Source organism: Methylobacterium sp. DB0501 (assembly GCF_011043735.1).
Taxonomy (GTDB): Bacteria; Pseudomonadota; Alphaproteobacteria; order Rhizobiales; family Beijerinckiaceae; genus Methylobacterium; species Methylobacterium alsaeris.
In genome coordinates this window covers 169,246-223,305 of sequence record NZ_JAAKGV010000011.1, presented here as the reverse complement: position 1 = coordinate 223,305, position 54,060 = coordinate 169,246, and the positions used below count along the sequence as shown (strand labels likewise).

General features: G+C 71.1%; 55 protein-coding genes and 1 pseudogene (2 of these 56 cut by a window edge). 30 read left to right on the top strand and 26 right to left on the bottom strand.

What is annotated here, in order from left to right; genetic code table 11:
• The 4 genes from G4G93_RS18090 to ftsE all read right to left on the bottom strand — a co-directional run.
• Positions 1-171, bottom strand: partial view of an NUDIX hydrolase gene (locus tag G4G93_RS18090; RefSeq protein ID WP_165086034.1) — the beginning only. It extends 288 nt beyond the left edge of the window; only the first 171 of its 459 coding nucleotides appear in the window; its start codon is at positions 169-171; its stop codon lies off the left edge, out of view.
• Between the two features lie 130 nt (positions 172-301).
• Positions 302-1,099: a YdcF family protein gene (locus G4G93_RS18085; RefSeq protein WP_246736852.1), complete on the bottom strand. Its 798-nt coding sequence runs from the start codon at positions 1,097-1,099 to the stop codon at positions 302-304.
• Positions 1,100-1,506: 407 nt separating this feature from the next.
• On the bottom strand, positions 1,507-2,463 hold the full coding sequence (locus G4G93_RS18080) for an ABC transporter permease (protein WP_165086033.1): 957 nt from the start codon (positions 2,461-2,463) through the stop codon (positions 1,507-1,509).
• Positions 2,464-2,480: 17 nt separating this feature from the next.
• Entirely contained in the window at positions 2,481-3,200 is a 720-nt protein-coding gene (gene ftsE / locus G4G93_RS18075) for a cell division ATP-binding protein FtsE (protein ID WP_165086031.1), read from the bottom strand.
• Positions 3,201-3,340: 140 nt separating this feature from the next.
• On the opposite strand from ftsE, the gene G4G93_RS18070 reads away from it, so the two are divergent.
• From G4G93_RS18070 to G4G93_RS18060, 3 genes are all read left to right on the top strand, one after another.
• Positions 3,341-4,096 (top strand): DUF3426 domain-containing protein, encoded by a 756-nt coding sequence (locus G4G93_RS18070; protein ID WP_165086029.1) that lies wholly within the window; start codon positions 3,341-3,343, stop codon positions 4,094-4,096.
• Positions 4,093-4,662, top strand: a complete 570-nt coding sequence (gene hpt, locus G4G93_RS18065; protein WP_165086028.1) for a hypoxanthine phosphoribosyltransferase — start codon at positions 4,093-4,095, stop codon at positions 4,660-4,662. The genes G4G93_RS18070 and hpt overlap by 4 nt, the downstream gene beginning before the upstream one ends.
• Positions 4,663-4,842: 180 nt before the next feature.
• On the top strand, positions 4,843-5,223 hold the full coding sequence (locus G4G93_RS18060) for a response regulator (RefSeq protein WP_165086026.1): 381 nt from the start codon (positions 4,843-4,845) through the stop codon (positions 5,221-5,223).
• Between the two features lie 34 nt (positions 5,224-5,257).
• Here the strand turns inward: G4G93_RS18060 and G4G93_RS18055 are convergent, their stop codons facing one another.
• Entirely contained in the window at positions 5,258-6,163 is a 906-nt protein-coding gene (locus G4G93_RS18055) for a LysR family transcriptional regulator (protein WP_165086025.1), read from the bottom strand.
• A gap of 110 nt (positions 6,164-6,273) precedes the next feature.
• Between G4G93_RS18055 and G4G93_RS18050 the strand changes: the two genes are divergently transcribed.
• A complete protein-coding gene (locus G4G93_RS18050; protein ID WP_165086023.1) occupies positions 6,274-7,257 on the top strand; it encodes a quinone oxidoreductase in 984 nt (327 codons plus the stop codon).
• 227 nt (positions 7,258-7,484) lie between these two features.
• Here G4G93_RS18050 and G4G93_RS18045 read toward each other — a convergent pair whose 3' ends face one another.
• Positions 7,485-8,009, bottom strand: coding sequence for a TspO/MBR family protein (locus G4G93_RS18045; RefSeq protein ID WP_165086022.1), 525 nt, complete (start codon positions 8,007-8,009; stop codon positions 7,485-7,487).
• A 104-nt stretch (positions 8,010-8,113) separates the two neighbouring features.
• Here G4G93_RS18045 and G4G93_RS18040 point away from each other — a divergent pair, with 104 nt between their 5' ends.
• Both G4G93_RS18040 and G4G93_RS18035 read left to right on the top strand, forming a co-directional pair.
• Entirely contained in the window at positions 8,114-9,268 is a 1,155-nt protein-coding gene (locus G4G93_RS18040) for a PLP-dependent aspartate aminotransferase family protein (protein WP_165086020.1), read from the top strand.
• A gap of 102 nt (positions 9,269-9,370) precedes the next feature.
• Positions 9,371-9,835 carry a hypothetical protein gene (locus G4G93_RS18035; protein ID WP_165086019.1) on the top strand — a complete coding sequence of 155 codons (465 nt, stop codon included), beginning with the start codon at positions 9,371-9,373 and terminating at the stop codon, positions 9,833-9,835.
• A gap of 4 nt (positions 9,836-9,839) precedes the next feature.
• Here G4G93_RS18035 and mdoH read toward each other — a convergent pair whose 3' ends face one another.
• A complete protein-coding gene (gene mdoH, locus G4G93_RS18030; protein WP_165086017.1) occupies positions 9,840-11,759 on the bottom strand; it encodes a glucans biosynthesis glucosyltransferase MdoH in 1,920 nt (639 codons plus the stop codon).
• A gap of 206 nt (positions 11,760-11,965) precedes the next feature.
• Between mdoH and G4G93_RS18025 the strand changes: the two genes are divergently transcribed.
• The 4 genes and pseudogenes from G4G93_RS18025 (at position 11,966) to G4G93_RS18010 (ending at position 15,841) form a co-directional block, all read left to right on the top strand.
• Entirely contained in the window at positions 11,966-12,214 is a 249-nt protein-coding gene (locus tag G4G93_RS18025; protein ID WP_395412598.1) for an SDR family NAD(P)-dependent oxidoreductase, read from the top strand.
• A gap of 233 nt (positions 12,215-12,447) precedes the next feature.
• Complete coding sequence (locus tag G4G93_RS18020) at positions 12,448-13,614, top strand: B12-binding domain-containing radical SAM protein (protein WP_165086016.1); 1,167 nt, start codon at positions 12,448-12,450, stop codon at positions 13,612-13,614.
• The gene (locus tag G4G93_RS18015) at positions 13,599-14,774 is read left to right on the top strand and encodes a glycosyltransferase family 4 protein (protein WP_165086014.1); all 1,176 of its coding nucleotides are present in this window, start codon (positions 13,599-13,601) and stop codon (positions 14,772-14,774) included. The genes G4G93_RS18020 and G4G93_RS18015 overlap by 16 nt, the downstream gene beginning before the upstream one ends.
• A 2-nt stretch (positions 14,775-14,776) precedes the next feature.
• Positions 14,777-15,841 (top strand): annotated as a pseudogene (locus tag G4G93_RS18010) (glycosyltransferase).
• 302 nt (positions 15,842-16,143) lie between these two features.
• Here G4G93_RS18010 and G4G93_RS18005 read toward each other — a convergent pair.
• Genes G4G93_RS18005 through G4G93_RS17995 form a run of 3 tightly spaced genes read right to left on the bottom strand, consistent with a single transcriptional unit; the run spans position 16,144 to position 19,489 of the window.
• A complete protein-coding gene (locus tag G4G93_RS18005) occupies positions 16,144-17,274 on the bottom strand; it encodes a M20/M25/M40 family metallo-hydrolase (protein WP_165086012.1) in 1,131 nt (376 codons plus the stop codon).
• Between the two features lies 1 nt (position 17,275).
• On the bottom strand, positions 17,276-18,169 hold the full coding sequence (locus G4G93_RS18000; RefSeq protein WP_165086010.1) for a polysaccharide deacetylase family protein: 894 nt from the start codon (positions 18,167-18,169) through the stop codon (positions 17,276-17,278).
• Positions 18,170-18,184: 15 nt separating this feature from the next.
• On the bottom strand, positions 18,185-19,489 hold the full coding sequence (locus G4G93_RS17995) for an MFS transporter (RefSeq protein ID WP_165086008.1): 1,305 nt from the start codon (positions 19,487-19,489) through the stop codon (positions 18,185-18,187).
• A 121-nt stretch (positions 19,490-19,610) separates the two neighbouring features.
• On the opposite strand from G4G93_RS17995, the gene G4G93_RS17990 reads away from it, so the two are divergent.
• Positions 19,611-20,348 (top strand): IclR family transcriptional regulator, encoded by a 738-nt coding sequence (locus G4G93_RS17990; protein WP_165086007.1) that lies wholly within the window; start codon positions 19,611-19,613, stop codon positions 20,346-20,348.
• 3 nt (positions 20,349-20,351) lie between these two features.
• Here G4G93_RS17990 and G4G93_RS17985 read toward each other — a convergent pair whose 3' ends face one another.
• Complete coding sequence (locus tag G4G93_RS17985) at positions 20,352-20,522, bottom strand: hypothetical protein (protein WP_165086005.1); 171 nt, start codon at positions 20,520-20,522, stop codon at positions 20,352-20,354.
• A gap of 245 nt (positions 20,523-20,767) precedes the next feature.
• Here G4G93_RS17985 and G4G93_RS17980 point away from each other — a divergent pair, with 245 nt between their 5' ends.
• Positions 20,768-21,031: a hypothetical protein gene (locus G4G93_RS17980; protein WP_139037327.1), complete on the top strand. Its 264-nt coding sequence runs from the start codon at positions 20,768-20,770 to the stop codon at positions 21,029-21,031.
• 81 nt (positions 21,032-21,112) lie between these two features.
• On the opposite strand, the gene G4G93_RS17975 is transcribed toward G4G93_RS17980, so the two are convergent.
• The 4 genes from G4G93_RS17975 to G4G93_RS17960 form a co-directional block, all read right to left on the bottom strand.
• A complete protein-coding gene (locus G4G93_RS17975) occupies positions 21,113-22,294 on the bottom strand; it encodes an alpha-hydroxy acid oxidase (RefSeq protein ID WP_165086097.1) in 1,182 nt (393 codons plus the stop codon).
• A 202-nt stretch (positions 22,295-22,496) separates the two neighbouring features.
• A complete protein-coding gene (locus G4G93_RS17970; RefSeq protein WP_165086003.1) occupies positions 22,497-24,047 on the bottom strand; it encodes a Na+/H+ antiporter in 1,551 nt (516 codons plus the stop codon).
• A 73-nt stretch (positions 24,048-24,120) separates the two neighbouring features.
• The gene (locus G4G93_RS17965) at positions 24,121-24,336 is read right to left on the bottom strand and encodes a hypothetical protein (protein WP_165086001.1); all 216 of its coding nucleotides are present in this window, start codon (positions 24,334-24,336) and stop codon (positions 24,121-24,123) included.
• Positions 24,337-24,394: 58 nt separating this feature from the next.
• Positions 24,395-24,808 (bottom strand): flagellar biosynthesis repressor FlbT, encoded by a 414-nt coding sequence (locus tag G4G93_RS17960; RefSeq protein WP_165086000.1) that lies wholly within the window; start codon positions 24,806-24,808, stop codon positions 24,395-24,397.
• A gap of 353 nt (positions 24,809-25,161) precedes the next feature.
• Between G4G93_RS17960 and G4G93_RS17955 the strand changes: the two genes are divergently transcribed.
• Entirely contained in the window at positions 25,162-27,438 is a 2,277-nt protein-coding gene (locus G4G93_RS17955; RefSeq protein ID WP_165085998.1) for a DUF1522 domain-containing protein, read from the top strand.
• A gap of 67 nt (positions 27,439-27,505) precedes the next feature.
• Here the strand turns inward: G4G93_RS17955 and G4G93_RS17950 are convergent, their stop codons facing one another.
• From G4G93_RS17950 to G4G93_RS17940, 3 genes are read right to left on the bottom strand one after another with little or no spacing between them, the layout of a single operon-like run.
• Positions 27,506-27,820: a cupin domain-containing protein gene (locus G4G93_RS17950; RefSeq protein WP_165085996.1), complete on the bottom strand. Its 315-nt coding sequence runs from the start codon at positions 27,818-27,820 to the stop codon at positions 27,506-27,508.
• 12 nt (positions 27,821-27,832) lie between these two features.
• Positions 27,833-28,861: a histone deacetylase family protein gene (locus G4G93_RS17945; RefSeq protein ID WP_165085995.1), complete on the bottom strand. Its 1,029-nt coding sequence runs from the start codon at positions 28,859-28,861 to the stop codon at positions 27,833-27,835.
• Positions 28,858-29,562: a GntR family transcriptional regulator gene (locus G4G93_RS17940; RefSeq protein WP_246736850.1), complete on the bottom strand. Its 705-nt coding sequence runs from the start codon at positions 29,560-29,562 to the stop codon at positions 28,858-28,860. Before G4G93_RS17940 ends, G4G93_RS17945 begins: the two co-directional genes overlap by 4 nt.
• Before the next feature lie 235 nt (positions 29,563-29,797).
• On the opposite strand from G4G93_RS17940, the gene G4G93_RS17935 reads away from it, so the two are divergent.
• From G4G93_RS17935 to G4G93_RS17890, 10 genes are all read left to right on the top strand, one after another.
• Positions 29,798-30,568: a class II aldolase/adducin family protein gene (locus G4G93_RS17935; RefSeq protein ID WP_165085991.1), complete on the top strand. Its 771-nt coding sequence runs from the start codon at positions 29,798-29,800 to the stop codon at positions 30,566-30,568.
• Positions 30,569-30,843: 275 nt separating this feature from the next.
• Positions 30,844-32,397 (top strand): ABC transporter substrate-binding protein, encoded by a 1,554-nt coding sequence (locus G4G93_RS17930; protein ID WP_165085989.1) that lies wholly within the window; start codon positions 30,844-30,846, stop codon positions 32,395-32,397.
• A 10-nt stretch (positions 32,398-32,407) separates the two neighbouring features.
• Positions 32,408-33,376 (top strand): ABC transporter permease, encoded by a 969-nt coding sequence (locus G4G93_RS17925; RefSeq protein ID WP_165085988.1) that lies wholly within the window; start codon positions 32,408-32,410, stop codon positions 33,374-33,376.
• On the top strand, positions 33,376-34,254 hold the full coding sequence (locus G4G93_RS17920; protein WP_246736849.1) for an ABC transporter permease: 879 nt from the start codon (positions 33,376-33,378) through the stop codon (positions 34,252-34,254). The genes G4G93_RS17925 and G4G93_RS17920 overlap by 1 nt, the downstream gene beginning before the upstream one ends.
• Before the next feature lies 1 nt (position 34,255).
• A complete protein-coding gene (locus G4G93_RS17915; protein ID WP_165085986.1) occupies positions 34,256-35,875 on the top strand; it encodes an ABC transporter ATP-binding protein in 1,620 nt (539 codons plus the stop codon).
• 238 nt (positions 35,876-36,113) lie between these two features.
• Positions 36,114-37,058, top strand: a complete 945-nt coding sequence (locus G4G93_RS17910; protein WP_165085984.1) for a glyoxylate/hydroxypyruvate reductase A — start codon at positions 36,114-36,116, stop codon at positions 37,056-37,058.
• A gap of 482 nt (positions 37,059-37,540) precedes the next feature.
• Entirely contained in the window at positions 37,541-37,693 is a 153-nt protein-coding gene (locus tag G4G93_RS17905; RefSeq protein WP_165085982.1) for a hypothetical protein, read from the top strand.
• 141 nt (positions 37,694-37,834) lie between these two features.
• Positions 37,835-38,095 carry a hypothetical protein gene (locus tag G4G93_RS17900; RefSeq protein WP_246736848.1) on the top strand — a complete coding sequence of 87 codons (261 nt, stop codon included), beginning with the start codon at positions 37,835-37,837 and terminating at the stop codon, positions 38,093-38,095.
• Positions 38,096-38,367: 272 nt separating this feature from the next.
• Positions 38,368-38,601, top strand: a complete 234-nt coding sequence (locus tag G4G93_RS17895) for a hypothetical protein (RefSeq protein ID WP_165085980.1) — start codon at positions 38,368-38,370, stop codon at positions 38,599-38,601.
• 211 nt (positions 38,602-38,812) lie between these two features.
• Positions 38,813-39,454, top strand: a complete 642-nt coding sequence (locus G4G93_RS17890) for a CatB-related O-acetyltransferase (protein ID WP_165085978.1) — start codon at positions 38,813-38,815, stop codon at positions 39,452-39,454.
• 118 nt (positions 39,455-39,572) lie between these two features.
• Here G4G93_RS17890 and G4G93_RS17885 read toward each other — a convergent pair whose 3' ends face one another.
• From G4G93_RS17885 to G4G93_RS17865, 5 genes are all read right to left on the bottom strand, one after another.
• Positions 39,573-40,322, bottom strand: coding sequence for an FkbM family methyltransferase (locus G4G93_RS17885; RefSeq protein ID WP_165085976.1), 750 nt, complete (start codon positions 40,320-40,322; stop codon positions 39,573-39,575).
• A gap of 31 nt (positions 40,323-40,353) precedes the next feature.
• Positions 40,354-42,150 (bottom strand): L-arabinonate dehydratase, encoded by a 1,797-nt coding sequence (araD, locus tag G4G93_RS17880; RefSeq protein ID WP_165085975.1) that lies wholly within the window; start codon positions 42,148-42,150, stop codon positions 40,354-40,356.
• Between the two features lie 85 nt (positions 42,151-42,235).
• Positions 42,236-43,087 (bottom strand): ABC transporter permease, encoded by an 852-nt coding sequence (locus tag G4G93_RS17875; protein ID WP_165086093.1) that lies wholly within the window; start codon positions 43,085-43,087, stop codon positions 42,236-42,238.
• A 46-nt stretch (positions 43,088-43,133) separates the two neighbouring features.
• Entirely contained in the window at positions 43,134-43,898 is a 765-nt protein-coding gene (locus G4G93_RS17870) for an ABC transporter ATP-binding protein (protein WP_165085973.1), read from the bottom strand.
• A gap of 17 nt (positions 43,899-43,915) precedes the next feature.
• Positions 43,916-44,941 carry an ABC transporter substrate-binding protein gene (locus tag G4G93_RS17865; protein WP_165085972.1) on the bottom strand — a complete coding sequence of 342 codons (1,026 nt, stop codon included), beginning with the start codon at positions 44,939-44,941 and terminating at the stop codon, positions 43,916-43,918.
• Between the two features lie 176 nt (positions 44,942-45,117).
• Between G4G93_RS17865 and G4G93_RS17860 the strand changes: the two genes are divergently transcribed.
• On the top strand, positions 45,118-45,813 hold the full coding sequence (locus G4G93_RS17860) for a GntR family transcriptional regulator (RefSeq protein WP_165085970.1): 696 nt from the start codon (positions 45,118-45,120) through the stop codon (positions 45,811-45,813).
• 266 nt (positions 45,814-46,079) lie between these two features.
• Positions 46,080-46,241: a hypothetical protein gene (locus tag G4G93_RS17855; RefSeq protein ID WP_165085969.1), complete on the top strand. Its 162-nt coding sequence runs from the start codon at positions 46,080-46,082 to the stop codon at positions 46,239-46,241.
• Between the two features lie 211 nt (positions 46,242-46,452).
• On the opposite strand, the gene G4G93_RS17850 is transcribed toward G4G93_RS17855, so the two are convergent.
• Entirely contained in the window at positions 46,453-46,950 is a 498-nt protein-coding gene (locus tag G4G93_RS17850) for an Lrp/AsnC family transcriptional regulator (protein ID WP_165085967.1), read from the bottom strand.
• 122 nt (positions 46,951-47,072) lie between these two features.
• Here G4G93_RS17850 and G4G93_RS17845 point away from each other — a divergent pair, with 122 nt between their 5' ends.
• From G4G93_RS17845 to G4G93_RS17825, 5 genes are all read left to right on the top strand, one after another.
• Positions 47,073-48,338, top strand: coding sequence for a D-amino acid dehydrogenase (locus G4G93_RS17845; protein ID WP_165085966.1), 1,266 nt, complete (start codon positions 47,073-47,075; stop codon positions 48,336-48,338).
• Positions 48,339-48,470: 132 nt separating this feature from the next.
• A complete protein-coding gene (locus G4G93_RS17840; protein WP_165085964.1) occupies positions 48,471-49,202 on the top strand; it encodes a DUF429 domain-containing protein in 732 nt (243 codons plus the stop codon).
• Positions 49,199-49,714, top strand: a complete 516-nt coding sequence (locus tag G4G93_RS17835) for an NUDIX hydrolase (RefSeq protein ID WP_165085963.1) — start codon at positions 49,199-49,201, stop codon at positions 49,712-49,714. The genes G4G93_RS17840 and G4G93_RS17835 overlap by 4 nt, the downstream gene beginning before the upstream one ends.
• Before the next feature lie 35 nt (positions 49,715-49,749).
• Positions 49,750-50,448: a carbonic anhydrase gene (locus G4G93_RS17830; RefSeq protein WP_165085962.1), complete on the top strand. Its 699-nt coding sequence runs from the start codon at positions 49,750-49,752 to the stop codon at positions 50,446-50,448.
• Positions 50,449-50,722: 274 nt separating this feature from the next.
• The gene (locus G4G93_RS17825) at positions 50,723-52,723 is read left to right on the top strand and encodes a methyl-accepting chemotaxis protein (protein WP_165085960.1); all 2,001 of its coding nucleotides are present in this window, start codon (positions 50,723-50,725) and stop codon (positions 52,721-52,723) included.
• Between the two features lie 39 nt (positions 52,724-52,762).
• Here G4G93_RS17825 and G4G93_RS17820 read toward each other — a convergent pair whose 3' ends face one another.
• The gene (locus G4G93_RS17820; RefSeq protein WP_165085959.1) at positions 52,763-53,506 is read right to left on the bottom strand and encodes an aspartate/glutamate racemase family protein; all 744 of its coding nucleotides are present in this window, start codon (positions 53,504-53,506) and stop codon (positions 52,763-52,765) included.
• A gap of 18 nt (positions 53,507-53,524) precedes the next feature.
• A protein-coding gene (locus G4G93_RS17815) for a GntR family transcriptional regulator (protein WP_165085957.1) crosses the window boundary here: on the bottom strand, positions 53,525-54,060 show its 3' portion. 187 nt of this gene lie beyond the right edge of the window; the window shows 536 of its 723 coding nt (coding positions 188-723); the start codon falls outside the window, past its right edge — the gene reads right to left on this strand; its stop codon occupies positions 53,525-53,527.

Genomic DNA, 54,060 nt, shown 5'->3' with positions numbered 1-54,060 from the left:
GCTCACGCATCCTTCCGGCGACTCGGCCCCCTCTCGACCGCCACCGGGCAAATCCCACTGTCCTGGAAAGGGAATGCCGGCCTTCTCGTCGCGGCGATAGGCGACCACCGCGCCGTCATGGATCAGGGCCAGCTTTGCTCCGCTGAACGGTTCTCCCCACCACCTCTGCATCGCCGGCCCTCGATCACCGTGTCGGCGGCAAGCGTGCCCGATGCGATGCCGATGCCGCTGGATGGATCGGTAGAGCACGGGGCTCGCCGGGAATCCCTGCCACCGGGGCAGATGGCGCCGTACCCAGAGGTCACCGCACCAGCGGCTCGGCCACCATCTTCACCGGGTGGCCGCGGCTGACCAGCACCGCCGCGCTCGAATGCTCGGGATCGGTCTCGAACCGGGTGCGGACCCAGGCGACCAGGAACTTCACGTATTCCGAGGCGAGCAGCCGCGCCGAGGCCGGGTGGCGCCACCACTGGTCGGGGTCGATCCCCTCCGGCACGACCGGGTGCGGGATCACCCGATGACCCTCGGCCAGCGCGTGGTCGAGCTCCACCAGCGTGCGCGGCATGTGGTAGTTCGAGGTGACGACAGCGACGCTCCGGAAGCCGTTCTCGCGCATCCAGCGCCGGATCTCGATGGCGTTGCCGATGGTGTTGCGGGCGCGGTAGTCGAGGTCGACGCAGCAGGCTATGAGGTGCTGCTGGCCCGGGTTGAGCCGGGCGATCTCGTCGCGGCTGGTGCGCTCGTTGACGCCGGTGATGAGCAGGCGCCGGCCGTAGCCGCCGGCCAGCAGGTCCATCGCATCCTCGATGCGCTGGGCGCCGCCGGTGAGCGCCACGATCCCGTCGGAGGGGCCGAGCGGCAGCCGCTCCGAGCGGGCGAGGCCGGACACGAAGGCGAGGAAGCCGAGACCGAGGACGAGGCCGCCGACGAGGCCCGCCCCGGCGAAACCGAGGACGAGGCGGCGGCGCAGGCTCCAGTCCCTCCAGGATGTTCTCCAGGAGTGCCCCCGGGACCCGGCCGGCGCCTCGGGCGGATTCATGCCTGCGGGCGCCTCGCCCGACCAGGACCATCCCACCACGTCGCCGGTTCGCGTCTTCATTCGGCGCTGCATCCGCGAGGCCATCTCACCTTGGTGTATCGAGCATAGTGCCGATTGCGGCGACCGAGAGGCAACCGTTCCGGATGCCGATTCGTTCACCGGCCCGCGCCCGCCCCTGTGAAGAGCGGGCAACGTCCGACGCTAGAGACCGTTGCTGGCGCCAGGCTGGCACCGGGGACCTTGTACCGACCGTCGTGGAAAACGACCTCCGGTCCCGTTCCCGACTTCTCGCCGAGCCCAGGGTCCCGGACGTCCGGGCTCGGAATCGGACATCCGAGATGCGTCGGCATCGTGGGCCGTTGGCACGCGAGCATTTTCCGACGACGTGGATCCCGGTTCGTCCCAGAAAATGCGGCAGAACCAAAGACCTGGAGCAGCACCCGATTGCAGCGCGATCGGGCGCTGCGCTAGTCGAGGAAGCGCCGCACCGTCAGGCGCGAGACGACCGCGGTGACGACCGAGGCGATCACCCCGATCAGCACCACGCTGGCATAGCCGCGCCAGCCGATGGCGAAGCCGCCGAACAGCGCCTCGATCTCGTCGCCGGCCGGGCCGGCGCGCCACAGCCGGGCGAGCGCCCCGCCGGCCCCGATCACCGCGAGCGCCGCCGCCGCGCCGATCGCCCCGCCCCGCAGGCCGAGGCGGAAGAAGCGGCGCTGGAACTCGCGGGCGATGAAATCGGCATCGGCGCCGACGAAGTGCAGCACCTCCACCACCTCGCGGTTGCCCGCCATGGCGCCCCTCGTCGCGAAGGTGACGGCGAGCCCTGTCGCCAGCAGCACCAGCCCCACCACCACGACGCCGACGCCGACCACGGTGTTGGCCATGGTCGAGAGCCGCGAGAGCCAGAGCGCGTGGTCGTCGAGGCTCGCAACTCCGGGCAGGGCCTCGGCGAGGCGCTGGCGCAGGGAGCCGAGATCGGGCGTGCCGGCGAGGCGCACCGTGATCAGGCGCGGCACCGGCAGGTCGCCGAGATCGAGCCCGCTGCCGAGCCAGGGCTCGAGCAGGCGCTCGGATTCCGCCTTGGTGAAGGGCCGCGTCGCGGCGATGCCCGGGGTGGCGGAGGCCAGCGCCGCCGCCTTGGCGACGTCGGCCTCGGTGTCGCGGCCCGGGCCGGGGCGGATCTGGATCGTCACCTCCTGCGCCACCGAGCCCTGCCACTGGGCGGCGCTCGACGCGACGATCTCGGCGCCGCCGGCGCAGAGGGCGGCGAGGAAGGTCAGGATCGCGATCACCGCGGCGAGGGCCCGGCCGGCGCTGGTGTCGGTCGGCACCAGGGGCGCGTTGCGCCGCAAGGTGGGCGGCAGGTCGGCGGCCGGCGCCTCGCGCCGCTTGCCCCGCTCCAGGGTGGCCCCGTCGGACATCTGCGTCTCCCCGCGGCTCATCCCTCGATCCGCAGGCGGTTGTTGCCGAGCACGAACCGGCGCGCGTCGACGAGGTCCATCAGGGCGAAGTCGTGGGTGGCGATCAGCACCGAGGTGCCGAGACGGTTGAGCTCGACGAACAGGCGCAGGAGGCGCCGGCCGAGCTGGGGGTCGACGTTGCCGGTCGGCTCGTCGGCGAGCAGCAATTCCGGCCGGGCGATCAGCGCCCGGGCGATCGCCGCGCGCTGTTTCTCGCCGCCCGAGAGCAGCGGCGGCAGCACGTGCATGCGCTCGCCCAAGCCCACCCAGCGCAAGAGCTCCACCACCTCGGCGCGGTAGCTCGTCTCGGACCGGCCCTGGACGCGCAAGGGCAGGGCGACGTTCTCGTAGGTGGTGAGATGGTCGAGCAGGCGGAAATCCTGGAAGACCACGCCCATGCGCCGGCGCAGGGCGGTGAGCGCACCGCTCGAGATGTCGTTCACCTCCTCGCCGAACACCGAGACCAGGCCCCGGCTCGGCCGCACCGAGAGCAGGATCAGGCGGAGCAGCGTCGTCTTGCCGGCGCCCGAGGGGCCGGTGAGGAACTGGAACGAGTGCGGCGCGATGGTGAAGCTGATGTCGCTCAGGACCTCGGGGCCGACCCCGTAGCGCATCCCGACATTCTCGAACCGGACCACCGGCTCGTCCATCCCGCCGAGCAGGCTGCTTCCGGTCCCCCTTTCCGTTCTCGCGTCCATCCGGTCTCCATCGCGGGTCCCCGCAGCCCGAGCCGCCGGGCGGCGGACATCTCGTGCGATCCGCGCCGCTTTACCACGCATTAAGGCTGTCGCGGGAGGAGTCGTGGTCCGGCCCCGGTGCCGCGCCCGACTGATTCGTCATGCTGATCGTCTGTCCCGCCTGCGCAAGCGAATATACGCTCGATCCCGACAAGATCGGCTCGGCCGGGCGCACCGTGCGCTGCGCCGCCTGCCGCGAGCCGTGGTTCGTCGCCGCCCCGGCGGCCGAACCGGGTTCGATGCTCTCGCCGCCGGCCGAGGCGGTGTTCACCGCCGCCGAGGCGCCTGCCTCCCCGCCGCGCCGGTCCGGGACGAGGCCGCGCGGCGCGAAGGCGCGCGGCGCTCCGCCCGGACGCCGGCGGCTCGTCGCCGCAGCCGCCGGACTGGCGGCCTGCGGCGCGCTCATGGCCGCCCTGCTGCCGGCCGGGCGCGCCGGGCTGGTGCGGGCGCTGCCGGCGACGGCACGGCTCTACGCGGCGATCGGCCTGCCGGTGAACCTGCGCGGCCTCGCCTTCCGGGACGTCGCCGCCTACCAGGTGCCCGACGCGGCCGGGACCGGCCGCCTCGTCGTCGAGGGCGACGTGGTGAGTGCCGCCAAGGACGCGGTGGCGGTGCCTCGCCTGAGCCTCGAATTGCGCGACGCGCACGGCCAGACCGTCTATCGCTGGACCGCCGAGCCGCCGCGCGAGCGGCTCGAGCCCGAGGAATCGGCCCGCTTCCGCGCCGAGCTGCCGGGGGCGCCGGTGAAGGGCCACGAGGTGCTGGTCCGCTTTGCCGCGGTTGACAGCGGGAAATCTGCCGTCAGCCTGAGGGCTCCGCTGAATCCCGACGTGAACCCCAAAGACCGAGATCGATGAACCCGCCCCTGCCCCGCGTCCGCGTCCTCTTCGACGAATCCGCCATCGCGCAGCGCAACGAGGAGATTGCCCGCGCCATCGCGGACCAACCGCTGGAGAACCTCCTGGTGGTGGCGGTGCTGAAGGGCAGCTTCATGTTCGCCGCCGACCTGATCCGGGCGCTGCACCGGGCGGGGCTGGCGCCGCAGGTCGAGTTCATCCATCTGTCGAGCTACCGCGCCGCCACCGTGTCGTCGGGCCAGGTGGCGATCCTGCGCGACGTCGAGAGCGAGGTGCGCGGGCGCGACGTGCTCCTGATCGACGACATCCTCGAATCCGGCCGCACCCTCGTCTACGCCAAGGACCTGCTGATGGCCCGCGGGGCGCGGCGGGTGCTCACCACCGTGCTGTTGGAGAAGCCCGGCAAGCGCGCGGTGACGATGGATGCCGATTACGTCGGCTTCACCTGCCCGGACGTGTTCGTGGTCGGCTACGGCATGGACGTGGCGCACGCCTTCCGGCAGCTGCCCTATGTCGGCCTCGTCGATTACGGCGACGGCGCGCCGGACCTGTTCGACAAGGAATGAAGGCAAGGGCGCGAGGCCGGGGCGGTGGCGCGTTTGCAACGCCGCCCCTTCCTCGTGCGCCCGAGGGCCACGAAAGCGGAACCTCGACCCCTGCGGCCGCTTGACCCGGTGGCGCACGCCCGATCACACTTGGCCTGTCCGCGGCTTGTCGAGCCCATCGAGGACGAGAGACGAGAGGACATGGCGCGCATCCTGCTGGTCGACGACGAGGAACCGATCCGCGGCTTCCTGAAGCGCGGTCTGGAGATGGACGGCCACACGGTCGTGACCGCGGTCGACGGCAGCGACGGTCTCGACCGGCTGGCCGAGGCGGCGTTCGACCTGATGCTGACCGATATCCGCATGCCGCTGATGGACGGCATCGCCCTGGCGCTCGCCGCCAAGCGCGACTACCCGGACCTCACGATCCTGCTGATGACCGGCTTCGCCGACCAGCGCGAGCGCGCCCGCGGCCTGGATGCCATCGTGGCCGACGTGCTGACCAAGCCCTTCACCCTTGCCGACATGCGCGCCACGGTGTCCCGCACCCTGCGTGCCGCCGGGGCGGTGGCGGCGCGATAGGGACCGCCCGGTCGCGCTGCAATCGGGCGCCGCTCTAGACCGGCGCGTCGCGCGCCGAATCGGCGAAGTGGGCGAGCGCGAAGTCAATGAACGAGCGCAGCTTCGGGGTGATCCGCCGGTCCGGCGCGTAGAGCAGATGCATCGGCCGGGAGACGGGCCGGTAGGCCGGGAGCACCGGCACCAGGTGGCCCGCCGCGACGGCGTCCCGCATCAGCGCGGCCGGCTGCAGCAGCAGGCCGAGGCCGGCGAGCGCCGCGGTCAGCAGGGCCTGCCCGTTATTGACCAGGAGGCGGTACGACACCTCGACCGCCTCGGGCCCGTCCGGCCCGACGAAGCGCCACTGATCCCCCGTCGCCATGTAGGCAAAGCCCAGGCATTCATGCTGCGCGAGGTCGGCCGGCACGCGCGGCGCACCCCGATCGGCGAGGTAGGAGGGGGCGGCGCAGAGGGTGAAGTCCATCGGACGCAGAGGCCGGGCGATCAGGCCGCTCTCGGCCGGCGGGCCGACGCGGAAGACCACCTCGTACCCCTCCTCGATCAGGTCGACCTTCCGGTCCGAGAGGGTCAGCTCGACATCGACTTGCGGATAGGCCGCGAGATAGGCGGGCAGCACCCGGGCGAGGTCGTAGGCGCCGAACGTAACCGAGGCGTTCACCCGGATCCGGCCGCGGGGCACCGCCTGGCTGCTCGCCGCGACGGCCTCTACCGCCTCGACCTCTGCCAGGATGATGCGCACCCGTTCGTAGAGCGCGCGGCCCGCCTCGGTCAGGCTCTGCCGGCGCGTCGTCCGGTGGATCAGGCGAACGCCCAGATGCTCCTCCAGCAGTCGCACCTGCTTGCCCACCGCCTGCGGCGAGAGTTCGAGCGCTTCGCCGGCAGCCGAGAACGACCCCGTCTCGACCGCCTTGGCGAAGGCCTCCATGCCGGACAGCCGATCCATCGATTAAAAACGGTCCGTTTCAAATCTCGAATGCGCGGCCGGATTTATCACGCCGCTCCGTCGGTTCATACCTCGCCCACGAACGGGGCAGACCACAGGAGGAGCCCGCCATGTCGAGCCAGCAGCGCCGCGTCGTGATCACCGAGTTCGGCCCGCCGCAGGTCATGCGCCTGCGCAGCGAGCCGCTTCCCGCTCCCGGCCCGGGCGAGGCGCAATTGCGCCAGAACGCCGTCGGCTTCAACTTCATCGACGTCTACCAGCGCCGGGGCGCCTATCCGCTCGACCTGCCGACCGGGCTCGGCTTCGAGGCGGCGGGCGTGGTCGAGGCGGTGGGGCCCGACGTCACCGACCTGAAGCCCGGAGACCGCGCGGCGTATATGAATGCCGGCGTCGGCGCCTATGCCGACCGTCGCAACGTGCCGGCGGGCAAGCTCGTGCGGATCCCCGAGGGCATCACCGACGAAGCCGCCGCCGCCCTGCTGTTCAAGGGCATGACGGCGCAATACCTGCTCCGCAAGACCCATGCGGTGCAGGCCGGCGACCTGCTGCTGGTGCATTCCGCGGCCGGCGGCGTCGGCCAGATCCTGACCCGTTGGGCGACGGCGCTCGGCGCCAAGGTGGTCGGCACCACCGGCTCGCCGGAGAAGCGCGACGCCGCTCTGGCCGCCGGCTGCACGGCCGTCATCGACCTCAACGATCCCGACTGGCCGAAGGCGTTCCTCGCGGCGACCGGCGGCGCCAAGGCCCGGGTCGTCTACGACGCGGTCGGCAAGGACACGCTCCTGAAGTCCCTCGACTGCGCCGCCCCGTTCGGCCTCGTCGTCTCGTACGGTGCGGCCTCGGGACCGTCGCCGGCGATCGACCCCGAGCTTCTCAACAAGAAGGGCTGCCTGTTCCTCACCCGCCCCTCGGTCTTCCCGCACAATGCCGACCCGGCCACCTTCCGGGCCAATGCCGCCGACCTGTTCGACGCGATCGGAAGCGGCCACGTCGCGGTCGATATCGGGGCGCGCTTCCCCCTCGATCAGGTGGTGCAAGCGCACGAGGCGGCGGAGGCGCGCAAGGTCACCGGGGCGATCGTGCTGGTGCCGTGAGGCGAGGTGGCGAGGGGGTCAGGCTCTCCGAGCAGACGTCGCCGAGGTAGTTGCCGGTTTTGCGAGAAAAATCTGCGACAAGACAAGGCCTCAAGCGGACGAAACGTCGGCCTGCCGACGCAGGTCTGCCTGGACGGACCCGACCCCCTCCTGGTCGTCCCGGGCTCCGCCTTGGCGGCCCCGGGATGATGCGGCGGGCTGCAATCCCGGTGTTGCCCGACCTGTCGTCAGTTCATCCACCAGATCGCCGCGTTGAGTGCCGTCGCGTAGGCGACCCAGGCCGCGTAGGGGACGAGGACGAGGGCGGCGAGCCGGTCGAGGGAGGCAAACAGCCGGATCGTCCACAGGATCATCACCAGGAGGGCGACCACCACGACGAGTCCACCGCCGAGATCGTGGCGGGCGAAGAAGACCGGCGTCCAGGCGCCGTTGAGGGCGAGCTGGACGAAGAACGCCCACAGGGCGAGCGTCCGGGTGCGCCGCAAGGACCCCGTCGCCGGCGCGGTGCCGAGCACCCGCCAGCCCGCGAAGGCGATCAGCGTGTAGAGGATCGTCCAGGCGACGGGAAACAGCCAGTTCGGCGGCGTGAAGCCCGGCTTGGCGAGGCCCGCATACCAGGTCGGGATGTTCGACGTGGTTGCCAGACTCCCCACCACCGCGACCGCCGCGACGGGCAGGATGGCGGCCAGCAGGCGTGGCACGGGCGAGAGGGCGGGCCGGGCGGGGTGGGTGAGCGTTGCGGTGGGCGGCATCTCGGGCTCGGGTGCTATACCGGGATGGAGGTTGCGCGGCGGCACCGGTTCTGCAAGGCCGGCGGCGGAGCAAAAACGTCCTCGTCGCACCCTGGAGTCCCGGCATGAGCCACGCCCCGCGCCCCTGGTCGAAGAAGAGCCTCGCCGCGCAGGCACTCGGCCACGTCGATCCGGTCACCAAGGCCGTGGTTCCGCCGATCCACGTCGCCACCACATACATTCGAGACCCCGACAACCAGTATTCCTCCGGCTACGTCTACGGCCGGCCCGACAATGCCACGGTGCGCGAGGCGGAGGCCGTCATCGCGATGCTGGAGGAGGCGGAGGCCGGGGCGCTCCTGTTCTCCTCCGGCATGGCCGCCGCCACGGCGGTGTTCGGTGCCCTCGATCCGGGCGACCACATCGTGGCGCCGACCGTGATGTACTGGGCCCTGCGGCGCTGGCTGTCCGAGGAGGCGACCCGCTGGGGCCTCAAGGTCGACTTCGTCGCCACCGACGACCTCGACGCCCTCAAGGGCGCCGTGCGGCCCGGGCAGACCAAGCTCGTCTGGCTCGAGACCCCCTCGAACCCGCTCTGGACCGTCACCGACATCGCGGCGGCGGCCGAGATCGCCCACGCGGCGGGCGCGCGCCTCGCGGTCGATTCGACGGCGAGCTCGCCGGTGGTGACCCGGCCCCTGTCGCTCGGCGCCGACGTGGTGATGCACGCCGCCACCAAGGTGCTCAACGGCCATTCCGACGTGATCGCAGGCGCCCTCGCCGGCGCGAAGGCCGACGAGTTCTGGGCCCGGATCCAGCGCATCCGCTCCGGCAACGGCGCGATCCTGGGGCCGTTCGAGGCCTACCTCCTGATGCGCGGGATGCGCACCCTGCACGTGCGCATCAACGCCCAGATGGCGAATGCCGCCGACCTGGCGCGGCGCCTCTCGGCCCATCCCGCGGTGAGCCACGTGCTCTATCCGGGCCTGCCCGAGCATCCCGGCCACGCGGTCGCGGCGCGCCAGATGACTGGCGGCTTCGGCACCATGCTGTCGATCCGGGTGGCGGCCGGCGAGGCGGCGGCGATCCGGGCGGCGGCGCGGGTGTCCTTGTGGAAGCGCGCCACCTCGCTCGGCGGCGTCGAGAGCCTGATCGAGCACCGCGCCTCGATCGAGGGCCCGAGCACCCCCTGCCCGGTGGACCTGCTGCGCCTCTCGGTCGGCATCGAGGAGGCCGACGACCTGTTCGCGGACCTGGACCAGGCCCTGCGCCAGGAGTGAGGAACAGGCGGCGGGAGCTTCCTGCGATCATGGAGCTTCTTGCAACTTCGGCGCGTTGAACCGGCGAAGCTTTTTCTTCTCCGGCTCACGGGAGACCCCGCCATGCCCGCCGCCCTGCCCTTCGCGCTTCTCGGCGCGCAGCTCGTCCTCGTCGCGGCGGATGGTCCGCCGCGGCTCAACATCGAGGCCACCTGCAACTCGCCCGGTCGCGCCTCGGTCAGCCAGGAGGCCGGCTCCGACGGCTGCCTGCGCTCCGAGCGCTCCGCGGGCGACGAATTGCGCAAGCGCTGGAGCCAGTTCTCCGGTTCTGCCAAGAGCCAGTGCTCGCAGCAATCGAATGCCGGCGGCTTCCCGAGCTACGTCGAGATGTTGACCTGCCTCGAACTCGCCAGCGGCACCGTGCCCGTGACGAGCCCGACCAACCGCGCCACCGCCGGCCAGGGCAGCCCCACCTCGACCGGCAGCGTCCGCGGCCGCCCGGAGGAACGCGCCGACGGCATGACCGCCGAGCCGGCCCCGAGCCAGCGCACCGACCCGCTCAAGGTGCTGGGCAAGCCGGCGCGGTGATGATTTACCGCGGCGGCAACGCCTTCGCGTCGTCCGTCGCCGTCGCGAGCCAGACCGGCACCTCGCCGCGGACGCATGGCGGACGGACGGGGGCAGGCGGCGCGGCGCGGGCGGCGGCGAGGTCGCGCAGTTCGGGGGCCTGGGCGGTGTCGTCGATGGTGAGGAACAGGCCGCGCCGGCGCGCCGCGTGGCCGAGATCGGCCCGGCTGGTCAGCACGCTGAGCGCCGGGCTCGCCAAAAGGGCGAGGGCGAGCGGCGCCATCCACAGGGCGAGCAGCGGGTCGGCCGCGTAGGCGAGGGCCGCCGCCAGGAGGCCGCCGGCGACCAGCGAATCGGCCTGGAGCCGGCAGGCTTCCGACCACGGCACCCGGCGGTCGTCGCGGACCTGGGTGTCCCAGCGCACCACCCGGCCGGCGAAGGTCGTCGCCACGGCGCCGGCATTGAACAGGGTCATGACCGGCCAGAGCAGCACCCACAGGGCCTGTTCGAGGGCGGCGCTGACGAGCAGGCGGCGCGTGCCCCCGAAGGCGGCGCGGCGCGCCGGCGACCGCAGGACGTGGCCGAGGCTGAGAAGCTTCGGAGCCGCCAGCACGGCAAGACTCAAGGCCGCCAGGATCGCCGCCGCCGGCCCCTCGCCGGTAAGCCCGTAGGCCAGCAGGCCCAGATCGCCGCTGCGGATCGCCTGCCAGGTGCCAAGACCTAGGAAGGCGATCCAGACCGGCGAGGCGAGGTAGGACAGGATGCCGGCGCCGAGGTGCCAGCGGCTGCCGGCGGTGAGGCCGGGCAGGCCGATGATGCCGAGATGCTGCAGGTTGCCCTGGCACCAGCGCCGCTCGCGGCCGAGGAGGTCGGTGAGGTTGGTGGGCATCTCCTCCCAGGTGCCGGGCTCCTCCGGCAGCAGGTGCAGCTCCCATCCGGCGCGGCGCAGGAACGCCCCCTCGACCGTATCGTGGCACAGGATCTCGCCGCCGAGCGGGGCGCGTCCGGGCAGCACCGGCAATTCGGCATTGGCCGCGAAGGCCGCGACCCGCAGGATGGCGTTGTGGCCCCAGTAGCCCCCGTCCGGCCCCTGCCAGGTCTCCAGTGCCCGGATCGACAGCGGCGCGTAGAGCCGCACGGCGAATTGCTGGATGCGGGCGAACAGGGTGTCGCGCCCGGCGGCGTAGCTGACGGTCTGGATCAGGCCGGTGCGGGGATTCTCCTCCATCAGCCGGACCAGGCGGCGCATGGCGGCGCCGGTCATCAGGCTGTCGGCATCGAGCACGATCATGAAATCGTATTCGTGGCCGTAGGTCTTGCAGAACTCGCCGATATTGCCGGCCTTGCGCCCGGTATTCTCCTGGCGGCGGCGGTAGCGGATCGCCGGCAGGCCGGGCCCGGCGGCCCCGCGCCACTCCTGGATGCGGGCGAATTCGCGCTCCTCGGCCGCGGCGATCTCCGGGTCGCGGGTGTCGCTGAGGACGAAGATGTCGAGGTCGCTCCCGTCGCCGCCGGTGCGGGCGAGCGAGCGCGCCATCACCCGGACTGCGGCGAAGACCGCCGCCGCATCCTCGGCGTGGATCGCCACCACGGCCGCGGTGCGGCTGCGGCCCGTGGCCTGCGGCGCGGTCTCGCCGGCCTGCCGCTCCACCGCCGACATCACCCGGGTCCCGAGGCCGGCAGCGACAGCGCCGTAGAGGTAGGTCCAGGCGATGTAGGATTGCCAGGCCATGGCGAGGCAGAACAGCACCAGCACCGCCGCGTCGAGCGGTCCGTCCGGCACGCCGGTGCTGGCGATCGCCGCCGCGGCGAGGGCCAGGGCCGTCGCGACCGTCGGCAGGGCGAGCGCCAGACGGCGCCGGCGTAGACCGGCGTCCTGACGCTGGGCGAGGTCCGCGCCGGGGGCAGCCGGCACCGCATCGTGCGACGAGGGAACAAGGGACATGGGGGGGTCGCGTGAACTCGTGGATGGGGGCCGGTGCGGGAGGCGCGCCGGGCGCCATGGCGGCGCTATCCTGCTGGCCGTCATGGATCAATTGTGCTGAATGACGCCAGAACGATGACACCGGCTCGCGAGGCCCCGCCCCCATACACACTGCTTGGATGTATCCGGTCCGGGCGGGGCCGGGGCGAGACGAGGGAGCGCGAGGGGTGCCGCAGACCATCCTCATCACCGGCGGCGCCGGCTTCATCGGCGCCGGCCTCGCCGACGCCCTGGCGGCGGAGGGGCGGGACGTCCTCGTCTACGACGCCCTCCTGCGTCCCGGCGTCGAGGCCAACCTCGCCTGGTTGAAAGAGCGCCATCCGGCACGGATCTCCGCGGTCACGGCGGATGTCCGCGATGCGGCGCGCCTCGTGGCCGCGGCCGCGGGGGCCACGCCAGCGTGCCACCGCGCCTGAGGCCGCCCCGGCACCGGACACGCGCGAGACGCGATTCGGTTCCAGGACCGAGCCTGCAGCACGGGCATGATCGAGGCCGCGCCATGCGCCCGCATCATGGCGAACGACCCTTCGGTATCACTCGCTTAACTCTGTCCGGGCGAAAAGGCCTTGTCGGCCGAAGCGGCCCCGCCACTTCCTCAATAGTCGCCCCCAGTACCCGCGATGACCGCTTCCGGTTCAGGACAGCCGCTTTGAGAATCGCCCTCGTCAATCCGACCTGGAGCTTCGAGAACAGCATCTATTTCGGGTGCCGTTCGCCGCACCTCTCCATCGAGCTCGGGGCCTGCAGGGTGTTGCTGGAGCGGGCCGGCCACGAGACGCTGATGCTTGACGGCGCCCTCGATGGGCTTTCGCTCGACGGGCTGGCCGAGAGGGTCGCGGCGTCCGCACCGGCCATGACGGTGGTGACGACCGCCCCGACCTACCTGTTCTGGCGCTGCGCCCCGCCCGAGCTGCGGGTGCCGCGCGCCTTCCTCGACGCGCTCGCCGGGCGCGACGGCCGCACCGTGGCGGTCGGCCCGCACGGCTCGGTCGCGCCGGAGACGGCCCTGGCGACGCTCGCCTGCGCCCTCGTGGTGGGGGGCGAATGCGAGGAGGTGGTGACCTCGCTTGCCGAGGGCGGCCTCGCGCGGCCCGACAGGGTTCCGGCGCTCGCCTTCCGCGACGGCGCCGGGACGGTCGTGACCGGTGGCCCGGCGGCCACCGTCTTCACCGACCTGCCGGCCCTGTCCCGGCCCGATCCCTGGGTGGCGCGCCACGCCCACCACCACCGCTTCGACCGGGCGCCGGAGAGGCCGGGGGCCGAGATCGAGGCCTCGCGCGGCTGCCCTCATTCCTGCACCTTTTGCGCCAAGATCGATTTCCGGGACAAGGACCGGCAGCGCGCCCTGCCGCTCATCCTGGAGGAGCTCGACCGGTTGATCGCGCAGGGCGTCACCTATCTCTACTTCGTCGACGGGATCGAGGCCGGTGTCGAAAGCCTCACGGAAGCCGGGCGCGCGATGCTCGACAAGAATTGCCGCGCCTCGACCGGCGACGTCTCCGAGCCCCTGATCCATGCCCGCCGCTCGGTGCCGTTCGTGCAGGCCAACCTCATCAAGGTGGCGGGGGACGATCCCGCGCTGGCGGCAGGCTGGCGCGACCGCCTGCGCGCCGCCGGCGTCTGGGCCAACGATCCCCTGCCGCTCCATCCCTACCCGTCCTCGCTCGATGACCGCCGCCCGCGGGGCGAGCCGGACGACGAGGCCTGGGAGCGGGCCCACGCCCATTACCTCGGCCAGTTCGACCGCTTCAGTGACATCCAAGAGGAGCGGCCGGCCCCGTTGCGCGAGTTGGAGGCGGCATGCTGCCCAGCCTGACGGTCCCGGCCGGACGCCCGATCCCGCATCGCGGCGCGCCGGCCCTCAACCTGTTCATGACCGTCGATGCCGTCGGCGGCATCTGGGAATACGGGCTCGACCTCGCCGAGGAGCTGATCCGCCAGGGCGTCGGCGTCACCCTGGCGGTGCTCGGGCCGGAGCCGAACCAGGACCAGTTCCGCGCCGCCCGCGCCATCCGCGGCCTTGACCTGCGGCCGCTGGGCACCAGCCTCGACTGGACGGCGCTCACCCGCCGGGAGGTGGAAGCCGCCGCCGCCGTCGTGGCCCGCGAGGCCGAGCGGGCCGGCGCCGACCTGATTCACCTCAACAGCCCGGCGCTGGCCGCGATCACCGGGTTCTGCGCGCCGGTGATCGCGGTGGCGCATTCCTGCGTGGCGACCTGGTGGGCGGCGATGCGGCCGGGCCCGCTGCCGCCGGACCTCGCCTGGCGGGCCGGCCTCGTGGCGGAGGGCTACCGCCGGGTCGACGCGCTGCTCAGCCCCACCCGCGCCTTCGCCGAGGCGACCGCCGCGGCCTACGGGATCAGCCCGCCCCGGGTGGTGCCGAACGGCCGGCGCAGCGCCGCCGCCCGCGGGCAGCGCACCCCGGCGGGCGCCGCCGCCTCCCCCTTCGCCTTCACGGCGGGCCGGCTGTGGGACGAGGGCAAGAACGCCCGCACCCTCGACCGGGCCGCCGCGCGGATGCGCCTGCCGCTGCTGGCCGCCGGCGACCTGAAGGGCCCGAACGCGGCCCAGTTCACGCCCGCCCACCTGCGGCCGCTCGGCCGCCTGAGCGACCAGGACGTGGCGCGCTGGCTCGCCGGTGCCCCGATCTACGCCTCCGCCGCCCGCTACGAGCCGTTCGGCCTCGGCGTGCTGGAAGCCGCGAGCGCCGGTTGCGCCCTGGTGCTCTCCGACATCCCGACCTTCCGCGAATTGTGGGACGAGGCCGCGATCTTCATCGCGCCGGACGACGATGCGGGCTTCGCCCACGCCATCGAGATGGTGGCGGCCGACCCCGCCATCCGCGCGCGGCTCGGCGCCGAGGCGCGGACCCGGGCCGGGAGCTTCACGGTCGAGGCGATGACGGCCGGCGTCCTCGACGCCTACCGGGCGGTGCTCGAGGCGCCGCCCCCGCTGCGGGCCAGGGCGCTGGCGTAAGGATCGTCGACGTCACGCATTCCCCGCGCGCGTGCTGGAACCACGGCAAAGCCCACTGCCTGCGCGGCGTGCTGCGCGAGCTGCAGGCCCTCGGCCACAGCGTCGCGGCGCACGAGCCGGACGAGGCCTGAAGCGTCGAGAACGTGCGCCGCGATCACGGCGAGGCCGGCCTCGCCTCCTCGCTGGCGCCCTATCCCGAAACGACGGCCACGATCGATCCGCCGGGCTTCGACCTCGACGCCGCCGACCTCGTGCCGGTGCACGAAAGGAACGAGCCGGCCCTGGTCGCCCGTATCGGCGCGGCGCGACGGCGGGCGCTTCACGCTTCTCTTCCACGACACCCATCACCGGGCGGTGAGCGAGCCGGACGCGATGCGGGCCTACGACCTCGCCGGGTATGGCGGCGTGCTGGCCTTCGGCGAGACCCTGGCCGAGATCTATCGCGGCCGGGGCTGGGGCACCTCCGTCTTCGTCCGGCACGAGGCCGCCGATACCCGCCTGTTCATCCTCCGGAGTCGGAGGAGCCCCGCGACGGGCTGGTCCGGATCGGCAACCGGGGCGATGGCGAGCGCAGCGCCGAGCTGGAGCATTTCCTGTTCGGGCCGGCCGAGCGGGCGGGCCTGTCCCTCGACGTCCGCGGCTTGCGCTACCCCGACGAGGCGACGGCGACCTTGCGGCGCTTCCATGCGCGCTACCGGGGCTGGCTGCCGAATGCCCACGCCCCGGCGCCCTTCGCCCGCCATCTCGCCACCGTGCACGTGCCGCGGCGCTTCGACGTCGAGGCCCTGCCGGGCATCCCGACGATCCGGGTGTTCGAGGCGCTGGCCTGCGGCATACCCCTGGTCTCGGCGCCCTGGCGCGACAGCGCGGGGCTGTTCACGCCGGGGGGCGACTTCCTGGTGGCGCCGGACGGGACGGCGATGGAGCGCCACCTGCGCGACCGGGCGGCAGGATCCGTCCTTGCGCGCCGCGCTGGCGGAAGGGGCTTGCGGACGATCCGGGCCCGGCACACCTGCGCGCACCGGGCGGCGGAGTTGCTGGCGGTGGCGGAGCGGCTGCGGGGATAAGGGGCGGCTCGCCTCGTCTGGAGACGTCCTGCGAATGCGCCCACGGGAACCCTGTCCCAACGGAACCCGGGATTGCCCGGGTTCCGCATCGCCGTGCGCAAGCTGGGGGAGGATGGCGAACGGAGTGAGCCGGGAGACGGGCAGCGCGACATCGAAGGACGCAGCGCCGGTCAGAACGGTTCCGCGACATCCGGGAGCGTGGCTCCCCTCGTCCGCCCCACTCCGTGGGGCCCCCTCCCCCGCAGAGGGGGGAGGGTTCAAGGGCGGCGAGATACGAAACACTCTCAGTTCCTTATCTCAGGTCAGTCCCTTGTCTCAGCATGGCCCACCCGCACGAGCAGGTTCGCCATCACGGCCACCCGCGGCCCCAGGCTCGCGAGATCCAGGTGCTCGTCATGGGCGTGGAGCCCGGCCCCGCAGGGGCCGAGCCCGTCGAGTGTCGGCACGCCGAGCGCCCCGGTGAAGTTGCCGTCGGAGCCGCCGCCCGATACTTCCGGAGACACCGTCACCCCGAGCGCCGCCGCGACCGTCTGCGCGGCGTCGTAGAGCGCCCGGTCCCCCGCCCCGGTGCGCCAGAGCGGGCGTTCGCCGACAAGGTCCGCCGTCAGCCGCCCGTCGGTCTCGCCGGCGACGATCCCCTGGATCCCGGCGCGCCCGGCCTCGTCGGCGGCGACGCACAGCATCTCGGCCGCGGCGCGCTCGGGCACGCAATTGACCCATCGCCCGCCGCCGATCACCCCGACGCTGAGGCTCGCGCCCGGCACGCTGCGGCCCTCCAGCGCCACGATCGCCCGGGCGAGCCGGTGGATCGCCGAGACGCCCCGGCCGGGGTCGCGGCCGGCATGGGCCGGCCGGCCGGTCGCCGACAAGGCGTAGCGCAGGATCGCGTGGCGGCCGACGACGAGGCCGCCATTGTCGCGGGCGGGCTCAGGCACCAGCACGCAGGCCGCCGCCTTCGCCCGCGCCTCGATCAGCCCGCGGGAGCGCGGCGAGCCGATCTCCTCGTCCGAGGTGATCACGATCTCGACCGGGCGGGCGAGGTCGGGTCCGGCCCGGCGCAACGCCTCCAGCGCCAGGACGATCCCGCCCTTCATGTCGAGGATGCCGGGCCCGAAGGCACGGTTCCCCTCGATCCGCCACGGGTTGGTGGCGAGTTCGCCGACCGGATGGACGGTGTCGAGATGGCCGAGGATCAGGATCGGCGGCCCGGTCAAGGCCCCGCCCCGGTCGGACCGGGCCAGCACGGCGCCGGCGGCCTCGAGGCGGGAATCGGCGGGTGCGACCGCGAGGCCGTCCGCCGCGAGTTCCGCGCGCATCAGGGCGAGCCCGGCGGCGAGCGCCTCGGAATCGTAGCTCGGCGTCTCGCACGAGACGAGGCGCCGCAGGCGGTCGAGGACGGGCCGAAGCTCCGCCGGATCCGGAGCCGGAATCATGTCAGAGCGCCGTCGCCGCGTGGGCGGCGATGTCGGCGTGGGTTGCGAACCACACGTCGCCCTTGGCCTTGGCGGCGCGGATCAGCTCCTCGACGATCCACAGCCGCGAGCGGTAGCCGATGATGTGCGGGTGCATGGTGAGCTGGAACAGGCCGCCCTCGCGATAGGCGCCCTCGAACTCGCGCATGAAGATCGCGAGCACGTCCTCGGGCCCGATATGCGGCCGCAACGACTCGAACCGGCTCATCATGAAGTAGGGCGCGTCGTCCCGGATCCACTCGACCGGAATCTCGACGACGCCGGTCGGCTCGCCGTCCTCCATCAGCTCGTAGCAGGCATCGTCCGCCATCAGCGACGAATCGTAGAGCAGCCCCATCTCGCGGATGATCGCCAGCGTCGCGTCCGAATAGTCCCAGGACGGGGTGCGCAGGCCCACCGGGCGCGTCCCTGTGATCCGCTCCAGGGCGTCGGCGCTGCGCAGCATCAGGTCGCGCTCGGCCTCCCGCGGCAGCACCGAGTTCAGCTCGTGGATCCAGCCGTGGATGCCGATCTCGTGGCCGGCCGCCACCACGGCGCGCTGCTCGTCGGGATAGAGCATCGCCACCACCGCCGGCACGTAGAAGCTCGCCGGGACGCCATGCGCGGCCAGCAGCTTGAGGATGCGCGGCATCCCCTGGCGGTGGCCGTACTGGCCCCAGGACAGCCGCCCGAGGGACTTGCCGCCGTCGCGCAATTCGTTGGTCTCGTGGTCGACGTCGAAGGACAGGGCGACGGCGCACCGTTTGCCGTCGGGCCAGGCCGGCGCCAGGGTGCGGCCGGCCCGAACCTTGGCGACGCGCTGGCGCCAGTGGCTCTCGGGCCATTGCCACGGCTTGAGGCTGGAGAGGTCGGTCATGATCGGCACTCCGGGTCAGGCGAGCCGCGCCTTGCCGGTCTCCGGCATGCGCGCGAGGACGGCGAGCGTGACGACCGCCATCGGGATCAGGTAGGCGACGCACGGCGCGAGCGCCGAGCCGGTCGCGGCGATGAGCCAGGTGGCGACGAAGGGCGCGAAGCCCCCGAACACCGCGACCGCCAGCGTGTAGCCGATCGACATCCAGGTCGAGCGCAGGTGACTCGGGAAGATCTCCGAGATCGCCGCCGGGCCGGGTCCGGAATAGAGCGCGACGATGATTCCGAACGCGACCTGGATCGCCACCACCGTGAGGAAGCCCGCTCCGTCGGCGACGACCCGGAACAGCGGGTACGACAGGAGAATCGCCGCGACGGCGCTCGCGATCAGCAGCGGCTTGCGGCCGATCCTGTCCGAGAGGTGGCCGAAGACCGGCACCGTCAGCACCATCGCGACGAGCCCGATCGTGTTCGACCACAGGGCCTGCGAGGCGGTGAGCGCGCCGAATTTCTGCGTGAAGGTCGGCATGTAGGAGAGCAGCATGTAGTACGACACGGTCCAGAAGATCGTGAAGCCGAAGGCGCGCAGGCCGAGGCGCGGGCCGCTCTCGGCCGCTTGCGGCGCCTCCGCGGCCTTGCCGTCCAGGACCTTGGCCTCGAAGACCGGCGTCTCGTCGACGCTGCGGCGGATCAGGATGCCGACGACGAGGAGCGACGCGCCGAGCAGGAACGGGATCCGCCAGCCCCAGGCGAGCATCGCCTCGGGCGACAGGAGCGAGGTGAGGAGGGCGGCGACCCCGGAGCCGAGCAGGATCCCCGAGGCGGTGCTGACCTGCTGGAACGAGCCGAACAGGCCGCGGCGCCCCTCCGGCGCCCACTCGATGATGAAGGCGGTCGAGGCGCCCCACTCGCCGCCCGCCGCGATGCCCTGGAGGATGCGCAGCGTCACGAGCAGGACCGGCGCCGCGATCCCGATCTGGGCGTAGGTCGGCAGGAGGCCGAGGCCGATCGTGCCGAGCGCCATCATCAGCAGGGTGAGGACGAGGGCGACCTTGCGCCCACGCCGGTCGCCGAGGCGCCCGATCACCGCGCCGCCCAAAGGACGCGCCAGGAAGCCGACGCCGTAGGCCGCGAAGGTCGCGAGCAGCGAGGCGGTCGGATCGCTCGACGGGAAGAACGCGGCCGAGATCGATCCGGCCAGGAAGGCGTAGACCCCGAAATCGTACCATTCGAGCATGTTGCCGATGCAGGCGGCGGAGATCGCCTTGCGCGCCCGTGGATCGAGGGTGGAGCGTGAGCCCGCCCCGGCAGCCGTCCCGTGCATCCCGCTGTCTCGCGCTTTCATGTATTGCTATGCAATACGTTGCATTGCATTCTATGCTGAAGCAGGGGGAGACGCGATGTCAACGGAGGAACCCGACGAAACCGCACGGAGCCGGCTCTTTGTGCAATCCGTCGAAAAAGCGTTCAGCATCCTCGAAGCATTCCAGGGCACCCGCTACCTGTCGTTGCTGGAGCTCAGTCAACGCAGCGGTCACGACAAGAGCACCTGCCAGCGGATGGCGCATACGCTGGCGCATCTCGGCTATCTCGAGCAATGCGCGACGACCCGGCGCTACGCCCTGTCCGACCGGGTGCTCGACCTCGGCTACCATTTCCTGCGCAACCACCCGCTGATCGAGCGGGCGACGCCGATCCTGATGGAGCTGCGCGGGACTTGCGACGCGCGGGTCGATCTGAGCCTGTTCTCGGATGCGTCGCTGATCTACGCGCTGCGGCTGCAGGCGCGGGCCGCGCCCTACTACACCAACCTGGTCGGGCGCCGGATCCCGCTCTTCTGCAGTGCCGGCGGCCGGGCGGTGCTGGCCGCCCTCCCGGACGCGGAGGCGCGAAGTCTCGTCGAGGCGGAGGATCGTCGGCCGCTGACCCGGTTCACGCAGACCGAGGTCGCGGCGGTGATGGAGGCGGTGGCGGCGGCGCGGCGGGACGGCTACGCGGTCGCCGCCCACGAGGTGATCGAGAGCGAGGTCGTGGTCGCGGTGGCGCTCCGCGACGCGGCCGGCGCTCCGTTCGGGGCGCTTCACGTCGCCGGCGGGGCCGGACACTGGTCCGACCGCGACATCGCCGGGCGGATCCTGCCGGGCCTGATGCGCGCCGCCGCCCTGGTGAGCGGCGCGGCGTGAAGATCAGTATTCCACGAACTCGCCGAGTTGGCCGGCGAGGCGGTAGGCGCGCTCGCGGGTCAGGCCGCGCAGGATGATCCGGGATGCGCTGTAGAGCGTGAAGGTGCCGTCGGCGTCGGCCTGGATCCGGATCCCCTCTTGCCGGATATCCCCTTGCCGGATGTCCTGGTGCATGGCGCGTCCCCCCTCCGCGTGTAGCCCCCGGTCCGGGGTGCGGGGGGAAACGCGCCGGGGTGACGATGGGTACGGCGCCGGCTCACATTTTTTATACCATCGAGCGCACGAAAAACGATCGCTCCTTCGGAACCTTCACCGTTGGATGAATCTTTCTCGTGACCCGCTTCGAGCGGGAAAACCTCCCGCTCCGGCGGGCCGGCTCACGCTGCAGGGCGAGGGCCGCGCAAGAGGAGACACCCAAGATGAAGAAGATGACCCTGGGCCTCGCGGCGGCTGCCGTTCTCGGCACCCTCACCTTCGGCATCGGCGCGGCCTCCGCCGCCCCGGCGAGCCCGGCCGGCATCCAGGCCGCTCCCATGGTGGAGACGGTGCAGATGACCCGCGGCGAGCGCCGGATGATGCGCCATCACCGCATGCACCGGCACATGATGCATCGCCGCCACATGATGCACCGGCGGCACATGATGCGTCACCGCATGATGCATCGCCACATGCACCGCATGTAACGATTTTCCCGCTCCGCCCGGTCCGGTTCGTCCCCGTGGCCGGGCGGAGCCTTTTCGGCGAGGCTTCGCCTCGCCGACCGATCAGAACGGCCGGTTCGCGAGGGCCGGCTTGCCGGCCAGGATCCGCTCGTCGACCTGACGCACGTCGCGCAGGCCGCACATCGCCATCGTGACGTCGAGTTCCTTGCGGATGATGTCGAGGCACTGGGTCACCCCCGCCTCGCCGCCGGCCCCGAGCCCGTACAGGAAGGCGCGGCCGATGAAGACGCCGTGGGCGCCGAGCGCCAGCGCCTTGATCACGTCCTGCCCCGAGCGGATGCCGCCATCCATCAGCACCTCGATCCGGTCGCCCACCGTCTGGACGATCTCGGGCAGGGCCGCGATCGACGAGATCGCGCCGTCGAGCTGACGGCCGCCGTGGTTGGAGACGATCATCGCCTCGGCGCCGCTTTGCGCCGCCAGTTCCGCATCTTCCGGATCGAGGATCCCCTTCAGGATCAGCTTGCCGCCCCAGCGGTCGCGAATGCGCTTGACGTCGTCCCAGTTCAGCCGCGGATCGAACTGCTCGGCGGTCCAGGACGAGAGCGAGCGCAGATCCCCCACCCCTTGCGCGTGCCCGACGATGTTGCGGAAGGTGCGGCGCTGCGTGCGCAGCATGTTGAGGCACCAGCGCGGCTTCGTCGCCAGGTTGACGATGTTGGGGATCGTCATGCGGGGCGGGGTCGAGAGGCCGTTCTTCACGTCCTTGTGGCGCTGGCCCAGGATCTGGAGATCGAGGGTGAGCACCAGCGCCGAGCACTGCGCCGCCTTGGCCCTGTCGATCAGCCGGTCGATGAAGTCCCGGTCGCGCATCACGTAGAGCTGGAACCAGAACGGCGCGTCGGTATTCTCGGCCACGTCCTCGATCGAGCAGATGCTCATGGTCGAGAGCGTGAACGGCACGCCGGCCTTGGCGGCGGCGCGCGCCGCCAGGATCTCGCCGTCGGCGTGCTGCATCCCGGTCAGGCCGGTCGGCGCCAGCGCCACCGGCATGCTGACGGGCAGGCCCACCATGGTGCTGGCCAGCGTGCGGTTCGTCATGTCGACGGCGACGCGCTGGCGCAGCTTGATCTTGGAGAAATCGTCCTCGTTCGCCCGGTAGGTGCCCTCCGAATACGAGCCGGAATCGGCGTAGTCGTAGAACATCCGCGGCACCCGCCGCTCGGCGAGCACGCGCAGGTCCTCGATGGAGGTGACGGGGCCGCTCGTGAAGAACCGCGACATCCAGGATGGCGGCCGCGACGAGGGCATTCGGGTGGCGTGCATGGCGTCTCGCTCGTGCGTCTCTTGGCGCCCGCGCGGGACATCCGTCGGCCGGCGCGCAGGTTTTTTGGTCTCAAGCCGATACGGGATACAATCAACCCTTCGGGTCTGACCATCGTTTTCGCCGTGCGCCCGGCGCGGCCCGGCACCGCGCCGGGAGCGATCACGACGCCACCTCCTCCCGCGGCGTGGCGCTGAGCTCGGTCCAGTCCAGCTCCTCCTCGAGGCGGAGATAGGCGTCGTCGCCGATCTCGTCGCGGTCCCGCATCGCCAGGATGGTGGTCCGGGCGGCCTCGACGGCGCGGCGGCGCAGGGCGTCGGCGGGCAGGCTCGACGGGGCGAGTCCCTCGTCATGGGCCTCCGCCTCGCGGATCCCGGCCTCGAACTCCCGCCGCAGCGCCTCGGCATGGGGCGATGTCTCCTCGGCCAGGCTGTCGCGGGCGGCCCGGTAGGCCGCCGCCCGGGCGCGGCCGATCTCGAGCCCGACCGGATCGTCGTCGCCGAGGGAGAACCAGGCGATCAGCGGGCGCAGGGTCAGGCCCTGGATCACCAGGGTGCCGAGCACGACGCAGAACGCCGTCAGCACCACGAGGTCGCGATGCGGGAAGTCGCCCGGCAGCGCCAGCGCCAGCGCGATGGTGACGACGCCGCGCATGCCGCACCACGCCACCGTGGCACCGGAGCGCAGGCCGATGGGCCGCGGCCCCACCGGCCCGGCGAAGCGGTGCCACAGCCGCGCCATCCCCCGCGCGCCGAGCACCCAGGCGAGGCGCACCGCCACGAGGGTGCCGAACACCGCGGCGGCGACCAGCGCGGTGTGGCTGCGCTCGGCCGGGCTCAGGCCCTCGAGGATCGGGCCGATCTGCAGGCCGATCAGCACGAAGGCGAGCACGTTGAGCACGAACACCGCCGTCTCCCAGACGGTGTTGGAGGTGAGGCGCAGATGCGCCGGCATGGTCTGGGGCGAGAGCCGCGACACGGTGAGGCCGAAGCTGACGACGGTGAGCACGCCCGAGACCTCGACCCGCTCGGCGGCGAGCCACAGGCCGAAGGTCGCCACGAATTGCAGCACCACGGCGCTCGGCGGATCGGTGACCCGGCGCATCAGACGGACGTAGAGCCAGGCCAGAGCCGGCCCGGCGACGAGCCCGCCGACCACGCCGACGAGGAAGGTCGGGGCGACCTCCGAGGCCGAGAACGAGCCGGTCGCGACCGCCCCGAGGGCGAGGCGGTAGATCAGCAGCGACGAGGCGTCGTTGAACAGGCTCTCGCCCTTGAGGATGGTGACGAGGCGGTGGGGCAGCCGGGCATGGGCCAGCACCGAGAGCGCCGCCACCGCATCCGGCGGCGCCACGATGGCGCCGAGCACGATGGCGGCGGATAACGGCATGTCGGGCACCAGCCAGCGCGCGACCAGCGCCACCGCCAGGGTCGTGACCCCGACCGCGCCGACGACGAGGCCGGCGACCGGCATCCAGTTGCGCTTCAGGTCGCGCAGGCTGGTGTCGTAGGCGGCGTCGAGCAGGACGGGGGCAAGGAACAGCGCGAGCGCCAGGTCCGGATCGAGATCGAGGCGCGGCACCTGCGGCACGAAGGCGAGCGCCGCCCCGCCGACGGCGAGGAAGGCCGGGAACGGGGCGCCGAGGCGCCGGGCCAGCCCGGCGAGCAGGACCGCGACGACGAGCACGCCGGCGATCCATTCGAAGATCAGCATCACCCCTCCGCTTCTGAAGAGGAGGAACGCGCACCGGGTGCGGGCGGTTTGCGGACCTTCCGTCGCTGGGGCGTCAGCCCGGCGGCAGAGCCGCCCGCAGCTCGGCGATCCGGCCCGGCCGCAGGATGTGCCCGTCGGCGAGCACGATCCAGACGACCCCGGCCTTGATCCGGGCCGACTCCGCCACCGCCTCGCGCAGGGTGGTGGTCGGGCGCTCCCCGGCGGCGTCGCCCGGCCAGACGACGAGTTGCGCGGGTGTGCTCCAGTCGATGCGGGTGCGGTCGCTCATGCCCGCTTCTTCGCCACCCATTGCGGCCGGGCCGGGGCGGATTGGTTGCGCGGCGATGTCAGGACGGTGACGCGGCGTCGGGCGGGGTCTCGAGGCGATCGAGCAGGGAACGCTCGTAGGCGACGAGCTCGCGGCCGACCTTCAGGGCGCGGTGATACTGCCCGGCGGCGAGCTCGTCCTGGATCGCCACGAGGTAGGGCGCGCTCGTCGGCATCGCCTTCAGCAGCTCGGTCGACTGGCGCACCAGCAGGTCGTCGGCCTCCCGCGGATGGTCGGCGAGGTAGATCAGCTGGAGCGTGACGCAGATCTGCTTGCAGGCGGTGTCGGCCTCGCTCTCGGGGATGATCTCGCTCTCGCGCAGGAACTTGCACGGATTCTCGATCAGGAGGCTGGTGGCGCGGTCGCCGTTGCGGATCGCCGCGCCGTTGATGATCAGGCGCTCGTTCGGCTTGAGGTTGATGCGCAGGGGCATGGGCGGGTCCTGTCCGGCCTGTCGTCACCTCGGGGAGCAACCCCGCGACGGAGAGCGCGGAGCAGCCTGTCCGGCGCTCCGACACCCCTGTGCAGCAGAGCGCGCATCCCGGGATGGGTGGCGGTCGTGCAGCTTACATGCAGAAACATGAGCCCCGTACATTAAGAAATCGGTAACGCCATCCGCAATCCCCGTCTGGAGCAGCGCGCGATCCGATCGCACTACTCTGCATTAACTATATCGGCAGAAGGCCCATCTCTAAGGAACCGCATTAAGACACGCGCAACACCCGACAGCCCAGAGTGGCTCCATCGTCAAAACGACGATGGACATTGATCACAAGGATCAGCCCGATGGCTAACAGCGTTACCCTTTCGGCCGCGACGCGGCAGAACCTCCTCGTCGCCCAGAGCACCGCCGACCTGCTGGCTACCACGCAGACTCGTCTGGCCACCGGCAAGAAGGTCAACTCGGCCCTCGACAACCCGACCAACTTCTTCACCGCGCAGGCGCAGACCAACCGCGCCAACGACCTGACCAACCTGCTCGACTCGATCTCGAACGGCGTGCAGGTCATCCAGCAGGCCAACGCCGGCATCACGTCGATCCAGAAGCTGCTCGACTCCGCGAAGTCGGTCGCCAACCAGGCCCTCCAGGCCGCGCCGGGTTACTCGACCAAGTCGAACGTGACGGCCTCGATCGCAGGCGGCACGGCGCAGGACCTGCGCGGCACCCAGACCTTCACCAACAACTCGGCCCTGAGCGGCACGCTCTACAACGGTAGCCTCGCGGGCAAGACCGTCATCACCGGCGCAGAGACGATCGGTGGTACGGCCGGCGCGCTCACCGGTGCGACCGTGGCCAGCATGACCAATACCAGCCTGCTCGTCGGCACGGCCGCTGGTTCGATCAGCTCGGGCGCGACCTCGGGCTCAGCGAACTTCATCAACGACGGCGACACCCTCAGCGTCAACGGCAAGACCATCACGTTCCGTTCCGCCGCGGTTCCGACTACAGTCACCGGATCCCAGGGTATCAACGGCAATATCGTCACGGATGGATCAGGGAACTCGACTGTCTATCTCGGGCTGACGGGAACCACGAGCATCACGTCGGCGGCGACGACCACCGACCTGATGAACGCCATCGACCTCGCGAGCGGTACGCAGGTCGTCTCGTCGATCAACGCGACCACCGGTGTTGCAACCCTCGCGGCCGGCAGTTCCGGTGCCGTTTCGACGATCACCGGCAACAAGCTGTCTCTCAGCTCGACGACCGGTGCCGACCTCAACATCTCCGGTGAGGCTGACCTCCTGAAGGGTCTCGGCCTGTCGAGTGCCTCGGGTGCCGGCCAAGCCAGCGTGACGGTCTCCCGGACCACCAGCAGCACCAGCATGGCGTCGCTGATGGTCGACGGCTCGACGATGAACGTGAACGGCAAGACCATCACGTTCAAGGACGGCGTTCCGCCGACCGCCTCGGCCACGCGCCAGGGCGTGATGAACAGCGGCAAGCTCGAGACGGACGGCAACGGCAACACGACCGTCTACATCCGCACCGCGACGGTCAACGACGTGCTGACGGCGATGGATCTCGCCAGCGGCGTGCAGACCGCGACGCTGTCCGCCACCGGCGCGACGGCGACGACCACGGCCGGCAACGTCGCTTCCAGCGTCAGCTCGACCGGCACCCTGAAGATCAGCACCGGCATCCAGTCCGACCTCAACATCACGGGATCGGGCAACACCCTGTCGGCTCTCGGGCTGGCCGGCACCGCCGGGACGCAGACGAGCTTCACGGCGACCCGGACCTCGACCCCCGGCGGCCTGGCGGGCAAGACCCTGACCTTCGGCTCGCTCCGCGGCGGCACCGCCGTGAACGTGACCTTCGGCGACGGGACCAACGGCACCGTCAAGACCCTCGACCAGCTCAACACCCAGCTGGCGGCCAACAACATGACCGCCACGATCGACTCGACCGGCAAGCTGACGATCCAGACCACCAACGACAACGCCTCGGCGACGATCGGCGGTGCGGCGGATGGCGGCGCGATCGGCGGCACCACGGCCTCGATGTTCACCGCGGCGGGTGCGCCGGTGGTGGACGCCAACGCCCAGAACGCCCGCGCCCAGCTGATCAAGCAGTACAACCAGATCCTCGACAACATCAAGACGACCGCGCAGGACTCGGGCTATAACGGCACCAACCTGCTCAACGGCGACAACATGAAGCTCACGTTCAACGAGCGTGGCACGTCGTCAATCCAGGTGAGCGGCGTGACCTTCGACGCGACCGGCCTCGGCCTGGCCAAGCTCGGCCAGAACGGTGCCAACGAGTTCCAGGACAACACCTCGACCAACAACGTCCTGAACTTCCTCACCTCGGCGGCGAGCAGCCTGCGCAACCAGGCCTCGACCTTCGGCTCCAACCTGGCGGTGGTGCAGAACCGCCAGGACTTCAACAAGACCGTGATCAACAACCTGCAGACCGGCGCGTCCAAGCTGACCGACGCCGATCTAAACGAGGAGGCGGCGAACTCGCAGGCCCTGTCGACTCGGCAGTCGCTGACCGTGTCCGCGCTCTCGCTCGCCAACCAGTCGCAGCAGAGCATCCTGCAGCTCCTGCGCTGATCGGCGCGCAGCCTCAGCAGTAATCTTGGCGGCCGGGGCTCACGCCCCGGCCGCTTCCTTTTGCGGGTCAGCCCGCCAGACCCTCCGGCCGCTTCACTTCGATCTCCACGAAGGCGATCGGGTGGTCGGAGCCGTTCTGGACGTCGTGGCGGATGCCGGCCGGGCGGCGGTAGGACTGGCCGTGGGCGAGCGGCACCTCGGTGACCTGGGTGCCGTCATGGATCCGCAGGGTGCCGGCGGTGATCATCACCACGAAATAGGGCCAGCCGTGCTCGTGCCAGCCGGTGACGGCGCCGGGCGAAAAATCCCAGCGGGTGATGCGGACCGTGTCGTCGTCGACCTGGACGGTCGGGATTGCGGGAATCGTGCAGGCGAAGGCCATCGGAACGACCTCCTAGCGGGCGGATTCGAAGCCGGCGAGGACCGCCGTGAGATTCTCGCCGAGGAGGTCGGAGAGGTAGCCGCCCTCCTGCACCAGCACCGTCGGGAGACGGAGAGCCGCGAGCGCCGCGCCGATACGGCGGAAGCCCTCGGTGGTGATGGCGAGGCCGGCGAGCGGATCGTGCTCCGAGGCGTCGAGGCCGAGCGCGACCACGAGCGCGGTCGGGGCGAAGGCCGCGATCGTGCGGGTCGCCGTGCCGGTCAGCAGGGCGAGATAGGCGTCGTCGCCGGTGCCGAGCGGCAGCGGCAGGTTGAGGTTGGCGCCGATCCCCTCCCCTTCCCCGCGCTCGTGGGCGTAGCCCCAGACGAAGGGGTAGAAGCCGCGCGGATCGGCGTGGAGCGAGACGGTGAGCACGCTCGGATCGCGGTAGAAGATGCCTTGCGTGCCGTTGCCGTGATGCACGTCGACGTCGAGCACCGCGACCCGGGCGTGCTTGCGGCGCAAATGCGCGGCGGCGACCGCGCTGTTGTTGAAGTAGCAATGGCCCCCGGCCCGGTCGCGATAGGCGTGGTGGCCGGGCGGGCGGCAGAGCGCGTAGGCCGCATCCTCGCCGTCGAGGACGAGTTGCGCCGCGCTCGCGGCGACGTCGGTGGCGGCGCACGCCGCCGCATAGGTGCCCGGGCCGATCGGGCAGGCGGTATCGACCGTGTGCCAGCCGAGGCGCCCGACGATGTGGGTCGGGTAGGTCGCCGCCTCGCGCACCGGGTGGATGTTGGCGATCATCTCGGGGCCATGGTCGGGCAGCGCCTCCCACTCCTCCCAGGCCTCGGCCAGGAAGGCGAGGTAGTCGGGGCTGTGCACCTGCGCCCGGGCGCCCCCGCCGTGTCCTTGCGGCGCCACCACCGCGTGGCGTCCGGCCGTGAGCCCGGCGAGCAGCCGGTCGGCCCGCTCGGGCTGGTCGGCGGCGGGCTTCACCTGGCCGCGCACCAGGAAGAATTTGGGGTCGTGGCGGCGATGGTCCTCGGAATGGACGGCCTTCATGGGGTCTCCCTCGTCTGTCGGGCGGTGGGGGTGAGGCTTTGCACCAGCCGGCCGACCTCCCGGCGGGCGACGCCGAGATGGTGGTCGACATGGGCGACGATCCGCTCCGGGTGGCCGGCCTCGATGGCCGCCAGCACCGGCTCGTGGGTGCGGGCGATCTCCTGCGGATCGTCGTAGAGCCGGCCGATCAGACCGATGACGATCCGCAACTCCGAGGCCAGCCCGTCGAACAGGCGCAGCATCCGGGCATTGCCGGCGGCCTCGCAGATCAGGCGGTGGAACTGGTAATCGGCCTCGACGATCGCCGCGGGGTCGTCGCGCCGGGCCAGGTCCCGCATCAGGTCGAGCTGGCGGCGCAGGGCCTCCCGCACGGCCGGCGTCAGGCGGCGCGCCGCCTCGACCGCCGCGTGGCGCTCGACGCAGAGGCGCAAGGCGTAGAGCTCGTCGACCTCCTGTGCCGACAATTCGCGCACGAAGAAGCCGCGCCGCGGCGAGGCCCGGAGCAGGCCCTGGCTCTCGAGCAGGCGCGCGGCCTCTCGCACCGGCGCCCGGCTGATGCCGAGCTCGCGGGCGACCGCCGCCTCCGCCACCTTGGCGCCGGGGGGCAGACGCCCCTGCACGATCGCGTCGGTGAGCCGGCGCGCGACCTGGCGCACGAGATCGCTCTCGGCCAGCACCGGCAACCCGACGGGTGGGGACATCGCGCGCATCGCACCTCCGTTGCACCGGAGTGTGCAACGCTTGGGCGTCGATTGTCGACACTTTCAGCTTGATCGTCACGTGGGGCCGGGCCAGTCTAGGCTCATGCCGGGTCATGTCGTGTTCCACCCGGTTCTGCATCCGGCCGTCGGCGCGCGCGTTGTCGCGCCGCGCCGCCAGTCCAGCGTAAGTCGTCGCGGCGCGTCCTGCCGCCGAATTGATCCGCGAGGAGGTCCGATGTCGTCATCCGCTCATCCGCACGCCGACGAGGCCGCGCTGCGCGTCCGGATCGACCTGGCGGCGGCCTACCGGCTGATCCACCGCCTCGGCCTCGACGACAGCATCTACACCCACATCTCGGCCCGTCTGCCGGGGCCCGAGCACCGCTTCCTGATCAATCCTTACGGGTTGCGATTCGAGGAGGTGAAGGCCGGCAACCTCGTCACCGTCGACCTCGAGGGGCGGGTGGTGGACGATCCGTGCGGGCTCGGCATCAACCCCGCGGGCTTCACCATCCACAGCGCCGTCCACGCCGCGCGCGAGGATGCTTTGTGCGTGCTCCACACTCACACGGTGGCGGGGGTCGCCGCGTCGTGCCAGGAGGAGGGGCTGCTGCCGCTCAACCAGTGGTCGATGCAGTTCCACGGCCGCCTCGCCTATCACGCCTATGAGGGCATCGCCCTCGACCTCGACGAGCGCCAGCGGCTGGTGGCCGATCTCGGCGACAAGCCGGTGATGGTGTTGCGCAACCACGGCATGCTGACCTGCGGCCGCTCGGTGGCGGAAGCGTTCAAGCTGATGCACAACCTGGAGCGCTCCTGCCGCGCCCAGCTCGCGCTGCAGGCCGCGGGCGCCCCGCTGGTCCGGCCCCCGGCGGCGGTCGCGGTGAAGACCGCCGGCCAATACGCCTCGTTCTACGACAAGATGGAGACGGGCCAGTTGCCCGACACCGAATGGGACGCGTTCAAGCGCATGCTGGAGCGCAGCGACCCGGATTACAAAGAGTAGGGCAAGGACACACTCCGATAAGCAGAGCGCGGGTTTCTCCTCTCCCCGCGGGCGGGGAGAGGCCTTCGCCCCCCTGCCAGGGGTGAGGGTGAGGGGGTGTCTCCGGAGGAGCCACATCCTGAGACACCCCCTCACCCTCGCTCCGGCTGCGCCTCCGCTTGCCGCGTCACCTGAACGGTGACACGGCCCTCTCCCCACCCGGCGGGGAGAGGAGGATGCGCGCGACCCGCGTGCTCACCGTCTCAAGACGTCGCAACAGGAATCAGGGGGTACAGATGCTCAAGACGCTCATGGCCGGCACCGTGCTCTCCCTGGCACTGGCCGGCACCGCCCTGGCACAACGCACCCCGCAGCCCGGCGGCACCGCCAATGCGGTGATCCAGCCCGAGCCGCCCGGCCTGATGCTGGCGATGGTGCAGAACGGCCCGACCCAGATGGTGGCCGGCAACATCTACGAGGGCCTGCTGCGCTACGATTCAGCCCTCAAGCCCCTGCCCGGCCTCGCCGAGAGCTGGAGCATGAGCGACGACGGCAAGACCTACACCTTCAAGCTGGTGAAGAACGCCACCTGGCACGACGGCAAGCCCTTCACCGCCGACGACGTGCTGTTCTCGGTCGATCTGCTGCGCCAGACCCATGCCCGCGCCCGCGGCAACCTCGCCCGGGTGGCGAGCGTGACGGCGCCCGACCCGTACACGGTGGTGTTCACCCTGTCCGAGCCGTTCGGGCCGTTCCTCGGCATCTTCGAGGTCGGCTCCCTGCCGATGGTGCCGAAGCACATCTATGCCGGTACCGACTACAAGACCAACCCGGCCAACAACACGCCGATCGGCACCGGGCCCTACCTGTTCAAGGAGTGGAAGAAGGGCTCCTATATCCGGCTCACCAAGAACCCGAACTACCACGTCGCCGGAAAACCCTATCTCGACGAGATCTACTGGCACGTGATCCCGGACGCCGCCGCCCGGGCGGTGGCGTTCGAGACCGGCAAGGTCGACATCCTGCCCGGCGGCTCGGTCGAGAATTTCGACGTGCAGCGCCTCTCCGCGCTCAAGGGCGCCTGCTCGACCACCAAGGGCTGGGAGTTCTTCAGCCCGATGTCCTGGCTTTGGCTCAACAACCGCAAGGGCCCGATGGCGAACAAGGCCTTCCGCCAGGCGGTCTCCTACGCCCTCGACCGGGATTTTGCCCGCGACGTAGTCTGGAACGGCCTCGGCAAGCCGGCCACCGGCCCGTTCGCCTCCACCGTGCGCTACCATGACCCGAAGGCGGCGAAGTATTCGTACGATCCGGCCAAGGCCAAGGCGCTCTTGAAGGAATCCGGCTACAAGGGCGAGACCGTGCGCCTCCTGCCGCTGCCCTACGGCGAGACCTGGCAGCGCTGGGCCGAGGCTGTGAAGCAGAATCTCGAGGATGTCGGCATCAAGGTCGAGCTGGTGGCGACCGACGTCGCCGGCTGGAACCAGAAGACCTCCGAGTGGGATTACGATATCGCCTTCACGTATCTCTACCAGTACGGCGACCCGGCGCTCGGGGTCGGGCGCAACTACGTCTCGTCGCAGATCGCCAAGGGCTCGCCGTTCAACAACGTCGAGGGCTATTCCAACCCGAGCGTCGACGAGGCCTTCGCGCAAGGTGCGATCGCGGTCGGTGACGACAAGCGCCGGCCGATCTACGAGGCGGTGCAGAAGACGCTGGTCGAGGATGCGCCGGTGGCCTGGCTACTGGAGCTGCAATTCCCGACCATCACCCGCTGCAAGGTCCACGACCTCGTCACCACCGGCATCGGGGTCAATGACGGGTTCAGAGACGCCTGGATCGAGCGCTGAAGGATAGAGCATGCTGGGCTTCGTCGCGCGGCGGATCGCGAAGGGCATCGTGGTGCTCCTCGCCATCGTGGTCCTGAACTTTTTCCTGATCCGCCTCGCCCCCGGCGATCCGGCCCTGGTGATGGCCGGCGAGGCGGGGGCGGGCGACGAAGCCTTCATCGCCCAGCTCCGGGAAAAGTTCGCCCTCGACCAGCCGTTGCCGAGCCAGCTCGGCGCCTACTTGCGCAGCATCGCGGGGCTCGATCTCGGCTATTCGGTGCGCCAGCAGATGCCGGTGGCGACGCTGATCGGCGAGCGGCTGCCGGCGACGTTGCTCCTCACCGGCAGCGCCTTCGCGATCTCGCTCTCCCTCGGGGTGCTGCTGGGATCTCTCGCCGCGCGGCGGGCCGGCACCCTCGCCGACACGGCGATCACCGGCCTCGCGCTCCTGTTCTACGCCACGCCCCTGTTCTGGGTGTCGCTGATGGCGATCCTGTTGTTCTCGGTCCGGCTCGACTGGCTGCCGAGCTTCGGCTTCGAGACCGTCGGAGCCGGCTATACCGGGCTCGCCCGCGCCCTCGACATCGCCCACCATCTGGTGCTGCCAGCGATGACCCTCGGGCTGTTCTTCATGGCGGTCTACGTGCGGATGACCCGCTCCTCGATGCTGGAGGTCTCGCGCCTCGACTTCGTGAAGACGGCGCGGGCCAAGGGCCTGACCGAGGGGGTGATCCAGCGCCGGCACATCCTGCGCAACGCCCTCCTGCCGGTGGTGACCCTCGCCGGTCTCCAGGCCGGCACCCTGGTCGGCGGCGCGGTACTCACCGAGACGGTGTTTGCCTGGCCGGGGATCGGGCGGCTGATGTACGAGGCCCTGCTCCAGCGCGACTACAATCTCCTGCTCGGCGTCTTCGTGGTCTCCTCCGCGATGGTGCTGATCTTCAACCTCGTCACCGACGTGGTCTATCGCGCGGTCGATCCCCGCATCGAGGTGGCGTGATGGAGAATGCCGTTCCCCTGGCCGCCCCGGCTAGGCCGCGCCGCCGCGGGCCGCTTTCCGCCTTCCTGCGCCATCCGGGCGCGGTGTTCGGGCTGGTGATCCTGGCGCTCGTCGTCGCCGCGGCGCTCCTCGCGCCGTTCCTCTACCCGACCTCGCCCTGGCGCATGGTGCAGCGGCCCTTCGTGCCGCCCTTCACCCTGGAGCGGGTGCCGCTCGGCACCGACGCCCTCGGGCGCGACATCGCCGCCGGGCTGATGCACGGGGCCGGCGTCTCGCTCATCGTCGGGCTGGTCTCGACGCTGGCCGCGCTGCTCATCGGCGTGCCGCTGGGTGCCCTCGCCGGCTATCTCGGCGGCCGGGTGGATGATGCCCTGATGCGCTTCACCGAGCTGTTCCAGACCGTGCCGAGCTTTGCGCTGGCCATCGTGCTGGTGGCGATCCTCCAGCCCTCGCTCTCCTCGATGATCCTCGCCATCGCGCTGGTGAGCTGGCCGCCGGTGACCCGGCTGGTGCGGGGCGAGGTGCTCTCCTTACGCTCGCGCGAATACGTCCAGGCGGCGATCGTGACCGGGCAGACCACCTTCACCATCCTGCGCCGGGAAGTCCTGCCCAACACCCTGTCGCCGATCGTGGTGCTCGCCTCGCTGATGGTCGCCACCGCGATCCTGCTCGAATCCTCGCTGTCCTTCCTCGGCCTCGGCGACCCGAACCGGATGTCCTGGGGCTACATGGTCGGGGCCGGTCGCACGGTGATCCGGCAGGCCTGGTGGATCACCGCCTTCCCGGGCCTGCTGATCCTGCTCACCGTGCTCGCCCTCAACCTGATCGGCGAGGGGCTGAACGACGCCCTCAACCCGCGCCTGTCACGGGAGCGCTGAGATGGATGCCGACACGAGGCGCCCCGCCGTTGCGGTCCGCGACCTGACCCTCGCCCTGCCGGCGGGCGGCGACCGGGCGCACGCGGTCGACAGGGTCTCGTTCGATCTCGTGGCCGGCGAGATCCTGTGCCTCGTCGGCGAGTCGGGCTCCGGCAAGTCGATGTGCGCCCACGCCCTGATGGGCCTGCTGCCGAAGGCGGTGCGGCCGGTCTCCGGCTCGATCCGCCTCGGCGAGACCGACCTGCTGGCGCAGACCGATGCGGGCTGGCGCGACACCCGCGGCCGGCGGATCGCGATGATCTTCCAGGAGCCGATGACGGCGCTCAATCCGCTGATGCGGATCGGCGACCAGATGGCCGAGATGTTCGAGGCCCACGGCCAGTTGACCCCGAGGGAGCGCCGCGCCCGCGCGGTGGCGCTCGCCGGTGAGGTCGGGCTGCCGAACCCGGAGCAGATCGTCCGCTCCTATCCGCACCAGCTCTCCGGCGGCCAGCGCCAGCGGGCGATGATCGCCATGGCGCTGGCCCTCGAACCCGCCGTGCTGGTGGCCGACGAGCCGACGACGGCGCTCGACGTCACGACCCAGGCGCAGATCCTGAAGCTGATCCGCGACCTCCAGACCCGCCGCCGCATGGCGGTCCTGTTCATCACCCACGATTTCGGCGTGGTGGCGGAGATCGCCGACCGGGTGCTGGTGCTCCGCCACGGCCGGGTGGTGGAGGAGGGACCGGCGGCCGCCGTGCTCGGCCGGCCGCAGGCCGCCTATACCAAGACCCTGCTCGCCGCCGTGCCGACCATGGACCCGCCGGCCCGCCCTCCCCTCTCGGGGCCGAAGGCGGTCGAGGTGACGGGGTTGCAGAAGACCTATGTCACCGGCGGCGGGCTGTGGCGGGAGAAGCGCCGCACGGCGGCGGCGCGGGACGTGACCTTCGCGCTCCATCGCGGCGAGACGCTCGGCCTTGTCGGCGAGTCGGGCTCGGGCAAATCCTCGGTCGCCCGCCTGGTCATGCGGCTGATCGAGCCCGATTCCGGCCGCGTCCGCCTCGGCGACACCGACCTGACCGGGCTCAAGGGCGAGGCTCTGCGCCAGGCCCGCAGCCGGATCCAGATGATTTTTCAGGATCCCTTCGCCTCGCTCAACCCGCGCCGCAGCGTGGGTAAGATCATCGCCGACGGGCCGGTGGCGCACGGGGTGGCGCTCAGCGAGGCGATGGAGCGGGCACGCCGGCTCCTCGGTCTCGTCGGCCTCGACGAGAAGGCGCTGGAGCGCTTTCCGCACGAATTCTCCGGCGGCCAGCGCCAGCGCATCGGCATCGCCCGGGCGTTGGCGCTGGAACCCGAGGTGCTGGTCGCCGACGAGGCGGTCTCGGCCCTCGACGTCTCGGTCCAGGCCCAGGTGCTGGCGCTGCTCGAAGACCTGAAGGCGCGGCTCGGCCTGTCGATGCTGTTCATCACCCATGATCTCAGGGTGGCGGCGCAGATCTGCGACCGGATCGCGGTGATGCGCCAGGGCGAGATCGTCGAGCTGAAGACCGCGAGCGCGCTCTTCGCCAACCCCGAGCATCCCTATACCCGCGCGCTGCTCGACGCCGTGCCGGGCCGGGTACGGCAGGCCGCGTGAGGGTCTGCTTCGGGGCCGCGACGGTTCTGCCACCCTCGATGTCATCCCGGGGCCGCGCAGCGGAACCCGGGATCCGTAACCGCTGACTATTCGGAGAAAGTGGACAGCGTTCCGCCTCGCCCTGCACCGTCGGCGGTTATGGATCCCGGGTTCTCGCCTTCGGCGAGCCCCGGGATGACGTGGTGGATGCTTGGCACGATTGCCGAATTCATTTTCCGCATCGAGTATACAGGCCCCGATGATGGACCGCCTTCCCTGCGTGCTGCTCAGCACCGCCACCGACCTGCGCGGCCTGTTCGGCGCGGCGCTCGACGAGATCGCCGACCGGGTCGAGATCCTGGATCATCCCGCACCGAACCCGGAGCGGGTGCGCCTGGCGCTGGGCTGGCGCCCGCCCGCCGACGCGCTGGCGCGCTACCCCAACCTCGCGGCGCTGTGCTCGATCGCGGCCGGTGTCGACAATCTCCTCGCCTGCCCCGGGCGTCCACCGGACCTGCCGGTGGTGCGGGTGGTCGATCCCGACCAGGCGCGGGCGATGTCGGGCTTCGTGCTCTGGCACGTCATCGGCCACCAGCGGCGCTTTCAGGTCTATGCGGAGAACCAGCGCGACCGGGCCTGGCGCCGCCTCTACCCGAGGGACGCGGGCGCGGTACCGGTGGGGATCCTCGGCTACGGAAAGATCGGACGGCGCGTCGCCGGCGATCTGGCCGCCCTCGGCTTCCCAGTGCGGGTTTGGGGCCGCACGCCCCAAGGCGCCGATCCCGGCATCACCCACCATCACGGCCCGGACGGGCTCGCGACGATGCTCGGTGAGACGGAAGTCCTGGTGAACCTGTTGCCGCTGACGCCGGAGACGCGGGGCATCCTCGATGGGCACCTGTTCTCCCGCCTGCGCCCGGGGGGCATCCTGATCCAGGTCGGCCGCGGCGAGCACTTGGTCGAGGCCGATCTCCTGGCGGCGCTCGACTCCGGCCGGCTCGCGGGCGCCGCCCTCGACGTGTTCGCCATCGAGCCGCTGCCCGCCGCCCATCCGTTCTGGGACCACCCGGCGATCCGCATCACCCCGCACGAGGCCTGCGAGGCGAGCCCGCAGGCCGTCGCCCGCACCCTCCTCGCCGCGGCCGAGGCGGTGCGCGAGGGCCGGGTGCCGCCGGGCACGGTCGATGCGGCGCGGGGCTACTGACGGCCCTTGCCTCGCGCATTGCCGCACCTCTTCCATAGCGGCAAGAGCGTGTCGTGGACCGGGACTGGACCCGGCGGGAGGGCGAGCCATGGAATCCATCCATGCCCGCCGCGTCCTCTGACGGGGCAAAGACGCGAGGATCCCCGTGCAGGCGGCGGACCGGCGTTCTGACGCGGCGAGGCAGCTTGTCCGCCCGCTGAAGCTCGTCTTCAGGTCGCTCCGGCGACCGCGGAATCCCCATCCCCCCTGGGCAATTCGATCATCGCCACGCGCGCCCCCGGCGTTCGCGTGGTCGCCTCCGCGTCAACCTGGATCGACGGCGAGGCCCTGCGCCAGCTCGACGAGACCGGCGCCCGTCCCGGCATGCGCGAGACCGTCGGCATGCCGGACCTCCACCCCGGCAAGAACGGCCCGGTCGGGGCGGCCTTCCTGTCGGAGGGCCTGATCGGCCGACCCTGGTCGGCTCCGACATCGGCTGCGGCATGGCCCTGTGGCAGACCGACCTTTCCTTGCGTCGGGCCGATCCGGAGCGGATCGCCGTCCGGCTCGACGGCCTCGACACGCCGTGGGACGACGTCGCCGGCGGGCGCACGGTCCGCGCCTATGCGGGGCCGGATTTCGCGCGGAAGCGATGAGCGGCGGCGATGCGCGTCGCGAACGGGTTACGTGTCGTTAACCATTCGGCGTGCAGGATCGCTGTGGCCGAGTTGACACGTCGCAGTAATTTTTTCCTGCGGGTGGCTTCGTTTCGTCGTGTTGCGGGGATAAGCTCCGCCATGGCTCACGGCCGATGGGGGATGGACATGCTCGGGACGATGACGGCCTTCATGGCGATCCTGATGGTTCTGGCCCTGCGTAACCTCGCCAAGGCGGCGCTGATGCCGGTCTATGCCGTGCGCGACATCCACCGCGGGCGCTATGTCCGGGGGCTGGTTCTGCTCTCCTGCTCGGCCCTGGCCGCCTGGTCGATCTGGGCCATGACCCACACGGCGCCGAGCAAGCCCGCCCCGGTGGCGGCGGTGATGTATACCGGCTGACCGCCGGACCGCTCCACGGCTTCCTTCGTTCGTTCGCTTCTGCACTGCGGCATCGATGCTGGCGCTTCGCGCTGGCGTTCGGCATCGTTCGGGGCCATATCCTCGGTCGCGTCGCGCCCGCCCCTCCGAGGCAGGCCCCCCGGCGAGGCGCCCTGAAGGACCGCCATCGTCCGATCGATCCTCCCCCTCGCGGCGCGGGCCGCACGCAGCGTGGCCTCCTGGGCCGCGCTGTCACGCCGTGGGCACCCCGCCGCCAAGAAGAGTCAACGACCATGCTGCGTTCGAAGCAGAAGCCGAAGGTACAGGATACGGGCTACGTCCTGTTCGACGTCTATTACGAGGACGGCTCGCGCCGCTCCAACCGCCGGGTGCCCCGGACCGCCACGCTCGAGCACGATGTCGATGGCGCCGTCCGCCAGGTGATCGAGGAGCAGGACCGCGACATCGCGGAAAAGTCCGGCAAGCCCCCGCTCGCCATCACCAAGATCGTGCGCTCGGCCGACTGACCGGGCCGCTTCACGACATCGGTGCCGGCCACGGGCCGGCATCCGCTCCCCGTCGTTTCACGCTTCCCGGACCGGCGGGAATCCTGGCCGGATCGCGGTGGGGCCGCTTCAGGCCCGCATCGTCCCGCGCGCACAGGCCGTGCCGGGGTCATCGCGTCGAGTCTGCGTCAGGTTGGACTAGCGCCGCGGTGCCATGATAGCGGAGGCTCCCATGCCTCTCGGACCAGACCCCCGCTCGCTCCATCCCGTGCCCGCGCACCAGCGGATCGTGTTCCTGAAGCCCCTGATCGACGATCCCAAGATCGAGATCGGCGACTTCACCTATTACGACGACCCCGAGAACGCGCTGCTCTTCGCGTCGCGCAACGTGCTGCACCATTACGACTTCCTGGGCGACAAGCTGCGGATCGGCCGTTTCTGCGCCATCGCGACGGGCGTGCGCTTCATCATGAACGGCGCGAACCACGCCTTGACGGGCTTCTCCACCTTTCCCTTCAACATCTTCGGGGGCGGATGGGAGGAGGGCTTCGACGTCGGCACGATCACGGCGGGCTTGCGCGGCGACACGGTGGTCGGCAACGATGTCTGGATCGGCGCAGAGGCGGTGATCCTGCCGGGCGTCACGATCGGCGACGGCGCGGTGATCGGCGCCTTCAGCGTGGTCGCGAAGGATGTCGCCCCTTACGCGATCGTCGCGGGCAATCCGGCCGTCGAGCGCCGCCGCCGCTTTCCGCCCGACATCGTGGAGCGCCTCGGTCGCGTCGCCTGGTGGAACTGGCCGATCGTGCGCATCACCGGAAACCTCGCCGCCATTCGCGGCGCCGATATCGACGCCCTCGAGCGAGCCGAATGACCGTGACCGCCGCAACGGGCGGCGCCGGCCCCGCCGGGGCCTCTTTCCGCAGGGAACCGTTGCCCGTTCTTCGCAGGGGCGTAAAGGGCGTCTCGACGGCGGGGACCCTCCCGGCCGTTCAGGCCGGGAGCACCGCGTAGACATCCCCGGAATTCGCCGCCTGCGGCAAGTCCATCAGATATCGCGCCATTTCCTGCCGCCCGACGAAGCGCCCGAAGCTCATGGCCTGGCTCTCGCCGAGCGCGACGTCGAACCCGTAAGCGCCTAAAGATGCGAGCCGGTCGAGGCAGCGCAGGGCCACGTCCCGCGCGATGGTGGTGAACTCGAACGACAGGGCGGGGAGCGGGACGGAGAGGCCTGCCAGGACCCGGTCCTCGAACCCCTCGACGTCGATCTTCACGAAGGCCGGGCGCCCGTGCTCGGCCACCAGCCGGTCGAGGGTGGTGGCCGGCACCGTGATCGCCCGGTCCCAGACCTGATCCTCCCAACCCGGCGCGCCAGCCGCCCCGGCCACGAACTCCGCCGAGACCGAGGACACGGTCGGGTTCGCCGAGTTGAGATGGAACACGACCTCGCCCGCTTCGTCGCCGACCGCCGCCGCGACCAGGGTCACCCCGGAATCGCGGCCGTGGAGCAGGTGCAGGGCTCGCATCGGTCCGGGCTGCGGCTCCAGCGCCACGACCCGGGCGCCGAGGCGGCGGAAGGCCGCGACGCGATCCCCGACATGGGCGCCGAGATCGAAGACGAGGTCGCCCGGCCGCACGAAGCGGCGGTAGAGCGCGTCCATGGCGGCGTGCGGGGCACCCGCCCCACGATAGATCCGCAGCGAGCGGCCGGTCGCGGCGGCGGTTCCCTTGGGGCGGGTCATCGGGTGCTCCGGATCGAACTCCGGAGCCCTATCAGTAGATCGCCGGCTCGGGCACCGGGGCGCCGTACTCGGTGCGCAGGAAGTCGAAGTCGCAGCCCTCGTCCGCCTGCTGGATGTGGCGCGAGAACATCACGCCGTAGCCGCGCTCGTAGCGGGGGGCCGGCGGGGTCCAGGCGGCGCGGCGGCGTTCCAGCTCCTCGTCCGAGACCTCCATGCGGATCGACCGGGCCTCGACGTCGATGCTGACGACGTCGCCGGTGCGCAGGAGCGCCAGCGGCCCGCCGATGAAGGCTTCGGGTGCCACGTGGAGCACGCAGGCGCCGTAGCTGGTGCCGCTCATCCGCGCATCCGACAGGCGCAGCATGTCGCGGTGACCTTCCTTCAGGAGCTTCTTCGGCATCGGCAGCATGCCCCATTCCGGCATGCCCGGGCCCCCCTGCGGCCCGGCATTGCGCAGGACCAGCACGTGGTCGGCGGTGACGTCGAGGGTCTCGTCGTCGATCGCCGCCTTGAGGGACGGGTAATCGTCGAAGACCAGGGCCGGGCCGGAATGCTTGAGGAAGCGCTGGTCCATCGCCGCCGGCTTGATGACGCAGCCGCTCGGGGCGAGGTTGCCCTTCAGCACCGCCAGCGAGCCCTGGCCGTAGACCGGGTTCGAGAGCGGCCGGATCACGTCGGCGTTGTGGACCTTCGCACCCTCGATCGTCTCGCCGAGCGTCCGGCCGCTGACGGTCAGGCAGTCGAGATGCAGGTGCTCGCGGATCTCGTTCATCAGCGCCCGGATGCCGCCGGCGTAGAAGAAGTCCTCCATCAGGTAGGTGTTGCCGCTCGGGCGCACGTTGCCGATCACCGGGACGATGCGGCTGTAGCGCTCGAAATCGTCGAGGCCGATGGCGTGGCCGGCCCGGCGCGCCATGGCGATCAGGTGGATGATGGCGTTGGTCGAGCAGCCCATCGCCATGGCGACCGCGATGGCGTTCTCGTAGGCCTCTCGGGTCTGGATCCGCTGCGGGGTCAAATCTTCCCACACCATGTCGACGATGCGCCGGCCGGATTCCGAGGAGAGCCGGATATGGCCGGCATCGGCGGCCGGAATCGACGAGCCGCCGGGCAGCACCATGCCCACGGCCTCGGCGATCGCCGTCATGGTCGAGGCGGTGCCCATGGTCATGCAGGTGCCGTAGGAGCGGGCGATGCCGCCCTCGATCCCGAGCCAGTCCTGGTCGGTGATCTTGCCGGCGCGCAGCTCGTCCCAGTACTTCCAGCTGTCGGAGCCGGAGCCCAGCACCTTGCCCTGCCAGTTGCCGCGCAGCATCGGGCCGGCCGGGATGTAGATCGCCGGCAGGTTCATGCTGGTGGCGCCGAGCAGCAGGCCCGGGGTGGACTTGTCGCAGCCGCCCATCAGCACCGCGCCGTCGACCGGGTGGGAGCGCAACAGCTCCTCGGTCTCCATCGCCAGCATGTTGCGATAGAGCATGGTGGTCGGCTTGACGAAGCTCTCGGAGACCGAGATCGCCGGCAGCTCGACCGGGAAACCGCCCGCCATCAGGATCCCGCGCTTCACGTCGTCGACGCGGTGCTTGAAATGGGCGTGGCAGGGCTGGAGGTCGGACCAGGTGTTGAGAATCGCGATGACCGGTTTGCCGGTCCATTCCTCGGGGGCGTAGCCCATCTGCATCGCGCGGGAGCGGTGCCCGAAGGAGCGCAGGTCCGCCGGGCCGAACCAGCGGGCGGAGCGTAGAGAGGCGGGATCGCGGCGCACGACCTGCGGGCCGTCCGGAATGGTGCCGGGCTCGAGGTCGGGCGGGGGGAGCGGATCGCGGGCCATGGTGAGGCTCCTGCTAGTTGTTGTCTTACAAGATATGAATTCCGCGCCGCCCGACCCCTCCCCCGCAGAGGGGGGAGGGGTCAGGTCAGTGCTGCAAGCCCCATTTCTGTACCGTCCGCCGCTCCAGCGTGCGGAAGATCAGGTTCTCGACCACGAGGCCGATGATGATCACGGTGAGCAGTCCCGCGAAGACGGCCGGGATGTCGAGGAGGTTGCGGTTCTCGAAGATGAACCAGCCGAGCCCGCCCGCCCCCGACGAGACGCCGAAGACCAGTTCCGCCGCGATCAGGGTGCGCCAGGCGAAGGCCCAGCCGATCTTGAGGCCGGTGAGGATGCTCGGGAAGGCCGCCGGGATCAGGATCTTGGTGACATAAGGGAGCCCTTTGAGCCCGTAGTTGCGCCCGACCATCCGCAGCGTGTTCGAGACGCCGCGGAAGCCCGAATGGGTGTTGAGCGCCACCGCCCACAGCACCGAGTGGACCAGCACGAAGACCAGGCTGCCGTTGCCCAGCCCGAACCAGATCAGCGCGAGCGGCAGCAGCGCGATGGCCGGCAGGGGATTGAACATCGCCGTCATCGTCTCGAGGAAGTCGGTGCCGATGCGGGTCGAGATCGCCAGCATGGTCAGCGTGGCGGCGAGCAGAATGCCGGCGACGTAGCCCATCAGCAGCACCTTGATCGACGACAGCGCCCGGCTCGGGATCGTGCCGTCGATCGTCTGGTCGTAGAGCGTCGTGACGGTGTCGGAGAAGGTCGGGAACAGGAGCGGATTGTCGAGGATCCGGGCATAGACCTCCCAGACCAGCGCCAGCGCGACGATGATCACGGTTTTGCGGACGAAGCCGCTGTTCCACAGGATCTCGGCGGTGCCGAGCTGCCGCTCGACCGCGCCGTCGGCGGCGGGCGTGGCCTCACTCATGATGATGCGGGCCGGCATCGCGGGGCGCGTCGTGGTGCTCATGGCTTGCTTCCTCGACGATCGATCAGTGATGCTCTGGCTCGTGGGCGAACAGCAGGTCGTGGATCTGCTGTTCGAGCTGACCGGCGCTGCCGTCCTGGGCCGAGACCTTGTCGACGTCGCGCACCTCGGCCTTGACCCGGCCCGGATGGGGCGAGAGCAGCAGGATGCGGTTGCCGATCTTGATCGCCTCGGCGATCGAGTGGGTGACGAAGAGTACGGTGAACTTCGTCTCCTCCCAGAGCTGCAACAGCTCGTCCTGGCAGGTGCGCCGGGTCAGCGCGTCGAGCGCCGCGAAGGGCTCGTCCATCAGCAGGATGTCGGGCTCCATCGCCATGCCGCGGGCGATCGCCACGCGCTGCTTCATGCCGCCCGAGAGGGTGTGGGGGTAGCTGTCGATCGCCCGCGTCAGGCCGACCTTCTCGATATAGGCCCGCGCCCGCTCCTCTGCCGCGCGGCGGGTCATCTTGCGGGCGTTGAGGAGCGGGAAGGTGACGTTCTCCAGCACCGTCTTCCAGGGCAGGAGCTGGTCGAATTCCTGGAAGACCATCATCCGGTCGGCGCCGGGCTCCTTGACCACCCGGTCCTTGATGCGGATCTCGCCCTCGCTCGGATGCAGGTAGCCGCCCACCGCCTTGAGCAGGGTGGACTTGCCGCAGCCGGACGGTCCGAGCAGCACGAAGCGGTCGGACGCATCGACCTGGAAGCTGACGCGCTCGGTCGCGGTGACCAGCACGTTGGGCGTCTTGTAGCGCAGCGTGACGCCGCGGACGTCGAGGAGGGCGGTCATGAGCGCGTCGTCTCCCGTCAGCTGCCGCTGAGGTCGTGGGCGACCGGCAGGTAGTAGTCGGTCCAGGCCTTCGGCTTGGTGCGCAGGGTGCCGTTCCGCCCGAGATGCTCGGCGAAGCGCATCGTGCCCTGGGGCTGGAGGTTGAACTCCATCATGCCGGGCTCACCCAGGTAGCCCAGCAGGTCCTCGGCGCTGGTCTTGTCACCGGTCACCTCACGGTAGATCTCGACCGCCTTGCGGGTGTCCTGGCGGATGAAGGCTTGTGCCTCCTCGGAGGCCGCGCGGACCGCCTGGACGATCTTCGGGTTGGCGTCGGCGAACTTGGTGGTGGTGAAGAACTGGCCCTGCGTCAGCGGCCCGCCGATGATGTCGGGCGAGCGGGCGACGATGTGGGCGCCCGGCACGGTGCGCAGCTCGACGTACTGGAAGGGCGGGGCCGCGAAGTGGGTCCGGATCTCGTGGGTCGGGTTGGCGAGCGCGATCGCGGCGTCCGGGTGGCCGAGCTGCACCGTGTTGGCGTCGAGCCGGTTCGCCTGGTCGGCGCCGTACGCCTCGCCCGCCGCCATCTGCAGCAGGATCGCCTGCGTCGAGACCTTCACGGTCGGCACCGCGACCTTGTCGCCCGTCGCGATGTCCTTGATCGTCTTGATCTTCGGGTCGCGGCTGATGAGCAGCAGCGGCAGCGCCGAGGTGGCGACGATACCCTTCACCCCGCCCCGCGTCCGGTCCCAGAGCAGCAGCAGGTTGCCGACCCCGGTATTGACGATGTCGACCCCGCCGGCGAGCAGCGCGTCGGTCTGGCTGCCGCCGCCGGTGAAGGTGATCCACTTCGTCTTCACGCCCGGAACACCCAGACGCTCGGCGTGCTTCTCGATCAGCCCCTGCTTCTCGATGACGTGGGTCGGCAGGTAGATGATGCCGGGCTGGCGCGTGATCGCGATCTCGCTCTTCTGCTGCGCCAGAGCCGGGACCGCCCCGGACAGGCACGCGCCGGCAGCGAGAAGGCCCGCCGCGAAGGCGCGGCGCGCGGGCGAGTGGATCATGGACGTTCTCCCGATGTCGCTCGTCGCGAGCGACGCATGCCGGCCGGTTGTTAGCGTTTGGCCTGACCCCCTCACTAAAATGGTAATGCATTAGTATGTCAACCCGAACCGGTCCGTGCTAGGTTGACCGTGGGACGGCCTCGGCCGCTCCCCGTCGTCGTCAGAGTCCGCCCGTCATGAACGCCGTCTTCGCCGGTGCGCAGCGTCTCCGCGACCGCTCGCGCCATGCCGCCCCGCAGGTCTTCGACCTCATCCGGGAAAAAATCGTCTCGCTCGATCTCGCGCCCGGCACGGTGCTGTCGCGGCCCGAATTGCAGGCGAGCTTCGGGCTCAGCGCCACCCCGATCCGCGATGCGCTGCTGCGCCTCCAGGAGGAGGGGCTGGTCGACATCTTCCCGCAATCGGCCACGGTGGTGAGCCGCATCGACCTCGCGGCGGCCCGCCAGGCGCAGTTCCTGCGCCGCGCCGTCGAGCAGGAGGTGGTGCGCACCCTGGCGCTCTCGCCCGACCGGGCGCTCCTCGCCCGCCTCCAGGCCTTCGTGGCCGAGCAGGCGGTCTTCGCCGAGGAGGGCGACCTCGCGCGGTTATCCGCCAGCGACGAGGCCTTCCATCGCGCCCTGTGCGAGGCGGCGGACGTGCCCGACCTCTGGGACCTGATCCGCCGCCGCAGCGGCCATATCGACCGCCTGCGCCGCCTGCACCTGCCGGTGGAGGGCAAGGCGCAGCAGATCGTGGCCGATCACCGGCGGATCGTCGCGGCGCTCACGGATGGCGCGCCCGAGGCGGCGCAGGAGGCCCTGCGCGATCACCTGTCGAAGTCGATCGCCCTCGGCGACGAGATCCGGGCGCGCTGGCCGGCCTATTTCGCCTGATGCGCGCGGTCGGAAGAACGTCGCCGGACTGACGTCGAAGCGCTCCGACAAACGGGCGCTCTGGTTCCTGTTCAGCTCGCGCTTGCCGCTCAGGAGTTCCGAGACCACGCCCTGGCTGCCGATCTCGGGCAGGTCGCCCTGCTTGGGCCCGTGCTGCTCCATCAGCAGGCGCGGCACCTCGGCCGGCGGGGCATCGGGCCGGGGCAACGCCGTCGCCTCGTAATCGGCGATGAACGCGCCAGGAGGCCGAGGAGCGGGGCCAGGGAATGTCCTTCGTCACCCGCACCGGCATCGATGAGGCCGTTCATCGCGGCGACCGCCGCCTCGTACTGTGCATCGTCAATGCTTGGACGCGTGAGAACTTGCCGCGAGATCGCCTCGAACACATCGGCGAGCATGGCATTTCACGGGAACCTCCCCAACGATAAGCTGCTCCCTCTACGTCATCCCGGGACTCGCTGAAGGCGAGAACCCGGGATCCATAACCGCCGACAGTGCAGAACCCGGCGGCTCGCGTGCCGCTTCATCCTGACGTCTCAGCGGTTATGGATCCCGGGTTCCGCTGCGCGGCCTCGGGATGACGATGGAGGGTTTGAAGTCTTTCAGCGGACGACGAAGCATGATCTCCCGAGCAACGTCCTACCCCCGCCCCACCACCGTCCGGATCGCGAAGCTCGACTGGATCCGCGCCACCCCCGGCAGCCGCGACAGCACCTCCTTGTGCAGGCGCTCGTAATCGCCCGCATCCGACACCTCGATCCGCATCAGGTAATCGGACAGGCCGGTCATCAGGTAGCAGTCGCGCACCTCCGGGCAGCGGCGCACCGCGGCCTCGAAGCGGTTGAGCGACTCCTCGGTCTGCCGTTCCAGGGTGATCTGGGTCAGCACCACGAGATGGGCCTCGCGCTCGTCGGCCTCGATCAGGGCGGTGTAGCCGCGGATGGTGCCGTTCTGTTCCAGCAGCCGCAGGCGGCGCAGGCAGGCCGAGGGCGACAGGCCGACCTTGGCGGCGAGATCCGCGTTGCTGATGCGCCCGTCGTCGCGCAGGACGCGCAGCATGCGCGCGTCGATCTCGTCCCGTCCCGCCACTGCGCAAGATCCTGTCGTTCGTTCGCAGATCCTGGCGTATCGTAGCATGAAGTCGCAGCTCCTGCGACGATCCGGCGGGAAATTCGGCGATCCTTGCGCGACACTAGGGCCGTCGACCGGGCGCCGGGTCGGATACGGACGAAGGCAGGGCGCGACAGGGATTCTCGGCGATGCGCGTTCTGATCCTCGGCGGCGGCGTGGTTGGCGTCACCTCGGCCTATTATCTCGCCAAGGCCGGACACCAGGTCACGGTGCTCGACCGCCAGCCCGGCGCCGGCCTCGAGACCAGCTTCGCCAATGCCGGCCAAGTCTCCCCCGGCTACTCGGCCCCCTGGGCCGCCCCGGGCATCCCGATCAAGGCGATGAAGTGGCTGATGATGCGCCACCGGCCGCTGGTGCTGTGGCCGAGCCTGGAGCCCAAGCTCTACGGCTGGCTCGCCAAGATGCTGGCGAACTGCACCGAGGACGCGTACCGCCGCAACAAGGGCCGGATGGTGCGGCTCGCCGAGTACAGCCGCGACGTGCTGCGTGACCTGCGCACCGAGACCGGCATCACCTACGATCACCGCGAGAAGGGCACGCTCCAGCTCTTCCGCACCCAGAAGCAGCTCGACCATGTCGGCGACGATACCGGCGTGCTCGACGAATACGGCGTGCCCTACGAGGTGCTGGACCCGGCGGGCTGCATCGCCGCCGAGCCGGCGCTCGCCCGGGTCGCCGGCACCTTCGTGGGCGGCCTGCGCCTGCCGGGCGACGAGACCGGCGACGCGCATCTGTTCACGCAGCGCCTCGCGGCGATCTGCGAGAGCATGGGCGTGACGATCCGCTACGGCGCGACGATCACCGGCCTCCGCCAGGAGGGCGGCCGGATCGCCGGCGTGCGGCTTGCCGGCGGCGAGGTGCTGACCGCGGACACGTATGTCGCCGCCATGGGCAGCTACACCCCGATGATGCTCAAGCCGCTGGGCATCGAGATTCCCGTCTATCCGGTGAAGGGCTATTCCCTGACCCTGCCGATCACCGATGCCGACGCCGCCCCGGTCTCGACCGTGATGGACGAGACCTTCAAGGTGGCGATCACCCGCCTCGGCGACCGCATCCGGGTCGGCGGCACGGCGGAACTCGCCGGCTTCAGCAACGCCCTACGCGGCCCGCGCCGGGCGACCCTGGAGCGCTCGGTCCTCGATCTCTTCCCGGCGGGCGGCGACGTCGCGCAGGCGAAGTTCTGGACCGGCCTGCGCCCGATGACCCCGGACGGCACCCCGATCGTCGGCGCCACGAGCTATTCGAACCTCTACACCAATACCGGCCACGGCACGCTCGGCTGGACCATGGCCTGCGGCTCGGGCCGGCTGCTCGCCGACCTGATCGGCGGCCGGGCGCCGGAGATCGACCATCAGGATCTGGCGGAAGCGCGCTACGCCAGGGCGGCGTGAGGCGGTTCGCTCGCGCGCACGATGACCGACACCCTCCGCGTCATGGAAGGGCCCGTTCGGCGACCGACGCCGTTCGCCCGCGACAATCGCCACCCATGCGCTAGATCCCGCCCCGGGCGGGAGAACCGGCGCATGACGTGGGTCGCGGGGGTGGACGGGTGCCCGGGCGGCTGGGTCGCCGCCTTCGGACCGCGCGACGGCAACTCCGAAAAGATCCGCACGCGGGTCCTGCCGAGCCTGGAGGCGATCTGCGACGCGCCGGAGGCCCCCGCCGTCGTCGCGGTCGACATCCCGATCGGCCTGCCCGACCGGGTCGGCCCCGGCGGCCGCACGGCCGAGGTGCTGGTGCGGGCGTTGCTGGGGCCCCGGCGCGCCTCCGTCTTCCCGACCTCGGCCCGCCGCGTCGTCTACGCGCCCGACTATACCGCGGCCATCGCCCTGTCGCGCCGGCCCGAGACCCAGCCCTTCGCCCCCTCCCCGCCCGCCAACGCGATCTTTCCCCGCATCCGCGAGGCGGACGGCCTGTTGCGCGCCCGGCCCGACTTGCAGGCACGGGTCTACGAGGTCCATCCGGAACTCGCCTTCCAGAGCCTCAACGGCGGCACGCCGCTCCCCGCCGCGAAGCGGAAGCCGGAGGGGGCGGCCCTGCGGCGCGGCCTTCTCGCCAAGGCCGGATTGCCCGTCGACCTCGCCCCGCCGCGGGGCGCCAAGCCCGACGACCTCCTCGACGCGCTGGCGGCCTTGGCCGCGGCGCGGGCCATCGCCAACGGGCGCGGCGTGTCCTATCCCGATCCGCCGGAGCGCGACGCCCACGGCCTGGCGGCCGCGATCTGGACGCTTCCCCACCGCGAGGGCCCCTCATGACCGATTTGCCGACCCGCGACATCGCCCGCGCCCTGGTGCTCGACCCGAAGGGCCGGCTCCTCCTGATCGCCTACGAGGCCTCCCGCGACGTCGATCCCGGCCGGCCGGGCGACCGGACCTTCTGGTTCATGCCCGGCGGCGGCATCGAGCCCGGCGAGACGCCGGAGGAGGCCTGCCGGCGCGAGCTGGAGGAGGAGATCGGCGTCAGGGACGTCGCCCTCGGCCCCCAGGTCGCCCGCTGCGACGGCGCCTTCACACTGTTCAACAAGTCGCGCTTCGCGCGCGAGCGCTACTTCGTGGTGCGATTGCCCGACGACCGGGTCGATACCAGCCGTCTCGCCGAGACCGAGGACAATCCCGTCTACGGCACCCGCTGGTGGCCGCTCGACGAGCTCGCCGCGACCCACGAGCGGGTCGAGCCGCAGGGCCTCGCCGCCCTGGCCAAAAGGCTCATGGCCGGCGAGGCGATCCCCGAGGTGGTGACGTTGTCCTGGGGGCCCGGCGCGGCGTAATCCTGTCGCGGAGTCCATCGAAGGAGTGCGAATTCATGGCCGACGCGACCCCGTTTCCGCAATCGCTGACGGAGGGCTACCGCGCCTTCCTCGACGACCGGTTCGTGCGCGAGCAGGACCGCTATGCCAGCCTCGCCGAGGGGCAGAGCCCCGAGATCCTGATCATCAGCTGCTGCGACAGCCGGGTCTCGCCGGAGGTGATCTTCGACGCGCGGCCGGGCGAGCTGTTCGTGGTGCGCAACGTCGCCAACCTGGTTCCTCCCTACGAGACCGGCGGCGAGTATCACGGCACCTCGGCGGCGCTGGAATTCGCCGTGCAGGCGCTCAAGGTGAAGCACATCGTGGTGCTGGGCCATGCCCGCTGCGGCGGCGTGCGCGCCTACGCGGACGATGCCGCGCCGCTCTCGCCGGGCGACTTCATCGGCCGCTGGGTCTCGCTGATCCGCCCGGCGGCGGAAGCGCTCGGCGACGAGCCGCGCGGGCCGGACTACCTCGAGCAGCTCGAATACGCCACGGTGACGAACAGCCTGCGCAACCTCATGACCTTCCCCTGCGTGAAGATCCTGGTGGAGCGCGGCAAGCTCCAGCTGCACGGCGCGCATTTCGGCATCGCCACCGGGCAGCTGCGGATCCGCGACCCCGAGACCGGCGAGTTCCGCCTCGCCGAGCCCGATCGGGCGGCGGGTGCGACCAAGCTGATCCGCTGCCAGGACGAGGCCGGCAGCGGCGGCTGACGAGCGAGCGGCGGGCCGCACCGCTGCGGCCTGCCGGACTCCACAACTTGCCGTAGAGAAAACAGGACTGAACCTGAGCACGGCCGGACCCGGTGCCGTACCATCTGTCATCATTTGGAATTTATATTTCCGTAAACCAGTTTGCACTTAATCTCCTCGTGAGAGCGATATTTCGATCGATTGCCGCCGCCCGGTCACGCGGGCGGATCGTCTGCGACATGGGTCTCTCGCAACAGATCGAGCAAGGCCACGCGATTGGCCGCGAGGAACGCGCATGTCGATGGGTCTGACGATCAAGACGAAGCTGACGTCCACCGTCACCCTTTTCCTGGTGCCGGTGACGTTGCTGGCCGGCCTGTTCGTCAACCAGTCGACCAAGGACATCGATTTCGCCAGCCGGGAGCAGGCGGGCGTCGCGTATCTCCAGGCGGCCTGGCCCGTCCTGCGCTCGGGCGTGGCGGCCCGGATTCCCGCCGCGACGACGGCCGGGGACGGTTGGGCCGCCTTCGAGGCCGCGCGGGAGCGGCACGACGCGACGATGGCCACCGGCGAGGCCGCCCGCGACCTCGCCCTCGCCCGGCCCAAGGGTGCCGCCGCGACCGCGGAGGCGGCCCGGACCCTGATCGCCCGGATCGGCGACGGCTCCAACCTGATCCTCGATCCCGATCTCGATTCCTTCTACGTGATGGATGCCGTCGTGGCGAAGCTGCCGGATCTGCTGCAGGAGGCCGGCACGCTCGCGGCCCTGGCGGCGGAGTTCCGCGCGAAGCCGGCGCTGACGCCCGGCGATGCGGCCTTGTTCCTGATCGAGGAGGGCAAGCTCCGGGCGAGCGCCGACGGCCTCCAGGCCTCCCTGAAGGCCGCATCCAAGGCCGATGCCGGCGGGACCGTCCGGGGTGCCCTCTCGGCGCCGGCCGCCGCCCTGGCTCGGGCGGTCGAGGCACTCAGCCGGCACTCCGCCGCCCTCGCCGAGGCCCATGCGGCCGGCCGGCAGGGCGCGGCCGATCTCGCGCCGTTCCAGCGCGCCGCGACCGACCTCGTCGCCGGGACCGACCGGTTGTGGTCGGAGGGCGCGGCCGTGCTCGACCGGCTGCTGGCGACGCGGATCGCCGGCCTGCGCACCCATCTGGTCGTCGCCTTGGGCGCCGCGGGGTCGGTGACGCTGCTGGCTTTCCTGCTCGCCTTCCTGCTGACGCGCTCGGTCGTGCGCAGCCTGGCCGGCCTCGACCGGCGCGTGCGCGCCCTGGCCGACCAGTCCCTCGATGCCGACGTGCCGGAGGCGCGGGGCGGCGACGAGATCGCCGCGTTGGCCCGCGCCATCGTCCATTTTCGCGACCGGACCGTCGAGACGATCGCCCGGGCGAGCGACGACGAGCATCGCCAGGCCCTGGTGAACCAGGAGCGCCGCTTCATGGCGCAGCTCGCCGAGCGCGTCCGCGACACGGTGGGCAACGGCGTGCGCCACTTCCAGACCGTCGCCGGCACGATGCAGGGCGCGAGCGCGGGCGTGCAGAGCCACGCCACCGACACCCGCGAGCGGCTGTCGCAATCGGTGCTCGACCTGAAGGGGACCGCCACCGAGATCGCCGGCGCGGCCGGCGCCGTGACCGAACTCTCGGCCTCGATCGACGAGATCGCCGGCCGGGCGGCGCAGTCGACCGAGGCGATGCGGGAGGCGCGGTCGCAGGCCGCCGCGACGCGGGCGCTGGCCGTCGAGATGTCGGAACTCAGCGACCGCATCGGCAGCGTCACGGGCCTGATCCACGCCATCGCCGGGCAGACCAACCTGCTGGCGCTCAACGCCACGATCGAGGCCGCCCGCGCCGGCGAGGCGGGACGCGGCTTCGCGGTGGTCGCCGCGGAGGTCAAGTCCCTCGCCGGCCAGACCGCCCGGGCGACCGACGAGATCGACCGGCAGGTGGGTGCGCTGCGGAAGGCCTCCGGCAGCGTGCTCGGCGCGGTGGACGGCATCGCCACGACGGTGGGGACGATCGCCGACATCGCCACCTCGATCGCCTCCGCGGTCGAGGAGCAGAGCGCGACCACGGGCGAGATCACCCACATGATGCAGGTCGTGGCGGACCGGACCCAGACGGTGATCGCCGGCATCTCGACGCTGCCGAAGGTGGCGAGCGAGACCGACGCGCTCGCGACGCGGCTCGCCGGGATGGCGGTGGACCTGAGCGGCGAGGCCGGGCAGGTCAACGGCGAGATCAACCAGCTCCTGATCGAGATCGCCGACCGGCGCGGCGGGGAGCAGGCCCGGGCGGCCTGATAATCCTCCTACGGGCCTCGCGCGGGAGCCCGAGCCCGCTCAGTCCGCGTGCCCGATCCGCGCCGCCAGAGCCGGCGCGAGCCCGGTGCTCGGCTTCGGGTCCGGCCGGCGGAACGTGCCGGCCGTCGCCTTGCGGGGACGTTGCGCCACCACGGCCTCGGCGAGCTTGACCGCCGCCACCACCTGATCGACCACCGGCACCGGCAGCCGCTCGCGCACCCGGGCGGCGAGGCCCGACAGGGGGGCGCCGGCGAAGATCAGCACGTCGGCGCCATCCTCCCCGACCATCGCCCGGGCGAGGTCGACCAGTTGCGCCTCCTTCTCCTCCTGCACCCCGGAGAGGGCGGAGAAGCGCCCTTCGAGCGCCCGCACCCCGGCGCAGCGCGGCCCGAGGCCGTGAGCGGCGACGGTTTCCTCGTACCAGGGCACCAGCGCCCGGGCGAAGGTGACGAGGCCGAAGCGGCGCCCGAGCAGGCAGGCCGACAGCATCGCGGCCTCGGCGAGGCCGATCACGGGATAATCGAACAATTCGCGGGCGCCGAAGAGGCCCGGATCGCCGAAGGCCGCGATGATCGCGGCATCGACCGGCGGCGCCTCGGCCAGCATCTCGAGGGCGATGGCGCCGCCGATCTGCGCCTCGGCCCGGGTCGCGATGTAGGGCACGCCCCGGGGCGCGGTGGCGGTCAGGATCTCGGTGCCGGGGGCGGCGACGGCCGAGCCGGCGGCGCGCATCAGCTCGGTGACGTCGCGGCTGGTATTGGGGTTGAGGAGCAGCAGGCGCATCGGGATTCTCTTCGGGCCTCAGGCGGCGTCTGGCGTGGAGTCCAGTCCGGCGAGCAGCGCCGTTCCGGTATGGCCGACATGGTCGGCGAGCAGCCGGCCGGCGCGCTCGGGGTCGCGGGCCTCCAGGGCCGCCAGGATCGCCCGGTGCTCGGCGACCGATTCGTCCCAGCGCGCCCGGCTGTCGAGGGCGCGGCGGCGGGCGATCTCGGCCCGGGCGTGCAGCGCCTCGTGCGCCTCGCGCAAATACGCATTGCGGGCGGAGGCCACGATCAGCGCGTGGATCTGCTGGTTGAGGGCGAAGTAGGAGGCGAGCGCCCCGGCGGCGTGGTGCGCCTCCATCTCGGTTTGGAGCCGGCGCAGCCGCTCCAGCTCCGCCGGGGCGATGCGCCGGGCCGCGAGTTCGGCGGCGGCCCGTTCGATCGCCGCGATGGCCTCGAACAGCTCCGTCACGGCGTCCGCGCACAGCTCCGCCACCCGGGGCGAGCGGTTGGGGCGCAATTCCACCAGCCCCTCGACGGCGAGCAGCTTCAGCGCCTCGCGCAACGGCGTGCGCG

What these genes read in the sequence shown, in the direction of transcription:
- G4G93_RS17870 (WP_165085973.1), bottom strand. Translation starts at nt 43,898, where the DNA reads ATGACCGCCCTCCTCGACGTCCGCGGCGTCACGCTGCGCTACAAGACG.
- G4G93_RS18000 (WP_165086010.1), bottom strand. Translation starts at nt 18,169, where the DNA reads ATGACCGACCTCTCCAGCCTCAAGCCGTGGCAATGGCCCGAGAGCCAC.
- G4G93_RS17835 (WP_165085963.1), top strand. Translation starts at nt 49,199, where the DNA reads ATGACCGATTTGCCGACCCGCGACATCGCCCGCGCCCTGGTGCTCGAC.
- G4G93_RS17955 (WP_165085998.1), top strand. Translation starts at nt 25,162, where the DNA reads ATGGCTAACAGCGTTACCCTTTCGGCCGCGACGCGGCAGAACCTCCTC.
- G4G93_RS17950 (WP_165085996.1), bottom strand. Translation starts at nt 27,820, where the DNA reads ATGGCCTTCGCCTGCACGATTCCCGCAATCCCGACCGTCCAGGTCGAC.
- G4G93_RS18060 (WP_165086026.1), top strand. Translation starts at nt 4,843, where the DNA reads ATGGCGCGCATCCTGCTGGTCGACGACGAGGAACCGATCCGCGGCTTC.
- hpt (WP_165086028.1), top strand. Translation starts at nt 4,093, where the DNA reads ATGAACCCGCCCCTGCCCCGCGTCCGCGTCCTCTTCGACGAATCCGCC.
- mdoH (WP_165086017.1), bottom strand. Translation starts at nt 11,759, where the DNA reads ATGTCCCTTGTTCCCTCGTCGCACGATGCGGTGCCGGCTGCCCCCGGC.
- araD (WP_165085975.1), bottom strand. Translation starts at nt 42,150, where the DNA reads ATGGCCCGCGATCCGCTCCCCCCGCCCGACCTCGAGCCCGGCACCATT.
- G4G93_RS17875 (WP_165086093.1), bottom strand. Translation starts at nt 43,087, where the DNA reads ATGCCGGCCCGCATCATCATGAGTGAGGCCACGCCCGCCGCCGACGGC.
- G4G93_RS17830 (WP_165085962.1), top strand. Translation starts at nt 49,750, where the DNA reads ATGGCCGACGCGACCCCGTTTCCGCAATCGCTGACGGAGGGCTACCGC.
- G4G93_RS17940 (WP_246736850.1), bottom strand. Translation starts at nt 29,562, where the DNA reads ATGTCCCCACCCGTCGGGTTGCCGGTGCTGGCCGAGAGCGATCTCGTG.
- G4G93_RS17850 (WP_165085967.1), bottom strand. Translation starts at nt 46,950, where the DNA reads ATGCTACGATACGCCAGGATCTGCGAACGAACGACAGGATCTTGCGCA.
- G4G93_RS17920 (WP_246736849.1), top strand. Translation starts at nt 33,376, where the DNA reads ATGGAGAATGCCGTTCCCCTGGCCGCCCCGGCTAGGCCGCGCCGCCGC.
- G4G93_RS17980 (WP_139037327.1), top strand. Translation starts at nt 20,768, where the DNA reads ATGAAGAAGATGACCCTGGGCCTCGCGGCGGCTGCCGTTCTCGGCACC.
- G4G93_RS18050 (WP_165086023.1), top strand. Translation starts at nt 6,274, where the DNA reads ATGTCGAGCCAGCAGCGCCGCGTCGTGATCACCGAGTTCGGCCCGCCG.
- G4G93_RS17890 (WP_165085978.1), top strand. Translation starts at nt 38,813, where the DNA reads ATGCCTCTCGGACCAGACCCCCGCTCGCTCCATCCCGTGCCCGCGCAC.
- G4G93_RS17935 (WP_165085991.1), top strand. Translation starts at nt 29,798, where the DNA reads ATGTCGTCATCCGCTCATCCGCACGCCGACGAGGCCGCGCTGCGCGTC.
- G4G93_RS17865 (WP_165085972.1), bottom strand. Translation starts at nt 44,941, where the DNA reads ATGATCCACTCGCCCGCGCGCCGCGCCTTCGCGGCGGGCCTTCTCGCT.
- G4G93_RS18055 (WP_165086025.1), bottom strand. Translation starts at nt 6,163, where the DNA reads ATGGATCGGCTGTCCGGCATGGAGGCCTTCGCCAAGGCGGTCGAGACG.
- G4G93_RS17895 (WP_165085980.1), top strand. Translation starts at nt 38,368, where the DNA reads ATGCTGCGTTCGAAGCAGAAGCCGAAGGTACAGGATACGGGCTACGTC.
- G4G93_RS18070 (WP_165086029.1), top strand. Translation starts at nt 3,341, where the DNA reads ATGCTGATCGTCTGTCCCGCCTGCGCAAGCGAATATACGCTCGATCCC.
- G4G93_RS17925 (WP_165085988.1), top strand. Translation starts at nt 32,408, where the DNA reads ATGCTGGGCTTCGTCGCGCGGCGGATCGCGAAGGGCATCGTGGTGCTC.
- G4G93_RS17915 (WP_165085986.1), top strand. Translation starts at nt 34,256, where the DNA reads ATGGATGCCGACACGAGGCGCCCCGCCGTTGCGGTCCGCGACCTGACC.
- G4G93_RS17820 (WP_165085959.1), bottom strand. Translation starts at nt 53,506, where the DNA reads ATGCGCCTGCTGCTCCTCAACCCCAATACCAGCCGCGACGTCACCGAG.
- G4G93_RS18085 (WP_246736852.1), bottom strand. Translation starts at nt 1,099, where the DNA reads ATGAAGACGCGAACCGGCGACGTGGTGGGATGGTCCTGGTCGGGCGAG.
- G4G93_RS17960 (WP_165086000.1), bottom strand. Translation starts at nt 24,808, where the DNA reads ATGCCCCTGCGCATCAACCTCAAGCCGAACGAGCGCCTGATCATCAAC.
- G4G93_RS17855 (WP_165085969.1), top strand. Translation starts at nt 46,080, where the DNA reads ATGTCCTTCGTCACCCGCACCGGCATCGATGAGGCCGTTCATCGCGGC.
- G4G93_RS17860 (WP_165085970.1), top strand. Translation starts at nt 45,118, where the DNA reads ATGAACGCCGTCTTCGCCGGTGCGCAGCGTCTCCGCGACCGCTCGCGC.
- ftsE (WP_165086031.1), bottom strand. Translation starts at nt 3,200, where the DNA reads ATGGACGCGAGAACGGAAAGGGGGACCGGAAGCAGCCTGCTCGGCGGG.
- G4G93_RS17975 (WP_165086097.1), bottom strand. Translation starts at nt 22,294, where the DNA reads ATGTCGCGGTTCTTCACGAGCGGCCCCGTCACCTCCATCGAGGACCTG.
- G4G93_RS18015 (WP_165086014.1), top strand. Translation starts at nt 13,599, where the DNA reads ATGCTGCCCAGCCTGACGGTCCCGGCCGGACGCCCGATCCCGCATCGC.
- G4G93_RS17885 (WP_165085976.1), bottom strand. Translation starts at nt 40,322, where the DNA reads ATGACCCGCCCCAAGGGAACCGCCGCCGCGACCGGCCGCTCGCTGCGG.
- G4G93_RS17905 (WP_165085982.1), top strand. Translation starts at nt 37,541, where the DNA reads ATGGCCCTGTGGCAGACCGACCTTTCCTTGCGTCGGGCCGATCCGGAG.
- G4G93_RS17970 (WP_165086003.1), bottom strand. Translation starts at nt 24,047, where the DNA reads ATGCTGATCTTCGAATGGATCGCCGGCGTGCTCGTCGTCGCGGTCCTG.
- G4G93_RS17930 (WP_165085989.1), top strand. Translation starts at nt 30,844, where the DNA reads ATGCTCAAGACGCTCATGGCCGGCACCGTGCTCTCCCTGGCACTGGCC.
- G4G93_RS18040 (WP_165086020.1), top strand. Translation starts at nt 8,114, where the DNA reads ATGAGCCACGCCCCGCGCCCCTGGTCGAAGAAGAGCCTCGCCGCGCAG.
- G4G93_RS17985 (WP_165086005.1), bottom strand. Translation starts at nt 20,522, where the DNA reads ATGCACCAGGACATCCGGCAAGGGGATATCCGGCAAGAGGGGATCCGG.
- G4G93_RS17900 (WP_246736848.1), top strand. Translation starts at nt 37,835, where the DNA reads ATGGCTCACGGCCGATGGGGGATGGACATGCTCGGGACGATGACGGCC.
- G4G93_RS18035 (WP_165086019.1), top strand. Translation starts at nt 9,371, where the DNA reads ATGCCCGCCGCCCTGCCCTTCGCGCTTCTCGGCGCGCAGCTCGTCCTC.
- G4G93_RS17840 (WP_165085964.1), top strand. Translation starts at nt 48,471, where the DNA reads ATGACGTGGGTCGCGGGGGTGGACGGGTGCCCGGGCGGCTGGGTCGCC.
- G4G93_RS17845 (WP_165085966.1), top strand. Translation starts at nt 47,073, where the DNA reads ATGCGCGTTCTGATCCTCGGCGGCGGCGTGGTTGGCGTCACCTCGGCC.
- G4G93_RS17995 (WP_165086008.1), bottom strand. Translation starts at nt 19,489, where the DNA reads ATGCACGGGACGGCTGCCGGGGCGGGCTCACGCTCCACCCTCGATCCA.
- G4G93_RS18080 (WP_165086033.1), bottom strand. Translation starts at nt 2,463, where the DNA reads ATGTCCGACGGGGCCACCCTGGAGCGGGGCAAGCGGCGCGAGGCGCCG.
- G4G93_RS17910 (WP_165085984.1), top strand. Translation starts at nt 36,114, where the DNA reads ATGATGGACCGCCTTCCCTGCGTGCTGCTCAGCACCGCCACCGACCTG.
- G4G93_RS18005 (WP_165086012.1), bottom strand. Translation starts at nt 17,274, where the DNA reads ATGATTCCGGCTCCGGATCCGGCGGAGCTTCGGCCCGTCCTCGACCGC.
- G4G93_RS17945 (WP_165085995.1), bottom strand. Translation starts at nt 28,861, where the DNA reads ATGAAGGCCGTCCATTCCGAGGACCATCGCCGCCACGACCCCAAATTC.
- G4G93_RS17825 (WP_165085960.1), top strand. Translation starts at nt 50,723, where the DNA reads ATGTCGATGGGTCTGACGATCAAGACGAAGCTGACGTCCACCGTCACC.
- G4G93_RS17965 (WP_165086001.1), bottom strand. Translation starts at nt 24,336, where the DNA reads ATGAGCGACCGCACCCGCATCGACTGGAGCACACCCGCGCAACTCGTC.
- G4G93_RS18045 (WP_165086022.1), bottom strand. Translation starts at nt 8,009, where the DNA reads ATGCCGCCCACCGCAACGCTCACCCACCCCGCCCGGCCCGCCCTCTCG.